Source organism: Salibaculum griseiflavum, from assembly GCF_003129565.1.
Lineage (GTDB): Bacteria > Pseudomonadota > Alphaproteobacteria > Rhodobacterales > Rhodobacteraceae > Salibaculum > Salibaculum griseiflavum.
In genome coordinates this window covers 1-57,119 of sequence record NZ_QETF01000018.1, presented here as the reverse complement: position 1 = coordinate 57,119, position 57,119 = coordinate 1, and the positions used below count along the sequence as shown (strand labels likewise).

The 57,119-nt window shown below is 62.1% G+C and carries 53 protein-coding genes and 2 tRNA genes; 26 read left to right on the top strand and 29 right to left on the bottom strand.

Features of this window, described 5'->3' with window-relative positions; all coding sequences use genetic code 11:
- Positions 1-78: 78 nt before the first annotated feature.
- From DFK10_RS13680 to DFK10_RS13615, 17 genes are all read right to left on the bottom strand, one after another.
- Entirely contained in the window at positions 79-525 is a 447-nt protein-coding gene (locus DFK10_RS13680; protein ID WP_109389589.1) for a DUF6362 family protein, read from the bottom strand.
- Positions 518-721, bottom strand: coding sequence for a hypothetical protein (locus tag DFK10_RS13675; RefSeq protein ID WP_109389588.1), 204 nt, complete (start codon positions 719-721; stop codon positions 518-520). The genes DFK10_RS13680 and DFK10_RS13675 overlap by 8 nt, the downstream gene beginning before the upstream one ends.
- The gene (locus tag DFK10_RS13670) at positions 718-1,254 is read right to left on the bottom strand and encodes a crossover junction endodeoxyribonuclease RuvC (protein ID WP_235866852.1); all 537 of its coding nucleotides are present in this window, start codon (positions 1,252-1,254) and stop codon (positions 718-720) included. Before DFK10_RS13670 ends, DFK10_RS13675 begins: the two co-directional genes overlap by 4 nt.
- 3 nt (positions 1,255-1,257) lie before the next feature.
- The gene (locus DFK10_RS16325; protein ID WP_146193275.1) at positions 1,258-1,617 is read right to left on the bottom strand and encodes a hypothetical protein; all 360 of its coding nucleotides are present in this window, start codon (positions 1,615-1,617) and stop codon (positions 1,258-1,260) included.
- Complete coding sequence (locus tag DFK10_RS13665; protein WP_109389587.1) at positions 1,614-3,992, bottom strand: AAA family ATPase; 2,379 nt, start codon at positions 3,990-3,992, stop codon at positions 1,614-1,616. The genes DFK10_RS16325 and DFK10_RS13665 overlap by 4 nt, the downstream gene beginning before the upstream one ends.
- Positions 3,989-4,750, bottom strand: a complete 762-nt coding sequence (locus tag DFK10_RS13660; protein WP_217810158.1) for a hypothetical protein — start codon at positions 4,748-4,750, stop codon at positions 3,989-3,991. Before DFK10_RS13660 ends, DFK10_RS13665 begins: the two co-directional genes overlap by 4 nt.
- A complete protein-coding gene (locus DFK10_RS16530; protein ID WP_217810157.1) occupies positions 4,747-4,953 on the bottom strand; it encodes a DUF6511 domain-containing protein in 207 nt (68 codons plus the stop codon). Before DFK10_RS16530 ends, DFK10_RS13660 begins: the two co-directional genes overlap by 4 nt.
- Complete coding sequence (locus DFK10_RS16320; RefSeq protein WP_146193274.1) at positions 4,946-5,164, bottom strand: hypothetical protein; 219 nt, start codon at positions 5,162-5,164, stop codon at positions 4,946-4,948. The genes DFK10_RS16530 and DFK10_RS16320 overlap by 8 nt, the downstream gene beginning before the upstream one ends.
- The gene (locus DFK10_RS13655) at positions 5,161-6,843 is read right to left on the bottom strand and encodes a DEAD/DEAH box helicase (RefSeq protein ID WP_109389585.1); all 1,683 of its coding nucleotides are present in this window, start codon (positions 6,841-6,843) and stop codon (positions 5,161-5,163) included. Before DFK10_RS13655 ends, DFK10_RS16320 begins: the two co-directional genes overlap by 4 nt.
- A gap of 12 nt (positions 6,844-6,855) precedes the next feature.
- A complete protein-coding gene (locus DFK10_RS13650) occupies positions 6,856-7,464 on the bottom strand; it encodes a hypothetical protein (RefSeq protein WP_109389584.1) in 609 nt (202 codons plus the stop codon).
- 19 nt (positions 7,465-7,483) lie between these two features.
- Entirely contained in the window at positions 7,484-8,359 is an 876-nt protein-coding gene (locus DFK10_RS13645) for an ATP-binding protein (protein WP_109389583.1), read from the bottom strand.
- Positions 8,356-8,844, bottom strand: coding sequence for a hypothetical protein (locus DFK10_RS13640; RefSeq protein ID WP_235866851.1), 489 nt, complete (start codon positions 8,842-8,844; stop codon positions 8,356-8,358). Before DFK10_RS13640 ends, DFK10_RS13645 begins: the two co-directional genes overlap by 4 nt.
- A 44-nt stretch (positions 8,845-8,888) precedes the next feature.
- On the bottom strand, positions 8,889-9,278 hold the full coding sequence (locus tag DFK10_RS13635; RefSeq protein WP_217810156.1) for a hypothetical protein: 390 nt from the start codon (positions 9,276-9,278) through the stop codon (positions 8,889-8,891).
- A 17-nt stretch (positions 9,279-9,295) separates the two neighbouring features.
- The gene (locus DFK10_RS13630) at positions 9,296-9,568 is read right to left on the bottom strand and encodes a hypothetical protein (RefSeq protein ID WP_109389581.1); all 273 of its coding nucleotides are present in this window, start codon (positions 9,566-9,568) and stop codon (positions 9,296-9,298) included.
- 84 nt (positions 9,569-9,652) lie between these two features.
- Positions 9,653-10,372, bottom strand: coding sequence for an RNA polymerase sigma factor (locus DFK10_RS13625; protein ID WP_109389580.1), 720 nt, complete (start codon positions 10,370-10,372; stop codon positions 9,653-9,655).
- Between the two features lie 99 nt (positions 10,373-10,471).
- The gene (locus DFK10_RS13620; RefSeq protein ID WP_235866850.1) at positions 10,472-10,717 is read right to left on the bottom strand and encodes a hypothetical protein; all 246 of its coding nucleotides are present in this window, start codon (positions 10,715-10,717) and stop codon (positions 10,472-10,474) included.
- 109 nt (positions 10,718-10,826) lie between these two features.
- Complete coding sequence (locus DFK10_RS13615) at positions 10,827-13,019, bottom strand: hypothetical protein (RefSeq protein ID WP_109389579.1); 2,193 nt, start codon at positions 13,017-13,019, stop codon at positions 10,827-10,829.
- A gap of 395 nt (positions 13,020-13,414) precedes the next feature.
- Between DFK10_RS13615 and DFK10_RS13605 the strand changes: the two genes are divergently transcribed.
- The 9 genes from DFK10_RS13605 to DFK10_RS13565 all read left to right on the top strand — a co-directional run bounded on the left by DFK10_RS13605 (position 13,415) and on the right by DFK10_RS13565 (position 25,305).
- Positions 13,415-13,867 (top strand): DUF2924 domain-containing protein, encoded by a 453-nt coding sequence (locus DFK10_RS13605; RefSeq protein WP_109389577.1) that lies wholly within the window; start codon positions 13,415-13,417, stop codon positions 13,865-13,867.
- On the top strand, positions 13,864-15,174 hold the full coding sequence (locus DFK10_RS13600) for a recombinase family protein (protein WP_109389576.1): 1,311 nt from the start codon (positions 13,864-13,866) through the stop codon (positions 15,172-15,174). The genes DFK10_RS13605 and DFK10_RS13600 overlap by 4 nt, the downstream gene beginning before the upstream one ends.
- Complete coding sequence (locus tag DFK10_RS13595) at positions 15,171-15,569, top strand: hypothetical protein (protein ID WP_109389575.1); 399 nt, start codon at positions 15,171-15,173, stop codon at positions 15,567-15,569. The genes DFK10_RS13600 and DFK10_RS13595 overlap by 4 nt, the downstream gene beginning before the upstream one ends.
- A 118-nt stretch (positions 15,570-15,687) precedes the next feature.
- Positions 15,688-16,545, top strand: a complete 858-nt coding sequence (locus DFK10_RS13590) for a WYL domain-containing protein (RefSeq protein WP_109389574.1) — start codon at positions 15,688-15,690, stop codon at positions 16,543-16,545.
- Positions 16,542-19,937 (top strand): DEAD/DEAH box helicase family protein, encoded by a 3,396-nt coding sequence (locus DFK10_RS13585; RefSeq protein ID WP_109389573.1) that lies wholly within the window; start codon positions 16,542-16,544, stop codon positions 19,935-19,937. Before DFK10_RS13590 ends, DFK10_RS13585 begins: the two co-directional genes overlap by 4 nt.
- Complete coding sequence (locus tag DFK10_RS13580) at positions 19,938-21,461, top strand: type I restriction-modification system subunit M (RefSeq protein WP_109389572.1); 1,524 nt, start codon at positions 19,938-19,940, stop codon at positions 21,459-21,461. It begins immediately after the preceding gene.
- Positions 21,458-22,630: a restriction endonuclease subunit S gene (locus DFK10_RS13575; RefSeq protein WP_109389571.1), complete on the top strand. Its 1,173-nt coding sequence runs from the start codon at positions 21,458-21,460 to the stop codon at positions 22,628-22,630. Before DFK10_RS13580 ends, DFK10_RS13575 begins: the two co-directional genes overlap by 4 nt.
- Before the next feature lie 15 nt (positions 22,631-22,645).
- Entirely contained in the window at positions 22,646-24,373 is a 1,728-nt protein-coding gene (locus tag DFK10_RS13570) for an AAA family ATPase (protein ID WP_217810155.1), read from the top strand.
- Positions 24,373-25,305, top strand: coding sequence for a hypothetical protein (locus tag DFK10_RS13565; protein ID WP_109389569.1), 933 nt, complete (start codon positions 24,373-24,375; stop codon positions 25,303-25,305). Before DFK10_RS13570 ends, DFK10_RS13565 begins: the two co-directional genes overlap by 1 nt.
- A gap of 270 nt (positions 25,306-25,575) precedes the next feature.
- On the opposite strand, the gene DFK10_RS13560 is transcribed toward DFK10_RS13565, so the two are convergent.
- Positions 25,576-25,665, bottom strand: a tRNA-Ser gene (locus DFK10_RS13560).
- Between the two features lie 234 nt (positions 25,666-25,899).
- Between DFK10_RS13560 and DFK10_RS13555 the strand changes: the two genes are divergently transcribed.
- Genes DFK10_RS13555 through DFK10_RS13525 form a run of 7 tightly spaced genes read left to right on the top strand, consistent with a single transcriptional unit; the run spans position 25,900 to position 32,336 of the window.
- A complete protein-coding gene (locus DFK10_RS13555; protein WP_109389568.1) occupies positions 25,900-26,784 on the top strand; it encodes an SPOR domain-containing protein in 885 nt (294 codons plus the stop codon).
- Positions 26,785-26,816: 32 nt separating this feature from the next.
- Positions 26,817-28,007 (top strand): D-alanyl-D-alanine carboxypeptidase family protein, encoded by a 1,191-nt coding sequence (locus tag DFK10_RS13550; protein WP_109389567.1) that lies wholly within the window; start codon positions 26,817-26,819, stop codon positions 28,005-28,007.
- A 30-nt stretch (positions 28,008-28,037) separates the two neighbouring features.
- Entirely contained in the window at positions 28,038-28,640 is a 603-nt protein-coding gene (gene tmk / locus DFK10_RS13545; protein WP_109389566.1) for a dTMP kinase, read from the top strand.
- On the top strand, positions 28,640-29,791 hold the full coding sequence (locus DFK10_RS13540; RefSeq protein ID WP_109389565.1) for a DNA polymerase III subunit delta': 1,152 nt from the start codon (positions 28,640-28,642) through the stop codon (positions 29,789-29,791). Before tmk ends, DFK10_RS13540 begins: the two co-directional genes overlap by 1 nt.
- A gap of 9 nt (positions 29,792-29,800) precedes the next feature.
- On the top strand, positions 29,801-30,604 hold the full coding sequence (locus tag DFK10_RS13535; RefSeq protein ID WP_109389564.1) for a TatD family hydrolase: 804 nt from the start codon (positions 29,801-29,803) through the stop codon (positions 30,602-30,604).
- Positions 30,604-31,401 carry an MBL fold metallo-hydrolase gene (locus tag DFK10_RS13530; RefSeq protein WP_109389601.1) on the top strand — a complete coding sequence of 266 codons (798 nt, stop codon included), beginning with the start codon at positions 30,604-30,606 and terminating at the stop codon, positions 31,399-31,401. Before DFK10_RS13535 ends, DFK10_RS13530 begins: the two co-directional genes overlap by 1 nt.
- Before the next feature lie 5 nt (positions 31,402-31,406).
- Positions 31,407-32,336 (top strand): AEC family transporter, encoded by a 930-nt coding sequence (locus DFK10_RS13525; protein WP_109389563.1) that lies wholly within the window; start codon positions 31,407-31,409, stop codon positions 32,334-32,336.
- A 52-nt stretch (positions 32,337-32,388) separates the two neighbouring features.
- Here DFK10_RS13525 and DFK10_RS16635 read toward each other — a convergent pair whose 3' ends face one another.
- The 6 genes from DFK10_RS16635 to DFK10_RS13490 all read right to left on the bottom strand — a co-directional run bounded on the left by DFK10_RS16635 (position 32,389) and on the right by DFK10_RS13490 (position 39,102).
- Positions 32,389-33,780 carry an ABC transporter permease gene (locus tag DFK10_RS16635; RefSeq protein ID WP_235866849.1) on the bottom strand — a complete coding sequence of 464 codons (1,392 nt, stop codon included), beginning with the start codon at positions 33,778-33,780 and terminating at the stop codon, positions 32,389-32,391.
- A gap of 4 nt (positions 33,781-33,784) precedes the next feature.
- A complete protein-coding gene (locus DFK10_RS13510; RefSeq protein WP_109389562.1) occupies positions 33,785-35,452 on the bottom strand; it encodes an ABC transporter permease in 1,668 nt (555 codons plus the stop codon).
- 103 nt (positions 35,453-35,555) lie between these two features.
- Entirely contained in the window at positions 35,556-36,668 is a 1,113-nt protein-coding gene (locus DFK10_RS13505; protein ID WP_109389561.1) for an extracellular solute-binding protein, read from the bottom strand.
- A 91-nt stretch (positions 36,669-36,759) separates the two neighbouring features.
- Positions 36,760-37,860 carry an ABC transporter ATP-binding protein gene (locus tag DFK10_RS13500; RefSeq protein WP_109389560.1) on the bottom strand — a complete coding sequence of 367 codons (1,101 nt, stop codon included), beginning with the start codon at positions 37,858-37,860 and terminating at the stop codon, positions 36,760-36,762.
- A gap of 280 nt (positions 37,861-38,140) precedes the next feature.
- The gene (locus DFK10_RS13495; protein ID WP_235866848.1) at positions 38,141-38,896 is read right to left on the bottom strand and encodes a DUF2182 domain-containing protein; all 756 of its coding nucleotides are present in this window, start codon (positions 38,894-38,896) and stop codon (positions 38,141-38,143) included.
- 119 nt (positions 38,897-39,015) lie between these two features.
- A tRNA-Leu gene (locus tag DFK10_RS13490) sits at positions 39,016-39,102 on the bottom strand.
- Between the two features lie 160 nt (positions 39,103-39,262).
- On the opposite strand from DFK10_RS13490, the gene lipB reads away from it, so the two are divergent.
- From lipB to DFK10_RS13470, 4 genes are all read left to right on the top strand, one after another.
- Positions 39,263-39,913 carry a lipoyl(octanoyl) transferase LipB gene (gene lipB / locus DFK10_RS13485; protein ID WP_109389559.1) on the top strand — a complete coding sequence of 217 codons (651 nt, stop codon included), beginning with the start codon at positions 39,263-39,265 and terminating at the stop codon, positions 39,911-39,913.
- A 173-nt stretch (positions 39,914-40,086) separates the two neighbouring features.
- A complete protein-coding gene (locus DFK10_RS13480; RefSeq protein WP_109389558.1) occupies positions 40,087-41,988 on the top strand; it encodes a PhoX family protein in 1,902 nt (633 codons plus the stop codon).
- 321 nt (positions 41,989-42,309) lie between these two features.
- Positions 42,310-43,983: a cytochrome c oxidase subunit I gene (gene ctaD / locus DFK10_RS13475; protein ID WP_109389557.1), complete on the top strand. Its 1,674-nt coding sequence runs from the start codon at positions 42,310-42,312 to the stop codon at positions 43,981-43,983.
- 112 nt (positions 43,984-44,095) lie between these two features.
- Positions 44,096-44,608, top strand: a complete 513-nt coding sequence (locus DFK10_RS13470; RefSeq protein ID WP_109389556.1) for a DUF2244 domain-containing protein — start codon at positions 44,096-44,098, stop codon at positions 44,606-44,608.
- Here the strand turns inward: DFK10_RS13470 and DFK10_RS13465 are convergent.
- A complete protein-coding gene (locus DFK10_RS13465) occupies positions 44,605-45,063 on the bottom strand; it encodes a GatB/YqeY domain-containing protein (RefSeq protein ID WP_109389555.1) in 459 nt (152 codons plus the stop codon). The genes DFK10_RS13470 and DFK10_RS13465 overlap by 4 nt on opposite strands.
- Positions 45,064-45,227: 164 nt before the next feature.
- Between DFK10_RS13465 and carA the strand changes: the two genes are divergently transcribed.
- Positions 45,228-46,388 (top strand): glutamine-hydrolyzing carbamoyl-phosphate synthase small subunit, encoded by a 1,161-nt coding sequence (gene carA, locus DFK10_RS13460; RefSeq protein WP_109389554.1) that lies wholly within the window; start codon positions 45,228-45,230, stop codon positions 46,386-46,388.
- 235 nt (positions 46,389-46,623) lie between these two features.
- The gene (locus DFK10_RS13455) at positions 46,624-48,435 is read left to right on the top strand and encodes a glycosyltransferase (protein WP_235866847.1); all 1,812 of its coding nucleotides are present in this window, start codon (positions 46,624-46,626) and stop codon (positions 48,433-48,435) included.
- On the opposite strand, the gene DFK10_RS13450 is transcribed toward DFK10_RS13455, so the two are convergent.
- Positions 48,374-49,027, bottom strand: a complete 654-nt coding sequence (locus DFK10_RS13450; RefSeq protein WP_109389552.1) for a GntR family transcriptional regulator — start codon at positions 49,025-49,027, stop codon at positions 48,374-48,376. The two genes, DFK10_RS13455 and DFK10_RS13450, sit on opposite strands and share 62 nt — an antisense overlap.
- 101 nt (positions 49,028-49,128) lie before the next feature.
- Here DFK10_RS13450 and DFK10_RS13445 point away from each other — a divergent pair, with 101 nt between their 5' ends.
- The 3 genes from DFK10_RS13445 (at position 49,129) to DFK10_RS13435 (ending at position 52,301) form a co-directional block, all read left to right on the top strand.
- A complete protein-coding gene (locus tag DFK10_RS13445; protein ID WP_109389551.1) occupies positions 49,129-49,773 on the top strand; it encodes a pyrimidine 5'-nucleotidase in 645 nt (214 codons plus the stop codon).
- 42 nt (positions 49,774-49,815) lie between these two features.
- Complete coding sequence (locus DFK10_RS13440; protein WP_109389550.1) at positions 49,816-51,012, top strand: UbiH/UbiF family hydroxylase; 1,197 nt, start codon at positions 49,816-49,818, stop codon at positions 51,010-51,012.
- 68 nt (positions 51,013-51,080) lie between these two features.
- A complete protein-coding gene (locus DFK10_RS13435; protein WP_109389549.1) occupies positions 51,081-52,301 on the top strand; it encodes a hypothetical protein in 1,221 nt (406 codons plus the stop codon).
- A gap of 6 nt (positions 52,302-52,307) precedes the next feature.
- On the opposite strand, the gene DFK10_RS13430 is transcribed toward DFK10_RS13435, so the two are convergent.
- Positions 52,308-53,186 (bottom strand): NAD-dependent epimerase/dehydratase family protein, encoded by an 879-nt coding sequence (locus tag DFK10_RS13430; RefSeq protein WP_109389548.1) that lies wholly within the window; start codon positions 53,184-53,186, stop codon positions 52,308-52,310.
- Positions 53,187-53,322: 136 nt separating this feature from the next.
- Here DFK10_RS13430 and parE point away from each other — a divergent pair, with 136 nt between their 5' ends.
- The gene (gene parE / locus DFK10_RS13425; RefSeq protein ID WP_109389547.1) at positions 53,323-55,281 is read left to right on the top strand and encodes a DNA topoisomerase IV subunit B; all 1,959 of its coding nucleotides are present in this window, start codon (positions 53,323-53,325) and stop codon (positions 55,279-55,281) included.
- 14 nt (positions 55,282-55,295) lie between these two features.
- On the opposite strand, the gene DFK10_RS16315 is transcribed toward parE, so the two are convergent.
- Both DFK10_RS16315 and DFK10_RS13420 read right to left on the bottom strand, forming a co-directional pair.
- A complete protein-coding gene (locus DFK10_RS16315; protein WP_146193273.1) occupies positions 55,296-55,787 on the bottom strand; it encodes a hypothetical protein in 492 nt (163 codons plus the stop codon).
- Between the two features lie 141 nt (positions 55,788-55,928).
- Positions 55,929-56,900 carry an IS481 family transposase gene (locus tag DFK10_RS13420; protein WP_109389546.1) on the bottom strand — a complete coding sequence of 324 codons (972 nt, stop codon included), beginning with the start codon at positions 56,898-56,900 and terminating at the stop codon, positions 55,929-55,931.
- Positions 56,901-57,119 lie beyond the last annotated feature (219 nt).

The following is a 57,119-nucleotide window of genomic DNA, read 5'->3' as shown; positions in this document are numbered from 1 at the left end:
GCCTCTCCCGAGTATACCCAATTTCTAGCGTCATTCTCGGAATGTGTAAGGCCCTGCGATGTACACCGGAAAATTTCCTCACAGGACGATTTTCCTTGACAGGCGATTGGCGTTTTCGATGACGAACTGCTGCGAACGCCGGGGAGGAGGCACACGTCCATGCAGCCGCCAGGTGATCACCGCGAGACCGAACTGCCATCGCTTGGTCGCTGCCGTCCGGCTGAGCCCCATCTGCCAGCAGATCGGCTTCCACGCCGTTCGCTCAGCGCGCAGCCAGACTACCCGGGCATCGTCCCGCTCCAGCCAGCGCAGCCAGAGCAACGCCTCTTCGGCTTCAGTGATCTGGCGCGGGCCCGGTCGGGGGCGGCGCATCTGTGGCTCTTGGCCGACCTTGTCCGCGAAGCTGTGAAAATACTCGGGCCAGGCGTTGAAGAAGCCCTGCGGCATGACGCCGGGCAAGGTGCGGAAGACATCGGCCGCGCTCTCCAGCCGGTCCTCCACACGTGTGGTTGTCCAATCACCCATGGCGCGCCTCCCGTTCTAGTTTGCCATACAGGCGCTCGCCAAGCTGGCGCACCAGTTCGCGCTCAGACCAGGTCAGCCGATCATCGTCGATGGCGACGGCCAGCAGCCCCTGTTCCTTCCAGCCATCCCGTTTGACCTCATCGGGATTGCGGCGATGCCCGCCATAACCTTTGGGCGTAAAGTGCATGCCGGTCATTGCGCACCTCCTTGGGTTTCCATGGCCCAGAGCAGGATCGCGATGGCGTCAGCTTCATTTTCATCGGCGGGGCTGACGCCGCGCGCCCGGGCGGCCGCGATCATGGCGTCCTTGTTGGCGTTGCCCTTGCCGGTGGCGTGGCGCTTGATGGTGCCGACCGGGACGCCCTCGTATGGCACGCCGCGCATCTCGGCCCATGCGGTCAGGGTGGCCATCAAGCCGCCGTAGACATGGGCCGCGTCGGTGCCCGCGTGGCGACGGACCTCTTCGAACCAGATGGCAGCGATAGGCCCGGACAACCGCTCCAACTCTCCCAGCCAATTTGTGAAGCGCAGGTAGCGCATCCCACCGCCATCAAACCGGCTAGGACGGAAGGACACGGTACCGCTGGTGATCAGCCCGTCGGCGCCATGCAGCGCCCAGCCCGTAGTTGTACCGAGATCGAGCGCCAGCAATGTGCGCTGGCCGGTAAACGCAGGTGGCACATTTTGGACGGGGTTCTGATTGGGGTTGGTCATGGTCTGGTCCGCCATGGGCTATCTCCTTTTTTGATTGGCTGCTCGAGGGGTGGAACGGGTCAGACTGCGACCCCAGAAATTGCTCAGGGGTAGGTGGTGACTCTCCCCGCCTGTAGCGGGGAGGACACCTACCCCTTTAGGGGGGACTTTTCTGAAATCTGAAATCTGGCGCAGGCCACTGATTTTGTTGAGTAAATCCAGATTGCGGACCAGATTTCGGAAACACCCTTCCGAAATCTGGATAGGACCTTCCAAGTCGCTGAAACCAAATGGTAAAATCCAGATTCCAGATTTCGCAAAGATTTCAGATTTTGCAAAATCTGGCCAGATTTCGGAGCCGTCAGGGCAGATTTCGGAAGGCGAAACTGCGTATTTCATCCTGCGTCCTCCAATTCGCGATAGACCCATACGGACGGGTTTTCGACGGGCAGGACCGCACCGGTCTGCGCGCATTTGTAGTGGCTGGGCAGGACTTCGATCAGCTCCAGCGTGACCTCTCCGGTGTCGGGATCGACATGCTCCCGGCCGGTCGCAAGACGCATGGTCTCGACGCAAAGGTAGCCGTATTTGCTCCGCTCGGTCGCCAGATCCAACGCCGTCGCAGCGGCCCCACGAACGAACTTCACGTAGCCTTTTGTGGTCAGCACGTTCAGCCGTTCGCGGATGATCGATTGCCCGCCGAGACCCCCGGTGTTCTCGAAGGTCTCCGCGAAATGGGTCATCGTGTACATTCGACCCTGAAGGGCCTCTTCGTACAGCAGACCGCAGATCACCTCGCCCTTGCGATTGCGCTCGGCGTCGTGCTTGGCTCCGGCCTCCTTACGAACCAGCCGCTCGTTCATCGGGTTGATCTCGACCCATTGGCCGCCGACCTTGTCGATCAGCTTGGAGGGCAGCGCGGGTCCGTTCCGGAGCTCGATCTCCAGCTTGCGTTCGGGGGCCTCGTCGTCAGGCCGGTGCAGGATCAGGCCTGAGGTATAGAAGCCGCGCAGCGCGCTGGCGCCAGAGAGTGCGAGGAAGGGATCGTCCTTCACCTGCTGCTTGCTGAGTTTCTTGGTGTGGTGGACCAAGACTACCCCGCAATCGGGGTCGATATGGTCACGCAAGACCTCGATGCGTTCCTTCAGGAAGAACATCATGGCCGTGTTGTCGTTTTCGCCGCCACCATCGGGCCCGCCATCAAACAAGTTCCGGATCGGGTCGACACAAAGGATGTCCGGCGGCGCATCGGGGAAAGACGTCTGGACAGCACGCGCCACGCGCACACTGCCCTCATTGTCGAGCAACATCTTCAGCTTGGGTGTCGCGACGAAGGTATCGCGCGCGGCAGCTAGCACCTCCGGTGGCAAGGCAATCTGTTTCAGCCGTTCGCGCAGGTAGTGATATTGGATCTCCGCTTGAAGGTAGAAAATGCGTAGCGCCCGCGGCGGGGTGAAGCCGAGGAACGGCGCGCCTGCCGCCATGTGGACGAGCCAGGAGATCAGCAGATCGCTTTTGCCGACCTTTGGCGCGCCGCCCAGTACCAAGAGCCCGCCCGGCGTGAGCACGCGCGGTGCGATGATGTCCTCCGGCATCGGGCTCTGGTCGTCCAGCAGCGCGCCGAGTGTGAAAGCGGGCATCTCGACCGGCCCCGGTGCGCCGGAGTCCAATCGGATGACCGGCGGTCCGTATTTCTCGACATGCCGATCCCAGAGCCGCTCGGACTCGCGCTTGAGACGTTCGACCGGCCACTGCGGTCGCAACATCGCGGCGTTGTAGCCACAGATGCCTTCCCAGCCCTCACCCTTGGTCATCCGGCCCTCGTGGACCATACGTATAAAATGCCCGATCGCGGCGCTGGCACCCTCGAAGCGAGACCAGTCGTCTTGCGCCCCCTCACGCGCCGGCGTCACCAGCACCTCGTCCACGGCGAGCTTGTCCGCATGGGTGAACTCGGGCTGCAGGGATACGCCCGGTGCGGGCGGCATGTCTGTCACGGCTTCGATGAACTCATCCAGATCACGCTCGTGGGCGGCGTTCAGTTCGACGATGCGCACCTGCGTCTTGAGGTGGTTCTTGTAATAGACCGAACCCGCCACCCGGATCGGCTGATGCGCCGAGCGGAAATGCATGTCGCCGCCAACTTTGGCCGCAATGTCACCGCGCAAGCCGCAGACACGGCGAATGTCATCACCCTCGGCAGGCTCGGTCAGCGTCCACCAGATGTGCGATTTCCGCTGGCCCTCCAGCGTCGCACCACCGCTTTCCACCACCATGGTCGGCGCACCGAGATGGCGCTCCAGATGAGCACGCTTTGCGGAAATGTCGCCCGTGTCGAGGTCGACGACCACGGTTTGCATCTGCAGGATTTCCGCGGCCTTGGCCTGGCCTGACGCAGCAACGGTGCCGGGTATCACGTAGACCGCTGCGCCCTCGCGTGAGGCCCATGTGGCGAAGGTTGCCATCTTCTCTGGGGCGGCCTGTTCCGCCTCGAGCCAGATATTGTGCGGGCGGCCATCAATGCCCTGGCCCTTGTCAATGAAACTACGGACCGGGATCAGCCCATCGCAATAGCCGAAGACGACCTGCATGAACTGGGCGATCTGCGCAGGGTCCGGCTCATCGCCGAAAACGTCAATCTGCGGAGCAGCATCGTTGAAGTCGCGCCAAGGGTTGAAATGGACGATGTTTTCCGCGGGCTTGTCGGGCGTTGTGTCGTCGCGCATGGGTTTGTCCTGGTCGGGGTCGTATGGATCGCTTGGCTCGTCGGTCATGCAGTGAGGCTCCAACACCGCTCGGCGTGGGCGCAGAACCGGCATTCGAAGAAGTCGCGACTGGTGGCGATGCGGGGCAGCAGTTCGCCCGCGTCGGTAGCCTGCAGGATCCGCACCGCCCGGTCGGACATGCGCTGCGCTCGATCGGCATCGAAGGGGACAAGCTCGTGGTGAAGCTCGGCCGTGTCCTTGTTGATTGCCGTGAAAAGCGCCGGTGCGGACAAAATCCCCGGCAGCGAAGGCTCCATGTAGGCCTGGTAGATCGCGATCTGGGCGCCATAGACGGGTTTGGAGACAGTCACCCCGTCCTTGACGCAGGCGCGCCAGTTCTTCGCGTTCATGGTCTTGCATTCCCAGAGCGCCGGGGTGTGCAAACCAAGTGCTGCCGGGGCGTCAGCGATGATCCCGTCGACATGTCCCCGGATACGTCCGCCCGCGACGGAGAAACCGAACTGGCCACCATCGCGTCTTTGGGTCACTAGATCGATCCCGGCCGCGCGCAGCCAGCGGATGGCGAGGTCCTCGAGCTGATGACCAATCGCGAAGATCCGCAGCGTCTGCCCGCTGAAGTCCGCCCCCTCATCTTTAGGCGCACCGGCGAATTCGAACTGCAACGCGCGTTCGCAGGCGTGGCCCAGGCGGGACGCGCCGAGATAGGTCCGGAGCGGCGCAGCCTCCCGCTCAGCGATGAGAGCGGCATCGACCAGCGTGTTGATACGTTCCGTCGTGGACGGGCGGTGATTGAAGTCCAATGTCAAAACGGGATCTCCGGCGCGTTCGATTTGGCGATGTCGGACATGGCCTCGCGGAAGCCCTCGACGGCTTCCTCGATCAGGGCGCGCACCTGCGCCTCGGTGAGATCGGCGAAGGCGGTCTGCCAGCCGATCTCGTCCATCAGCAGTGCGACGCGTTTCATGGTGGCGGTGACGGCAGTGCGTTCTTCTTCGGTCAGATCAACCATGGCAAAACGCTCCCGCGCCAAACGCGTCCAGTAGCCTTGGCAGGGCATCGAGCAGAACCAGGACGATGGCCGGGGCCGCTTCGACCGGTGCGGATCGCGCCAGCCAAAACCACGCGTGGGTTGTCGGCAGACAGCACAGAGCGTTCCTCGCGGATGCCAGAGACGCCACCGATCCTTGGCCGTTATGGGGGTTGAAGATGTCATGGGTCATGCCGCCCTCCGTTCGGGACCAGCCACCGCGTTCACGGCGGCCTGGATGGCGCGTTTGTTGAAGCCGAAGGTCATCAGGGCAGAAGCGCGATAGCGCGTCAGGCCGAAATCGTGCCGGCACTCCGGTGGCAGGTATTTCAGCTGCTTGTCCGTCGGTGGCTGACGCAGCCACGATTTGGTCTTGAAGGAGCTTTCATCGCTCTCGTGGGTGTTCAACCAGTCGTCGGCCTGCGCCAGGCAGACGGCGCGTTCGCCGACGCCCAGCAAGCGTGGCCGCGCGCTCTTGGCCCCGCCGATTGCGTACCAGACGCCGTCCATCCAGAAGATGCCGCCCCAGGCCGTAAAGCCAGTGGCCATCAGCGCATCGTCGGTGCCGAAGAGATCGACCCATGCGAAGCTTGAGCGTTTCAGCAGGTCGATCTCGGTCATGACAAAGTCCGAGAGCGGCGCTGAGTCCGCGCCGGTTTCGCCCTCATGCTGCAGCAATACCTCGCCGCAAATCGGGCATTCGGTGGCGGCAAGCGGGATCTCCGCTGCGCACGCCGGGCAAGATTTGGTCGGCGGATTAGCGGTGCCGATCTTGCCATCCAGATCGACATCCTGCTCCAGCGTGCCATGGATCAGGCTCGACGTTCCAAAATCCAGCACCACGCAGTCGGTCTTTACGATGCCGGGGTGTTCTTCCGGATCGACGGTGCGCAAGCCCCGCCCGACCATCTGGATCATCGTGGATTTGTAGGAACTGGGCCGCAGTAGCACGACGCAGGAGGTGGGTGGGTGATCCCAGCCTTCCGTGAGCACGGCGACATTGACGATCACGCGGATGTCGCCTGCCGCGTAGTCGGCCAGCATGGACTTGCGGGTGTCGGACGACAGATCGCCGTGGATCAGCGCAGCGAAAATACCAGCCGCCTTGAACGCATCGGTGACGTGTTCGGCATGCGCGACGGTGGAGCAGAAGACGACGGTTTGCCGGTCTGCCGCCTTCTCACGCCAGTGGCGGATCACCTCATCGGTGACCGGCGCGCGGTCCATGATGTCCGCCACCTCGGTCATGTCGAAATCGGCACTGGTCTTTCGGACCGATTTCAATTCCTCCTGCACGCCGACATCGATCACGAAGGTGCGCGGCGGCACGAGGTGACCCGAAGCGATCAACTCGCCCAAACGCACCTGGTCGGCGACATTGTCAAAGACCTCGCGCAGCCCTTTGCGATCGCCCCGCGTCGGCGTTGCCGTCACCCCGAACACTCGGGCGTCAGGATTGGCGTCGCGCACCCGGTCGATGATCCGGCGGTAGCTCTCCGCCACCGCATGATGCGCCTCGTCGATCACCAGCAGATCAAGGCGCGGCATGTCGGCCAGGTTCGAGGCCCGCGCCAGGGTCGGCACCATGGCGAAGGTGACGTCGCCGCCCCAGGACTTCTCGGTGGCATCGATCACCGAGGTGGACACCGCTGGCACCACGCGTTGGAACTTGGCGCGGTTCTGCGCGGTCAGCTCGTCGCGATGCGCCAACACGCCGGCTTTGGCGCCGTCGCCGATCATCTCGCCGGTGACCGCCGAGAGCATAACCGTCTTGCCCGCCCCGGTGGGAGCCACACCCAGTGTGTTGCCGCGGGACGCGAGCGCAGCAACACTGCGCTCGACAAAGGTTTTCTGGCGGGGGCGCAGGCGCATGACCGATCCCCCTTACTGCGCCCAGCTCGGCCGCCCAGGGGCACCGGGGCTGGCTGCTGGCGGGTTGGACGAAGGCGTGGCGGCGGCATTCTGCTGCGTGGCATTGCCGCTGAACTGAAGAGGCGCCGTGCCCATGATCTGCGCATAGTCACGATGATCAGGCGTGACGGCGCTGCGGATCTCGTTCTTGTCCTCGCCGCTGGCATCAGTCCCGACGTCGATCCGGGCAACGAACTCAATGCCGTCGAGATCGGCGAAACCGCCGATGCACCGTGCTGCTTGCGCCTCGGGCGACATGTCTTTGTCGAAAATCCCGCGCGCCGAGTTCAGCATGCCGCGCACCAGGCTGCGACCCATGTTGGCCCAGTCCGCGCCCTTGGGACTGTGAAGGCCGATCAAGGTGAAGATCTTGCGGCGCGCATATTGCCCCTCGGTCACAGTGAACTCGCCGTTGAGATAGACCGCGCCGGTGGAGCCACGCGTGGCATAGCCGCCGGTCCAGCCCTGCGCGGCGTCGTCGAAGCCGCCGGGGCGGATGGTCAGGCGCACCTTGGCCAGCGTTCCCTTGGGGATGAGGTTGGTGTTGCTCTGCGCGTCGTTGAAGTCGTTCCAGGAACCCATGGGGAACCTCCTTCTATTTTCAGGATTGCGGTTGGGATTGGTCGGCACCGGCCGGATTGGCAGGTGGCGGGGCGTAGGTCAGGCGATCCATCGCCGGGGCTGCGGGCGTCCGGATCTTCGCCATCAGGCGCCCGAGATGGGGTTCTTCGACTTGAGCCAGGCGGCCGGACCGATCCTTCGCAGGAAAGCCCCAGGGGTTGATCGTCTGGCACACGAAGGCCCGGTACGGATCGCCGCCCTCGGCCTTCAGCTCCGCCATGGTGATCACCTCATCGACGATCCCCGACAATTCGAGCCCGGTCTTTGAGCCGTCGATCTGCGGCTGGAACACCTTGCGATTGAAGTCGTCCAGCTTCTCGTCGAGGATCCCGACGAACCAGACGTTCTTGGCGCGCGTGTGCTGCAGATGGGTTAGCCAGCCGATCATCTCACGGCCATGCAGCCCGTAAGCGCCACGCATATCCGGCTTGCCGGTCTTCTCCGACAGCGCCTCGGGCTGGCCCTTGCACCACCCGAAGCACAGCCGCCCCGCCACGGTGATCGAGTCCACGAAGATGGTGTTGTAGCGATCGAGTGCTGCAGGATCACCAAAGCGGTCGCAGACCGCCTCGTAATGCGCCGGGCTATAGGGCTGCTCGTCGCGCAGCGCCGGGTTGGGTCCGCCAATGAACACTGCGAAATCCCGGCATTCCGTCCAGGTGCGCGGCCGAAGGCTGTCACCGGCCCAGCCCTCGATAGCGAGATCGCCCGCTTCGAGATCCATGAACAGCGTGCGCTCGGCATCGAGTGTCCAAAGGAGGGAGGTTTTGCCAATTCCGCTGCCTCCGAAGATGCAGCCCTTGATGCCGCGCGGCTCAGCCAGACGTTCGTCGGCGCTGATGATGGGGAGGCTCACTGATCAGCCCCCTGCGCGAGGATCTCGACCTTCAGCGTGCCTGGCCGCACCGTGCGTGCAGGCTCGAAGCCCTGACGGATGGCCTCGGGCCAGGCGGAGTATTTGCGCTCCGGCACCTTGTAGGCCAGGTCGACATATTCGGCCGGATCGTCCCCAGCATCGCGGATCCGCGTGACCATGGCTGCAAGCTGGTCCTGGTCCCAATCCACCCGCTTCGGCAGGTCGGCGACCACGGTGAAATCGCCGTCGTCGAACCGGACGGTGCCGGTGTCTTTACCTGCGGTTTGGCGTTCCTCAGCGGCGCGAGTGGCGTATCGGATAGCGAGGCCAGCATCGAAGCGCGTCTTGGCCGCCTTGTCGCGCTTCAAGCGCTCGTCGATTTCGCGCTGCAGGATTGCCAGTAACTCGACCGGCAAGGCCGCGATCTCAGCTACGCTGAGGCTTGGCAGATCGTCAGGCGTGGGAGTGTTCGCGGGAAAAGGCATGAAAGGGTCTCCATGATCGGTGAAAAGGGATTGAAATGCGGGCATCACGCGGCAGCCCCGCCACTCGAACCGGTGGCGTGACCGGGCTGCCCCTGTTCGGCGAGCAGCAGCTCGGACAGCGAGACGGCGGCGGCTTTGGGTTTGGGGCGAGCGACGGCGATGTAGGCGAACTGGTCAGGCCCCACGCGCTCCTGGACGAGATGCACGAGGCCCTGCTCGGCGGCCCAGAAGGCCCGCGATCCAAGCCTGCTCAATTCGGCCCGCGCCGCATCCGACAGCCCTGAAAACACAGGGAAGATGTCGAGCACCAGAAAGCCGCGATGGTATTCCAGCCGGTCGCCGGGAACGGCTTGCGCCACCCAGGCGCAGAACTCGATCTCGGACAGCGGTCGGCTGGCGCGAACGGTGATGAACGGTGTGGTTTCCATGAACATGTCTCCTCCTTTCCCCTCTACTCAGGCCGCCGCGACATCGTCCCAGCGGGTACCGAGGCCGCTTCGGCACCCTTGATTAAGGCGTTGTGCAGGTCGTCCGGCTGGCCCGCATCGGCGTCGGCCTCGGCCTCGGCGTAGACCGCCACGAGTGGCGTCCCGTCCTGATGGGAACCGGCATTCTCGATGCGGTATGCACGCTGGTTCTTCAGGATTTCCGGCAGCTCCCAGCGGCGGTAGAGGCCGGGGATGCGCTTGAGGTCTGCGGACCAGAGGTCGGCTTTGCGGATCATGCGGGTCGACTTTCGGTTTGAGTGGGGCGGGCGGTGGCGTCTGAATGTAAAAAGCCACCGCGCCGCAGGGATCGGGACACCCGATCAGCGAAATTCTTGCAGTGCATCGCGCAGCCGCCGGGTCGCTCGCTGATAGCGTTTGCGCGCCGCCGCCTCGGACAGCCCCATTTCGATCGCGACCTCAGCCTGGGAAAACCCGTCCACGGCCACACGGATCACCAGATCAGCATCCGCTCCGATGATGCGGACGAGATCGTCGCGAAGCAGTGCGGGGCTGGCTGAGGCTGACGCTTCACCGTCAGTCAGGATTTCGTCGGGATCGCCATCGCTGCGCAGGCTCTGGTGCCTGTCCTCACGCTGACGCGTTCTGATCAGGTCGCGCTCGATGTTCCGAAGGGTGGTTGCCGCGATCCAGTTGACGCGCTGCAGATCCTGACTCCGAAGGACCTCGGACGCCCGTGCAAGGATTTCGGATGCAACCTCGTCACCGGTGCCAACCCTGCGCCAGATCGATCTGCGCCGAACAGCATCAAGTCCCGGCCAGAGCGCCAGCAGCATCAGCGTCAGGGCACAATCGGAGACCGCGCCACCAGACTGGGCAGCCCCGACTAGTGCAGCCAGCAACCGGTTTTTTTCATCCGGCGCGCGGTCACCGACGTGCAGCGTATCCAGCAATGCGGCCGGATCAGCGAATTGCGCGAGCGGTTCTCTGTTGTGCCGAAGCGCTTCGAAGTTCTTTTGAAAATTGAGAGTTGAAGAAGACAACATGAGGTGATCACGGATCTCGTGCCACGCGATGGACATTGGACGCCTGCCTTGCAGCCAGGCGTCCAGCGCCTTGTCGTGGCCAGGTCAGGACGTCGTGCGTCTCTGCGATTTCAGGGAATTGGTGAGATGCGCGCCTCAGCGTGCGGGTGATTGTGCCTGGTTCAGCGTCTCGCAGCCGCGACAGGTGGCCTGAACCGGAAAGCCCACGAAATACTCGTGGCCCCGCGCAAAACGCAGATGCATGCGGCCGTCTCGGCAGACGCCGAGCAGCTTGTCACAACGCGTGCAACGCCATTCAGGGCTCAAAAGGTTGGGGTTTGACTTTGCTCCGTCGACCCGGCTGATCTGGGCTGTCTGGCGCGAGGGGAAGGGAGTCGGCATGGAAGTGCTCCTCTGACTGAGTGAGCCTTTCCAATAGACAGCGGTTTTTTAGACCGTCGCCCGCATTATTTTAGACGGTCGTTAGACCGGCCCTTCGAGGTGGGCTAAATCAGACGACAAGACGCCAATATCCACGGGTCGAACCCTTGGCGATATAGACGTCAAGAATGTTCTCCCACATCGGTTTCTTGAACGCCTGCTGTGGGCTCTTGACGCCAGTATCCTCGATGAGGTCAGCGGTTTTGACATCTGGACTGCCGGCAAGATGCGCCAACACCAGCTTTTCGAAGATTCGGATCTGATTTGCACCAAGAATGGCGAGCGGGGCTTTTCCAGGAATGCACAATGATGCGGATTGGGTGCCAGCCTTAAGCACTGCGACTGAACTGCCCCCGGTTGCAAGGTTCCGCCCTGAGCTGAAGGTTTGCGCCAAGGCCTCGCGCGACAGGACCAGATCTTCGTCATCGTCAGACAGATGCGTGAGCACTGGAACGACGACATTTGGCCCGAGGCAGGTAAGTGTCTCGTTGCTGGATGTCAGGACGATCCCAATGCCAGATGCATTCCGCGCCCGCAGAAGTTGATCAAGTTTGTTGATGATCTGAGGATCACCCAAGCGCCGCGCGAAAAAGACCGGGGTGCTACCACCATCCATCCCTATGTCACCCATCAGGACGAGATCCTGATCGAGTACCTGCGCGCCCTTATTTGTCAGCAATGGCCTGATGAGCTTCAGGACAGTTTCTTGAAGCCATTCCCGATTGATTTGATACCGTTCAAGATCGGCCGTAGGGCGCTCGCCTGCGTCTTCGCCGAATGGGCCCGTTGCCGAGACCATTCCCGGTGTCGATGAGGGCTTGATCTCGACCTCACCGTTTATGTCGTCCTCTTCAATCAGCACCACATCTTGGCGATCGCGCCGCTCGAGCAGCCCGCCTTCAATCAGCCGATCAGGATCGAGCGCGATTTCACGCAGATATCCGCCGCTGACCTCGTCTTCCTCCAGATCGTATAGGTCGACCAGCTGCGGGAGCATGGAGCGCAGATCGCCGTTATCGATCTGACGGAAGGCGCTCAGGATCCCCCATTCATGCAGCAAAGCAAACCCGAGGCTTCTTTCATCAGGGTCCTTGTTGCTCTGCAAATTGCAGCTCCTGGCACCAGACACGGTGATATTTAGCGATCGTTCCTTCGTGTCGCCCGCTCGATTGTACTTCACCGCAATCCCGATCCGGCTGAAACTGGCCGCTCGCCGGAAGATGTTGCCGCGGCCGAGGTACTTCGTTGCGACGTCCTGGATGTCATCATCGAGGGCGACTTTCAGAGCCAGTTTTCGGCTCCAGTGGCCCAGACGGATTTGCACTTCCAAAACCCGCGCCACCTGGATCTCCACGCCTTCAATCGTCGGGATCGGAAGTGTCAGAGATGTGCGGAACCGGCTGAGATTGTAGCGCTTCCAGGTCAGCGGTTTTTGAGAAATGTCATGTTCAAGCGTAACCTCGGCAAAAGCGTCGCTTACCTTTTGTCGAACGACAGGGCTATCGCCGCATATTTCGATCTGCCTTTTCGAAGGCGTGTAAATCAATGTCGCCTCGTTGGGCGGGCGGAAGTAGATCGTTCCTCGCCGCCCGTCGTAGCGATGGTCATGCACGCTCGACAACGGGCCGCCGTGACGGACTATGAGCATGATCGAGGTGGTATGCGCCTCGGTTGCGGGAAGATCGAGCGCTTTGACGGTGCAAGCCGTCTTTAGTTCAAGGACCTCCGTGATCTTCGACGCTAGCGCGGTTTCATTTATTGCGTTTGCGTCGAGATAAACCGTTTTTTCCAATTCTACTTCGAACGCATCGTACATTTTGCCGTGGTCGCGGAACTGTCGCGCAAAATGAAAGCTCTCCGCATCCTCGAACGTCTGGCGAGCATTCAGAAATGTCCAGATGCTCCGACAAAGAGGATCTGGTTGGGCTTCAATTTGCAAAACTTGTTCTTCGGTGAACTGCCGTTCGACAATCGTAGTGAGGGATGAAATTCCCTTGCCATCTGCAAGCGCGCGGATCCGCCGACAGCGTTGCTCGATTGGCCGCAGTTCGTCCAAATCGAATTGAGATAACGTATCAACAATTCCTTGCCGAAACTCATTGACCAACACTTCATCGGAAGAATTCGGAATTTCTTCTGATAAATTGAACTCTGGTTCGTTTTCGCCCTCCCGAAGGGCAAGCGCTGCACAAGCAAGGTCAATGCGTGCATCTTCGACCAACGCAAGAATATTGGGGCCGATCGGAATTGCTTTGCGCGCCATGAACTCACCTCTCGATGCATTTTGTCTCTCAACTCGACTCAACCTCCGATAATCGTGGACAAAAGACAGCTCCACAAGAGTGGATGTTCACCACATGTTCACGCCTTCACTGGTGTTGAAGGGCGTCTGTCCCATAAAGGGCTTCTGGGTGGCTTTTGATTGGTAACGACACCACCGATCACGGCTACCCGAAACATGAAGCGCCCCAATCCACTCTCGCCCACCATGATGACAGCCGCAGAGCGGCGCGCTGAACTTTGCAGCCTGTTGGCCTTGGGGTTGGTTCGGTTGCGGATGCGTGATCGAGCGGAAGTATCTGACGATACTGGAGAAAGTGGACTACACTATTCGGCCAACGAATGGCGTCATGCAACTCCAACTCAACGGAGAAATGCATGACGACCCACGATCCGATCCCCGCGCGCCTGGCCGCGCTAAAGGCCTCATCGACGCCGGACCTGAAGGCGCAATGGCGCGAGTTGTTCGACAGCGAGCCGCCGCCGTTCAATCGCCCTTATCTCGAGAGCCGCCTCGCATACCGCATTCAGGAACTCGCCTATGGCGGACTGAAACCGGAAACGGTGAAACGGCTGGAGGCCCTCGGAGAACAGTTGGACGGTGGCGACCGCAAGAAGAGCAGAATGCGGGCTGACGCCATGCCCATCGTCGGCACGCGGTTGATCCGCGAGTGGCAGGGCGTGGAGCACGTCGTCACCGTCACCGCCGACGGTTTTGAATGGCAGGGGCGGCCTTACAAATCACTCTCCGCGATTGCGCGCGCCATCACCGGCACACGCTGGAACGGCTGGGTGTTCTTCGGCTTGAAAAACCACCGGAGGCGCGCATGACCAAGCCAATCATCCGAAAACTGCGCTGCGCGATCTACACACGAAAATCCTCTGAGGAAGGGCTCGAGCAGGAATTCAACAGCCTGCATGCGCAACGCGAGGCCTGCGAAGCCTATATCGCCAGCCAACGCTCCGAAGGCTGGGTACTGGTCCGCGATCAATACGACGACGGTGGTGTTTCCGGCGGCACACTCGAACGCCCCGGGCTGCAGCAGTTGATGACCGACATTGAGGACGGACTGGTCGACGTAGTCGTGGTCTACAAGATCGACCGTCTCAGCCGCTCGCTGGCCGATTTCGCCAAGCTGGTCGAAGTGTTCGAGCGCAACAGCGTGACCTTTGTCTCAGTGACGCAGTCGTTCAATACCACCACGTCAATGGGGCGGCTGACGCTGAACATCCTGCTCAGCTTCGCCCAGTTCGAGCGCGAGGTGACGGCGGAGCGGATCAGGGACAAGGTCGCGGCGAGCCGCAAGAAGGGCATGTGGATGGGCGGCGTGCCACCCTATGGCTACCGCGTCGAGAACCGGAAGCTGGTGGTCGACGACGAGCTCGCCGCGCATGTGCGCTGGATCTTCGCCAAGTTCCTCGAGATCGGGTCGGGCACAGAGCTGGCCCGCGAAGTTGCAAATCGGGGCATCCGCACACCGCGCGGCAACCGGATCGACAAGAAATACCTGTACCGAATGCTGAACAACCGCGCCTATATCGGCGAAGCGGTGCACAAGGGCGATAGCTATCCGGGCGAGCACGATGCCATCATTGACAGGGACGTCTGGGACAAGGTTCGCACGATCCTGACCGAAAGCCCCCGCAAGCGCGCCGCCCGCACCCGCGCCGATACGCCCGCACTGCTGAAAGGGCTGCTCTACGGCCCAGACGGCGCGGCCTTCTCGCCGACGCACACCAGAAAGGGCGACCGGCTCTACCGATACTACGTCAGCCAGACGGTGCTTAAGCACGGCGCAGGATCCTGCCCCGTCGGCCGCGTGCCTGCGGGCGAGATTGAGGCCACCGTCATCGACCAGCTCCGCGCAGTGTTCCGCCAGCCCGAGATCGTTGCAGGGACATGGAAGGCGGCGCGCGCCAGTGCCGACGACATCACCGAGGCCGACGTCCGCACGGCCCTGCAGCAACTCCACCCGCTGTGGGATGAACTCTTCCCCGCAGAGCAGGCGCGCATCGTGGCGTTGCTGGTCGAGCGCGTCGACATCGGCACGGACGGGCTCAATGTCCGGCTGCGCGTCGACGGCCTCAGTGGCCTTGCGCGCGAGATGCTTACAGGCGGTATCGAGGCGGCAGCATGACCAGCAGGACACAGATCCCGGACACCGTGACGCTGCATGTGCCATTCCGCGTCGTGAAGCGCGGTGGGCGAAAGGAAATGCAGCTGCCCGAGGGCGTCCAGCAATCGCGGCGGACCGACAATACGCTGGTCAAGGCGCTCGCGCGCGCGTTCCGGTGGAAGCACATGCTCGACTCAGGTGAGTTCGCGACCATCGGCGAACTGGCCGAGCACGAGGGCATCGCGCCGTCTTACATGACCCGCGTCCTGCGTCTCAGCCTGCTGGCACCCGATATCGTCGAGGCGATCTTGGACGGTAGGCAGGGGCCGGAGGTGACGCTCGCGCGCGTGTTAGAGCCTTTTCCTGCAGCGTGGAACGAGCAGCGGCCGGGCTTTCAGGCAGACACTGACGATTGAACTCCACCCAAAAAAGCCCGCGCGAGGGGTTGATCGTGAAGATGCGTATAGTTTATATACCCATCATAAAACGATTCTGGTGGGCGCTCTCGTCCTACCTGCTCAACGAGGACCTGCCATGCGCTGGGGTGTCGAAAAACGGTTGGAGTTCATTGAATTCCGCCTCTTTTGGGAGGGCGGGATCAACCGTGCCGACATCGTAGACCAGTTCGGCGTGTCCGTGCCCCAGGCCTCGAAGGACCTGACACTCTACGAGGAGAAGGCACCGGGAAATCTGATCTACGACAAGAGCGCCAAGCGCTACAAAGCGGCGGACGATTTCAAGCCTGTTTTCATGCAGCCCAATGCATCCACGTACCTCGCCCACCTGCGCGAGACTAACGGAGGAGCGTCTGGTGTAACCGAAGCCTGGCTTGCATCGGCGCCCGAGCATGATGCCCTGCCTATTCCACACCGGCGCGTGGAGGCCGACGTCCTTCGCGATGTCCTCAAGGCCATTAGAGAAGGCCATTCCATCGAGGTCTTCTACCAGTCGATGAGTGCCAAGAAGCCCAGCCCCGAATGGAGGCGGATTTCTCCCCACGCTCTCGGCAATGACGGACTGCGCTGGCATATCCGTGCCTTCTGTCACATCGACCACAAGTTCAAGGACTTCATCCTCTCGCGATGCATGAAGACCCGAAAGCATGGATTGTCCGGCGCGTCCGCGAATGACGACAAGCTTTGGCATGATCGCTTCGTGGTGGCGCTCGCACCGAATCCAGCCCTGAGCGAGAGCCAGCGATCGATCATCGCTCAAGACTATGAAATGACGAACGGGCGCACCGAAGTCATGGTGCGAAAGGCGCTGCTCTACTACTTCCTGAAGCGTCTCCGTCTGGATTTCGCAGACAAGCTAGACAACCCCCACGAAGTCCCGGTCGTGGTCGCCAACCGCGCTGCCTTTGACGCCGCGCTCGCGGAGGCAACGGCATGAAGTCTGTCAATTTCGAAATCCTTCGTGACGGCTGGCCTGAACTTGCAGGTCTGGGCGCCTTTGCAGAAGCGTATGCTCACGCTGATCCTGCAAGCGCACTCGTCAAGCTTCGGCTCTTCGCAGAGAATCTGACGAAGGATATCTACCGCGAGCTCCGGCTGCCAAAGCCTGACCTGCCCACATTCGTTGATCTCTTGAAGAACGACGCCTTCATTGCAATCACGCCGAAGGTTGTGCTCGACAAACTCCACGCTTTGCGGATGCACGGCAACAAAGCCGCGCATGGCGAACCTGTAAGGAGCCAACACGCGCTATGGCTGCTCAAGGAGGCACACGATCTCGCTCGCTGGATGTGTGTCCGGTATGGGAATGCGAAAGCAGACCAACTTCCCGCCTTCCAGCAGCCGGCCATTCCCGGTCAGGTTGAGGAGCGGGAACGGCGCCAGGTCCTCGAAAAACTGGCAGCGCAGGAAGCGCAGATGGACGCGCTGCTTTCGGAGCTCGAAGAAGCGCGCTCGAAAGCAACCGCCGCCCAGAAGGAAGCGGCTGAGCTCAAGCAGCTAGCAAGCTCGGCACAGGCAGCGGCCGATGAACTTCAGTTCAGCGAGTCAGAAACCCGAACGCGCCTCATCGATAGCATGTTGGCGAGCGTCGGCTGGGATATCGCAGAAGGCGTCAAGAACACGACCCAAGTGGGCAAGGAAGTCGAGGTCGACGGACAACCTACCGCTACGGGCATCGGCTACGCCGATTACGTGCTGTGGGATGACAACGGGAACCCGCTGGCCGTGATCGAGGCGAAGAAGACCTCGACCGATGCCGAACTTGGTCGGCATCAAGCCAAACTCTATGCCGATAGCCTTGAAAAGCGGTATGGGCACCGCCCGGTAATCTTCTACACGAACGGCTTCGACATCTGGATTTGGGACGACGCGCAGGACTTTCCTCCGCGGAAGCTCTATGGCTTCTACTCCAAGGACAGCCTTCAGCATCTGGCCAACTACCAGCGGCACAACAAACAGCCCCTCGACACAGTCGCGATCAGCGATCAGATCGTGGATCGGCTATACCAGCTCGAAGCGATCAAAAGGGTTTCTGAGCGGTTTTCACAGAAGCACCGTCGGGCGCTGGTGGTTCAGGCCACTGGTACAGGCAAGACACGCGTTGCGATCGCGTTGACGGACCTTCTGATCAGGGCCGGTTGGGTCAAGCGGGTCCTCTTCCTCTGCGATCGCAAGGAACTCCGGAAGCAGGCCAAGAACGCCTTCAACGACTTCCTTTCGGAGCCCACGCGGATCATCACATCACGCGTGAGGACGAACGCCAGTGAGCGCGTCTTCCTTGCGACCTATCCCGCAATGCAAAAGGTCTTCCAGTCTTTCGACCCTGGCTTCTTCGACCTCATCATCGCGGATGAATCTCATCGAAGCATCTACAACGTCTACGGAGACATCTTTCACTATTTCGACTGTCATCAGGTGGGGCTTACCGCGACGCCAGTCGACTTCGTTACGAGGAGCACTTTCCGCCTCTTTGGGTGCGAAGGGCAGCTTCCCACGTCGAATTACGATCTCGAACAGGCGGTTCACGAAGGCTACCTGACCCCATTCGAGGTCTATGAGCACACGACGCAGTTTCTCCGCGACGGCATCAGCCTCGATGGCCTGTCGCCGCAGCAGATCCAGGAGCTCGAAGACCAGGGGGAGGACCCGGCGCAGTATGACTTCTCCTCGGAGCAGATCGACAAGGTCATCTACAACAAGGACACCAACCGCGCGATCCTCCGAAACCTGATGGAAAACGGGATCAAGGATGCGACCGGACAAATCCTAGGAAAGAGCATCATTTTTGCACGCAACCATCAGCATGCGATGCTGATGCGTCAGCTCTTCGATGAAATGTATCCGCAGTACGCCGGCAAGTTCTGCCAGGTGATCGACAACTACGATCCACGAGCCGAGCAGTTGATCGACGATTTCAAGGGCGAAGGTACCAACAACGATCTGACCATCGCGATCTCGGTCGACATGCTTGATACGGGGATCGACATTCCGGAAATCGTGAACCTGGTGTTCGCGAAGCCGGTAAAGTCACCCGTCAAGTTCTGGCAGATGATCGGCCGGGGCACGCGCCTCTGTCCTGACCTTTTCGGTCCCGGTCAGCACAAGAGCGTGTTCCGCATTTTCGACCATTGGGGCAATTTCGCTCGCTTCGAGATGGGCTATCGCCCTGCCGAGCCCACGCAGGGCAAGCCGCTTGCTCAGCTGGTCTTCGAGGAGCGGCTGAGCGTTGCGGAGATCGCCCTTCAGAAAAGCGAAATCGCGGTCTTCGACGCTGTCATCAAGCTCGTGGAACACGACATCAATGCCCTGCCGGAAGAATCCATCGCGGTTCGGGAGAAATGGAAGGAGAAGCGCGCGCTATCTCGTCCTGAGGTATTGAAGGCATTCGCCCCAGCGACGGTCGCCAGGCTGCGCCAAGAGATCGCCCCGTTGATGCAATGGCGAAACATTCGTGGCTTTGGTGACGCTCTTGCACTCGACCTACTTATCGCGCGCATGCAGATTGCGGTGCTTCGTGGCTCGGGTGAGATTTCCGATCTGAAGATCGAACTCCTTGACCGCCTGGCATCTCTCCAGATGCACTTGAACCCGGTGCGCGAGAAGGCCGAAGTCATCAAGCGCGTGAAGTCTGATGGCTTCTGGCAGGATGTAACGGTCGCTGATCTGGAGGATGCACGCCTCCAGCTTCGTGAGATCATGCATCATCGCGCCAAGGGTAGCTCGCAGGGCATTCCCCCGAAGGTGGTCGATATTACCGAGGATGCCGGGCAGATGCAGTATGCTCGTCGCTCGGCAAGCCTGAAATCTGTCGACATGAAAGCCTACCAACAGATCGTCGAAGCGGAGCTCAAAAAGCACTTCGAGACCAACCCGGTCCTCAAGAAGATCCGCGCCGGCGAGGCCGTGTCCGACCGCGAAATCGACTCGCTCGTTTCGCTCATTCTGACGCAGCACCCGGACGTGCAGCGCGAGCACCTTGAGGAGTTCTTCAGTGAGACCGCTGGTCCGCTCTATCTTGCGATCCGGATGATCGTAGGCATGGACCCCGAGGCGGTGCGAGAGAAGTTCACCGCCTTCGTCCAGAAGCATCCGAAGCTGAGCGCTAAGCAGACACGCTTCCTCGCACTGCTTCAAAACCACATCGCGCGGTACGGCACCATCGAGGTCGAGCGGCTCTACGACGATCCTTTCACTGTGGTCGACGCCGACGGACCGGACGGCGTGTTCGAGGACGAGGCCGATCTCACCGATCTCATCAACATCGTGCGCTCCTTCGGCCCCACGGTCGAGGAGCGCCCCGACGACAACCCGAACGAGAGGAAATCATAAATGGTCACGGGTGAGCTCAAGCGGCGCGTCGACGCGCTCTGGACGGAATTTTGGCAGGGCGGGATTACAAACCCCCTGACGGTGATCGAGCAAATCACGTTCCTGATGTATGCGCGCCTCCTCGACATCAACGAGGCGCGCGACGAGAACCGCCAGAAGCGGACGGGCAAGCCGTTCCAGCGCCGCTTCAAGGAGGACGAGCAGCATCTGCGCTGGTCGCAGTTCCGGCACCTGGGATCCGACCAGATGCTGCCTCTCGTGCGCGACAAGGTTTTCCCGCACTTCCGCACCACTGTCGCCAGCGGCACGGCCTTCGCCGAGTTCATGAAGGACGCGCAGCTGATGATCCAGAAGCCCGGACTTCTGGTGAAGGCCGTGAACATGATCCACGAACTGCCGCTGACAGAGGGCGACACGAAGGGCGACCTTTACGAGTACCTGCTCAGCAAGCTGACCACGGCCGGCATCAACGGGCAGTTCCGCACGCCGCGGCACATCATTCGATTGATGGTCGACATGCTGGAGCCCAAGCCGACCGACGTGATCGGCGATCCCGCCTGCGGCACCGGCGGCTTCCTCGTGAGCGTCATGGAGTATCTGCTCGAGACCTATACCTCGCCCGAGGCGGTGATCGAGGAGAAGGACCCCGAGACCGGCGCGGTCGAGAAGATCTTCACCGGCGACCTGCTCGAAGAGCACCGCGAGCACATCCGCAGCGGCATGTTCCATGGCTTCGACTTCGACGCCACGATGCTGCGGATCGCGGCGATGAACCTCATGCTGCACGGGGTCGACGATCCTGACATCCACTATCAAGACACGCTGAGCACTGGCTTCACGGACAAGTTCCCGAGGCAGGCGAGCGAGGGGTTCGACGTCATCCTCGCCAACCCGCCCTTCAAGGGGAGCCTCGATTTCGAGGATGTGCACTCGGGTCTCCTGCGCCAGGTCAAGACGAAGAAGACCGAGCTGCTTTTCATGGCGCTTATCCTGCGTATGCTGAACACCGGCGGCCGCTCGGCGACAATCGTGCCCGATGGTGTGCTTTTTGGCTCTTCCGGCGCGCACCGTCAGCTGCGTCAGCTACTGGTGGACAACAACCAGCTGGAAGCCGTGATCTCGCTGCCCAGCGGTGTGTTCCGGCCCTACGCGGGCGTGTCCACTGGGATTCTGGTCTTCACCAAGGGCGGACGCACCGACAACGTCTTCTTCTATGACGTCGGGGCCGATGGCCTCTCTCTCGACGACAAGCGGGAACCTGTAGCCGAGAACGATCTACCGGACTGCTTGGCCCGCTGGCGCGCCCGCGATCCTGCAGAGGACACAGACCGGACATCGAAGGCGTTCTTCGTGTCGGCTACCGAGATCAAGGAGGCCGGCTATGATCTTTCTCTAAGCCGCTACAAGGAACGTGTCTATGAGGAGAAGGATTATGACCCGCCTCATGCGATCCTTGGCCGGATGAAGGAGCTTAACGACGAAATTGCTGACGACTTGGCGGAGCTTGAGGACATGCTCGGATGACGTACGCAGTTCAATTGGGCAACATCATTCAGCTTCGAAAAGGCAAGAAGGCGACGGAAGTTCATGACCAGCGCGTCAACGGTGCCATGCCGTACATCCAGATTGACGAAGTGCGCGGAGCAAAACCTCAGAAGTACGCCCATGACGCGAAGGGCGTATCCGTAACGCCAGACGATCTTTGTATTGTCTGGGACGGCGCGAATGCTGGCACTGTAGGATACGGCGTCGACGGCTTGATCGGCAGCACCGTAGCCAGAATGCGTATCAAGACGCCAGAGGAATGGGATACGGAGTTCGTCGGCAGGCTTCTTCAAAGCCGCTTTCGCCAACTTAATGACGAGGCACAGGCCCGCGGAGCCACAATCCCACACGTCGATAAATCGAAGTTGGAAGCAATTGAGCTTCCGCGCATTGATCGATCGGCGCAGCGGCGGATCGCATCAATCCTTGCGAGGGCTGATGGCATCCGGCGAAAGCGCGAGCGCTTGATCGATGAGGCCCAGGACTTCGTGAGGTCTGCCTATTTGCACACGGCCGGACATCTCAACCCGAGCCATGGCGACTGGGAGCCGTTTACGATTGAGGCTCTTGCCGAAGATCGAAAGGGCGCGATCCGATCGGGACCATTCGGCAGTGCGCTGCGTCACAGCGAATTTGTTGATGAGGGCATCGCGGTCCTCGGCATCGACAACGCGGTAAAGAATAAGTTCGCTTGGGCAGAGCGCCGCTTCATCACGTCGTCCAAATACGAGGAACTGCGCCGATACAGGGTTTTCCCGGGTGATGTGATCATCACGATCATGGGCACGACGGGCCGTTCCGCCGTCGTGCCAGACGACATCCCGGAAGCGATCACGACCAAGCACCTTGCTACGATCACCTGCAACAAGGAACTGATCCATCCGGAAGTGCTCTCCTTCGCGATCCATTCCGATCCGCTGATCATCCGCCAGATCAAGTCCTTCAACAAGGGCGCGATCATGGACGGCCTGAACCTCGGAATCATTCGAAAGCTTGAGATCAACCTGCCTCCGATGGAGGAACAGCTTCGATTCGTCCGGATGCTGCGCAAGGCCCGAGCCATCGAGACGCGTTTTCAGACGTCAGAAGGCTCAGGTGAGGACCTTTTCCAGTCTCTTTCACAGCGCGCTTTCCGCGGCGAACTTTGAGGTGCCGCTATGCGCTTGACCCGGATCGAGATTGAGAACTTCAAAGGCATCGGCTCCCGGCAGCGGATCGACCTGCGACCCATAACGCTGCTCTTCGGTCCGAACAGCGCTGGCAAGAGCACGATCCTGCAGGCGCTGCACTACCTGCGCGAAATCCTCGAACGCGGGAACGTCGATCCCGACCGAACGATCGCTGGCGGCCTCATCGACCTCGGAGGTTTCGCGACACTCGTCCATAACCACGAACTCGACCGCACGGTGGCCCTGAAGGTCGTCCTCGACCTCTCGGATGAGCAGGGCTCGGACGGCCTCCCGCTGAACGCCGGCCTCTCGATCGGAGATCCCGAGTTCGCAGAACTGTCGGTGCGTTACCTGGTCGGGGAAAGCGAGGAGTATCGCGACTACGCCATCGTTCAGGAGGTCGGCCTTGAAGTTGACGTCCGCTGGAGTGCGCTCGAGCAAGCGCCCTACGTCTCGCGCCTCGCGATTGAATTGGACGGTGAACCGCTCGCGTCCATCGTGTCGCCGCCATCAGAAGGGCGGGCGCAGCTCACCGACTTCAACTTCAAGCATCCGCTGGTCCAGCAGGCGGTTCATCCGGACGACTACGTGACGGAAGACGAAGCCGAAGAGATGGGCCTGCAATCAGCTGAGGAGCTTGGCATTGAGGAAGACTACTCAGATGTGTTCTTCAACGCGATCTGGGAATTGTCGCGTGAAGTCGCGGCCGACCGTTCGACGCCGAACACCCCAGATGACCAGCTGCGCATCGCCGTGGGCACCGCACACGGCGCACTGCCTCGGCTCGACCATGACCTAATTGTCGATATCCGCGACCCGGACGTAGGAAAACTGGAACTTGAAGGGCGCACGCCGAGGGTGAATGGACTCCGCGCGTTGCTCTCAGAGATGATGCTTGGCCCAGCCCGGCTGGTCCGCGATCACCTGATGCAGATGACCTACATCGGGCCATTACGAGATATCCCAACGCGCAGCTATCGTCCGCAGGTGACCCCAGATGAGACCCGCTGGGCCCATGGTCTCGCGGCTTGGGATCTGCTCTACAACGACCGCCGCGGCGACCTCATGGACGAGGTCAACGCCTGGCTCTCCGGAGAAGAGCGGCTGAGAACCACATACCGGCTGGAGCGGGTGGAATTCAAAGAAATCCCGGTCCCGAGCGCCATGCACCAGATGTTTGAGCGCGGCCTCAACGAGGACGACATCGGCGAGTTGCAGGAGCTTTACCTGAGCCTCGCTACGCGGACAGAGATTGCACTGCGGGACTTTGAGAAGGGTATCCTGGTTGCACCGGGCGACGTGGGCGTCGGCATCTCGCAGATGGTCCCGGTGATCGTCGCTTCATTGCGGAAGCAGGACGGGGTTCTCGGGATCGAACAGCCGGAGCTTCATGTCCATCCAGCCATCCAGGTCGGCATGGGCGACCTGTTCATCAAGGCCGCCGCCGGCGACGAGAATAAGCTTACCTCGGGCAAGACCATGCTCATTGAGACACACAGCGAGCACATCATGCTGCGGCTGCTTCGCCGTGTGCGGGAGCAGACCGAGGACGAGGTTCCGCCCGGCGTGCTCGGACTAACGCCTGACGACCTCTCCGTAATCTACGTCGAGTCTTCCATCGAAGGTGTCCGCTTCCGGCCCCTCCGTGTGAGCCCAGATGGCGATTTCGTCGACCGGTGGCCACACGGCTTCTTCGCAGAACGGGCCGAGGAACTGTTCTGATGCTGTCGGAATACGCTGTAGAGCCTGCAGCCATCGGCGCGGACTGGCGAACCTTCAAGGATCTGATCGACCGGTTCGGTGCTGACAAGGGCCGGCTGATTTCACGACTCCCGACCAAATGGGAGAAGAAGGTCATTCAAGCAGCGAAAGAGGCTGGCGTTCCGGATGTTCGCATGTCAAGCATCGTCGAGCGTTTGCGCGAGTCGAAACATAAGGTCGTCGATTTCAATCGTGTCTATGACTACGAGGTAGACTGGATAAACAACGCCCTGCGAGAGCACGCCACGCGGCCATTCAAAGCAATCATATGCGACTCTGGTAAGGCAACCTGCGCAGAGGCGATGCATCCAGACGATTGCTCCGATGGGCATGCGCTCTTTAGCGCAGTGAGAAGTTGCGACGTGAGGAGAACCGCAGACGAAATTGCTGACGCGCTGAATACTTTCGCTGCAGTCTCTACAGTGGTCGACATCGTCGATCCGTACTTCGATCTCCGGCCAACTGAGGGCAACTATCTCGCCACACTTGTATCTCTGCTTGATCGACTTGGAGGAGGCCCTTGGCAGCCAAAAGTTATCAGAGTTCACTTCCGCGATCATGGTTCTCGCCCCCCACCGGAGCTCGTTGCCCGAGACGGGGCCGTCCAGATCAAAGGACGACTGCCACCAGGCTACTGCTTGGAGCTGTATGCGTGGTCGGAGATCAGGGGCGGCGAAGACTTCCACGACCGCTTCGTTCTGACAGATTTGGGCGGGATTATGATTGGCGCGGGCCTATCCGCAGATGGCCCCACTGAGTCTGCTGCGTTCACCCTCTTGGACTTCGAACACGCTCAGGGCCTTCGCAACAGATTTGCGGACGGATCGACCGCCTATGCGCGCGCAGGATATGCTGTCCGCATCCGTGACGACGGTAGCACCGAGCTGTTCTGAAGGTGAGAGTTCGATCTATGTTCCATCTTCCGGACGCCACTGGAATCGAAGTGTTCAGCCGCACATCGGACAAAATCATTCGGAATCAGATGCTTGCAGCCTCTTCACCAAATTGGCGCAGTCATGAGGTCCAGAGAATATCGGCCCGGAGAGACCACTCCGGGGCCTCCCTGCAGCAGAGCCGGTTAACAGCCCCACCCGCATAACCCTCGAATACAACGGAAAAATCCGGCCGTAGCCGGATCGGGAGAACGCTTTCGCGGGGGCAAGTGGCGGAGGAGGTGGGATTCGAACCCACGGTACGCTTTCACGCACGCCGGTTTTCAAGACCGGTGCATTCGACCACTCTGCCACTCCTCCGGTAGGGCGTCGCCTTAGTGTGCTCCGAGCGATTCTGGAAGTCCCAAGGCGAGCGTGAGAATCCGCCGACCCCGTCGAGAAGGCTTTCACAAGCAGGCTTTGCAAGCTATTGTGCGGTCAAAGAGGGTCCGGACGATCCGGATAATCATGGGCAAGACCGCGGCGCTATCCCCGGCAAGAGGGACGGAAGACCTGATATTTCAACCGGGTCGACAACGCGGGAATGAGGGCAAAATGACAGGCAAGTCACTGAGGTTCAAAAGCAAATTCCTGGCAGCCACCGCGGCGCTCGCCGTTTTGGCAGGCTGTGACGAAAATGGGCAATTCGCATTGGGCGGGAACGGGCGCGACGCGGCCACACCGGAGGCCGCCGCCAATCAGTCGGTGCAATTGGTCGAACGCGACGTCGAAGCGCCTGAAGTTTTCCAGGTGCAGGAACGCGGTCTGTGGGATGGCCGTCCTTCCCTTGGCGGGGTCTGGGTGGCGCATCCTGATGTCACGGATCCCGAGCGGGTCATCATCCGCAACGAGGAGAATGGCAGTTTCGTCATCGGCGCCTTGTTCCGCCGCGAACGCGAAAACCCCGGGCCGCGCCTGCAGGTCTCCTCGGATGCCGCGGCAGCTCTGGAAATGCTGGCCGGGGCTCCGGCCGATTTGCAGGTCACGGCCCTGCGCCGCGAAGAAGTGAGCGAGCCGGAACAGTCTCCAACCGCCGATTTTGGCGCCCCGGACGAGATCAGCGCCGCGCCGCTGGACGCCGAACCCGAGGACGGCGATATGGCTGATCCGATCGCCGGCGCAGCGGCAGCCATCGACGCGGCCGAAGCCGCGACACCTGCGCCTGAAGCTCCCGTCCCGGCGCCAGCGCCGGCCCCGGCTTCGGAGCTGGAAAAGCCCTATGTTCAGATCGGGATCTTCTCGATCGAAGCCAATGCCACGCGCACCGCCGATCGGTTGCGGGGCAACGGCATCGTCCCGACCGTCCTGCAACAGGAAAGCCAGGGCCGCACCTTCTGGCGTGTGATCGTAGGGCCTGCCACCTCGGCGGCAGAGCGCAATGACATTCGCGAGAAAGTGCGTGGAATGGGCTTTACCGACGCCTATTTCGTCACCAACTGATCCGATCTCGTCCGCTACCGAGGATTGCTGCCATGATCCGTCTTGTCTTCAAGCCTGTTATCTTTGCCGCAGCGCTGATTGTGGTCGTGGCGCAGGCAGCCCTTGCGCAGAGTTTCGACACGCGCGCGACGGCTGCCTATGTCTTTGACCAGACCACCGATACGGTGCTTCTGGCCAAGAACGCCGATCAGCCCCTGCCCCCGGCGTCCATGTCCAAGCTCATGACACTCTACATGGCGTTCGAGGCCATCGCGGATGGCCGGCTGACCGTGGATGAACGCCTGCCGGTCAGCCAGCACGCGATGAACTACGGCGGCTCGACCATGTTTCTGGACACCACCGACCGGGTCCGGGTCGAGGACCTGCTGCGCGGCATCGTCGTGCTGTCGGGCAATGACGCTTCGGCCGTGATCGCCGAGGCGCTGTCCATCGACGGCACGGAGTCGGGCTTTGCGCGCATGATGACCGAACGCGCCCAATCGCTAGGCATGGACAATTCGACCTTCACCAATTCCAACGGCTGGCCCGCTGCAGGGCACCGGATGTCGATGCGCGACCTGGGTATCCTGGCGGATCGCCTGATCACCGATTTTCCGACCTTCTACCCGCTTTTCGCCGAAGAACGGTATGAATTCGACGGCCGCGCGCCGCAGAATGTCAGCAACCGCAACCCGCTTCTGGGCCTGGGGATCGGGGCTGACGGGCTCAAGACCGGTCATACCCAGGAAGCGGGCTATGGCCTTGTGGGTAGCGCCAAGCAAGGGGATCGCCGCATCATCTTTGCCATTACGGGGCTGGACACGGCACAGGACCGCGCCGAGGAAGCCGAGAAAATCATCAACTGGGCCTTTCGCCAGTTCGCCGAACGCGACGTGGCCGAGGCCGGCACCCGCATCGCCGAGGCCGAAGTCTGGATGGGCGAAAGCCCCTTCGTTGGTCTGACCCTGAAAGACGACCTGTCGATGCTTGTCCCGGTCACCGGCGGTGACAACATCGAGGCCGAAGTGGTCTATACCGGCCCGGTGGAGGCGCCGATCACGACCGGCGACGAGATCGCGGAGCTTGTGATCCGGCTGGATGGTTTGCCCGAAACCCGCGCCCGACTGGTGGCCGACGGCGATGTCGCACGGGGTGGATTTACCTCGCGGCTACGGGTCGCCGCGGACGTGCTTTCGGCCAAGTTCCTTGACAAGGACGGGACCGGGGCCGAGGAAGGAAGCTGATTTTTCAGCAGCTTCAGGCAGCAGCCCAGTATGTTCATCACCTTCGAAGGCATTGACGGATCCGGCAAGTCCACGCAGGCCCGGATGCTGGCCGAGCGCCTTCCCGATGCCGTCCTGACCCGCGAACCCGGTGGCAGCCCAGGAGCCGAGGAAATCCGGCAATTGCTGCTGACGGGCGATCCCGACCGCTGGTCGGCGGAGACCGAGATCCTGCTGTTCACCGCGGCCCGGCGCGATCATCTGGAGAAGACCATCCGGCCCGCCCTCGAGGCCGGGCGCACGGTCATCTGCGACAGGTTCGCGGATTCCACCCGCATCTACCAGGGCGCCACGCGCGGCGATCTGCGGGCGACCGTGGACCGGCTGCATGATCTGATGATCGGCCGCGAACCCGACCTGACCTTCGTCATCGACATGGACCCGTCCGTGGCGCTTGAACGCGGGCTGGCCCGCGGGTCGGGCGAGGACCGGTTCGAGGATTTCGGGCTGGGCTTCCAGGAAACCTTGCGCCACGGCTTCCTGCAACTGGCCCATGACCATGCCGACCGCTGCGTCGTGATCGAGGGCAACCGCGCCCCCGAAGCAGTCGCCGCCGAGGTCGCCGCGCAGCTGGCCGCGCGCGAGGTGGCCTGATGGCCACCGCCCCCGAGGACCGCCCCCTGCCCGACCAGATCGACGGCGCACCGCATCCGCGCGAAACGCCGATGCTGATCGGCCAGGACGCGGCACAGGCGGGTTTCCTCGACAGTTTCAACACCGGGCGGCTGCATTCGGGCTGGCTGATCACCGGGCCGCGCGGCGTCGGCAAGGCGACGCTGGCCTGGAAGATCGCCGGTTTTCTGCTGGCGCAACCCATCGAAGAGGCGGGCGGCGGCCTATTTGGGGATGCGCCCCCTGCCCCGGACCGGCTGGACGTTGACCCGGATCACCCCGACATGCGGCTACTTGCGTCTGGCGCGCATCCGCGCCTGTTCGTGCTGCGCCGGGGCTGGGATGAAAAGGCTGACCGCCTGCGCGCACAGATTACCGTGGAAGAGGTTCGCAAACTACGTGGATTCTTCGCCATGTCCGCCGCCGATGGCGGCCGCCGGGTGGTGATCGTGGATGCCGCGGACGAGATGAACGTGAACGCCGCCAATGCTATCCTGAAGCTGCTGGAAGAGCCGCCCGAGGGGGCGACGATCCTCATGGTGGCGCATCAGCCCTCGCGGCTCTTGCCGACGATCCGGTCGCGGTGCCGGGAATTGCGCTGCGGGCTGCTGGGGCCCGATGACATGGCAACCGCGCTGACCCAGGCCGGGTGCCAGACCGACGCGCCCGACGCCCTGGTGGCACTGACCGGGGGATCGGTGGGCGAGGCGATCCGACTGGTCAACCTCGACGGCCTTGCGCTCTACGGCGAATTGATCTCGGTGCTCGAGGGCCTGCCGGGCTTTGACCGGCCCCGCGCGATCAAGCTGGCCGAAAGCTGCACCGGCCGCAACAGCGAAACGCGGTTCGCCTTGATGCTGGACCTGATCGACCGATTCCTGTCGCGCACGGCGCGCGCGGGGCTTGCCGGGCCACCCGCATCACAGGGCGCGGCTGGAGAGGCGCGGCTGCTCGCCCGCCTGTCGCCACATGACCGCGCCGCCCGCGCCTGGGCGGACCTTGCGCAAGAAGTCAGCGACCGGACCCGTCACGGCAAGGCCGTCAACCTTGACCCTGCCCTGCTGGTCCTAGATACCCTGTTCAGGATCGAGCAGACGGCACAGCACAGTGCCGCGACCACCACCACAGCCTGACGGGGTGACATGACCGAGGCCCGGATCGTCGACAGCCATTGCCATCTGGATTTTCCCGATTTCGACGGGGAGTTGCCGGACGTGATCGCCCGTGCCCAACACGCGGGCGTGGAGCGCATGGTGTCCATCTGCACACGGCTGCGCAACGAACCACAGGTGCGCGCCATCGCCGAGGCCTATGCACCCGTCTTCTACGCCGCCGGCACCCACCCGATGAGCGCGGCTGACGAACCGCTGGCAACGGTGGACGCGCTGGTCGCCCTGGCCAAGCATCCGAAATTCGTAGGCATCGGGGAAACCGGGCTGGACTACCATTACACCGCCGAGAGCGCCGAACTGCAGAAGCAATCTCTGCGCATCCATATCGACGCGGCGCGCGAGACCGGTTTGCCACTGATCATCCATGCCCGCGACGCGGACGCGGACATGGAAACGATCCTGCGCGAGGGGATGGCGAACGGTGCCTATACCTGCGTCATGCACTGCTACTCTTCGGGGCCGGAGCTGGCGCGCGCGGCGCTCGATATGGGATTCTACCTGTCCATGTCCGGCATCGCGACCTTCCCCAAGTCGCAAGAGGTGCGAGATATCTTTGCTGCTGCCCCGGTGGACCGGGTGCTGGTCGAAACCGACAGCCCCTACCTTGCCCCGCCACCAAATCGCGGCAAGCGCAACGAGCCGGCCTATACCGCCCATACCGCCAAGGTCGGGGCCGAGGTCTTCGGCATGGACTATGCCAACTTCGCCCGGCAGACGACCGAGAATTTCGACCGGCTGTTCCGGAAAGCCGCCCAATGGCAGGCGGTCGCCTGATGTCTGAGATCACGCTGCGCATATTGGGATGCGGCTCCTCTGGCGGTGTGCCGCGGCTGGGCGGGCACTGGGGCGATTGTGATCCCGAAAATCCCAAGAACCGCCGCACCCGCTGCTCGCTGCTGGTCAGCCGTGACGGGCCGGAGGGCACAACCCGCGTGCTGATCGACACCTCGCCCGACCTGCGCCACCAGTTGCTGGAGGCCGGCGTGGGCCAGCTGGATGCCGTGCTTTACACCCATTCCCATGCGGACCACGTGCATGGGCTCGATGACCTGCGCATGATCGTCTTCAACATGCGTCGGCAGCTGGATGTCTGGGCCGATGGCGATACCGGCGAACAGCTGCTATCGCGCTTCGGTTATGCCTTCGTTCAGCCCGAAGGCTCGCCCTACCCGCCGATCTGCAACCTGCACACCATCAAGGGCGACGTGACGATCGACGGCGCGGGCGGCCCGATCACCTTTACCCCCTTCGAGGTCGATCACGGCTCGATCGAGGCGCTCGGGTTCCGCATCGGCGATGCCGCCTACCTGCCCGATGTGGCGCAGATTCCCGATGCCGCCTGGCCGGTTCTGGAGGGGCTGGACCTATGGATTCTCGACGCGCTGCGCCGCGACCCGCACCCGACCCATTCGCACCTGGCCCAGAGCCTCGACTGGATCGCGCGGGCTGAACCGAAACAAGCGGTGCTCACCAACATGCATATCGACCTCGACTGGGACACCGTCGCCGCCGAGACCCCGGATAACGTCACCCCCGCCTATGACGGGATGACCCTGTCCATCCGGGCCTGACGGCCATGGGCACGCTGGCCACAGTCATTCTGCCGGTCTTCCTGGTGGTCGGGGTCGGCTATTTCGCCCGCTGGCGGCGGATCATCGGGGACGAGGGCATCGACGGGCTGATGTATTTCGCCCAGAACTTCGCCATCCCGATGTTGCTGTTCCGGGCGATCTCGACGCTGGACCTCGGCCAACACTTCAACTGGCCCCTCTTGCTGGCTTTCTATAGCGGCGCGGTGGCCGGTTTTGGCGTGGGGCTTGCCGCCGGGCGCGTCCTGTTCCGGCGCAGTTGGTCCGAGGCCATCGCCATCGGCTTTGTCGGCATGTTTTCCAACTCCGTCCTGCTGGGCCTGCCGATCACCGAACTGGCCTATGGTAGTGCGGCGCTGACCACCAATTACGCCATCATCGCGATCCACTCTCCGTTTTGCTATACCGTCGGCATCGTCGCGATGGAGCTGGCACGGGCGGATGGCACCCCGGCCAGGGCCCTGCCCGCGAAGATGGTCAAGGCAGTCTTCTCCAATACGCTGGTCATCGGGATCACCTTGGGCTTTGTCGTCAATCTGGGGCAAATACCCCTGCCCGGCGTGCTGACCGATGCCATCGACCTGATCGTGCGGGCGGGCATCCCGGTGGCGCTGTTCGGCCTCGGCGGGGTGTTGTTCCACTACCGGCCAGCGGGCGACATGCGGGCGATCCTGTTCATTTGCGCAGTCTCGCTGGTCATGCATCCGGCCATCACCTGGGGATTGGGTCAGGCCCTTGGCCTTTCGACCGAGGCGTTGCGCTCTGCCGTCGTGACCGGAGCCATGGCACCGGGCGTCAATGCCTATCTCTTCGCCAACATGTACGGGGTCGCCAAACGCGTTACGGCCTCGGCGGTTCTGATCGGGACTGGTCTTACGATCGTAACCGCAACGTTCTGGCTGTCGATCCTGCCCTGAACGAAAAAGGCCGCCCCGAGGGGCGGCCTTTGGAAGAGCGTTCGCCTTGCACTTAACCCGGGCTCATCCCGCGCAACCGTTCGGAGCGGCGGCGCAGCAGTTCCACCGTGGTCAGCAGGCAGACCGAAATCGTGACGAGGATCGTCGCCGCCGCCAGGATGGTGGGGCTGATCTGCTCTCGCAGGCCGGTAAACATCTGCCAGGGCAGGGTCTGCTGCTGTGCAGAACCCACGAAGAGCACGACAACCACCTCGTCGAAGGACGTGATAAAGGCGAAGAGCCCGCCCGAAATGACACCCGGCAGGATCAAAGGCATTTGCACCCGGAAAAAGGTGGTCACGGGATTGGCGCCCATATTCGCCGCAGCGCGGGTCAGGGACTTGTCGAAGCCGACCAACGTGGCGGTCACAGTGATGATGACAAAGGGCACGCCCAACACGGCATGGGCAAGGATCACCTTGAGATAGCCGACGAAGTTCTGGTTGAGGCCCAGGTTGGCCTGAAGCCAGTTACCAAGCGGCGCATAGAAGAAGAACATACCGGTGGCCGAGATGATCAGCGGGACGATCATCGGCGAGATCATGATCGCCATGATCGCCTGCCGGCCCGGAACATGTGTCTGCGACAGGCCGATCGCCGCAAGGGTGCCGAGGCTCACCGAGATCAGCGTGGCAAAGGGCGCGATGATCAGCGAGTTCTTGAGCGGCGTCATCCATTCAGCGCCCGACACGCCCCACATCTTGCCCACGACGACACCGATCAGCGTGCCGATGATCGCAAAGACCACGATCTTGCGGACGCTGCGTTCGGCATTGGGCAGCAATTGCACCAGCCCCCCGATCACAGCACCGACAACAGCGCCATAAAGCAGCCCCTGAAGCGGATGCCCCCCGCCGCTGAAGAAGTCGCGGTAATGCTTGAGGCTGTAGCCCTCGGCCTTGAAGGCCAGCATTTCCGGCGTGAAGGTAAAGAAGTTCTGCGCGTTGAAGCTGAGCCACATGACCGGGATCAGCGGCGCGATCAGGAAGAAAAAGACGAAGGCGCAGATGAACAGGAACACGTTGTGCCAGAGCGTCTGCCCGGCGGTGTAGTAAATCGGCACCCCGGCACGATACTGCCCCGAGCCGATCCAGACGGCGAACCAGCCCATCGACAGGCCCACGACGGCCCCGCCGATCAGACCACCGACGCCACCGAAAACCAGTCCGACAAGGCCGAACAACGCCGCCGTTCCCCAGGCCGCCTTCCGTCTGTTCAGCTTTGGTGCTTTCGCCAACGCCGCGGCCAGAACCGCCCCGACCAGGGCGCCGATCACGAAGCCAAGCCCCGGCTGACCGAAGATGTTGCCGGTGATGAAGCCGAAGCAGCCCCCCAGCACCGCCACGATGGGCATGGTAAAGGTAAGAAGCGACGGGCGCCCCACGTTCACGGTCAAGGCACTCATGGTCTCAGCCCCCCAGTTTCACGTTGTCGATGCCCACGATCCGGTCGTAGAGCCAGTAGAGGACCAGGACCACCACCAGCAGGATCGAGCCCAGGGCGGCCGCGAGGCCCCAGTTGAGCGAGCTGGAAATGTGGTATGCGATCCGGTTCGAGATGAAGACACCATCGGTGCCACCGACGATCTCGGGCGTGATGTAGTAGCCGATCGACAGGATGAACACGAGGATCGAGCCGGCGCCGATCCCAGGCACGGATTGCGGGAAGTAGACGCGCCAGAAAGCCACGAAATTCGTCGCCCCCAGGGATTTTGCCGCCCGCAGGTAGGACGGGTCGATCGTCTTCATCACCGAGTAGAGCGGCAGGATCATGAAGGGCAGCAGGATATGCGTCATCGCGATGATCGTGCCGGTCTGGTTGTTCATCAGGATCAATCGGTTGGCATCATCCACGAAGCCAAGCCACACGAGGATCTCGTTGATCACGCCCTGTTGTTGCAGCAGCACCTTCCAGGCCGATGTCCGCACCAAGAGCGAGGTCCAGAAAGGCAGAAGCACCAGGATCATCAGCACGTTGGCGGTGCGCAGCGGCAGGTTCGCCAGCAGCCACGCCACCGGGTATCCCAGCAGGATGCACGACCCGGTGATGACCAGCGACATGAACAGTGTTCGGTTGAACAGCTTGATATAGAGTTGCCGGTCCTCGGGTTGCGCGGTCACGCCCTCGGCGCTCAGCTTCAGGTCGACCGCTGTCAGGAAATATCCCGAGGTGAAGCGCGGCGAATAGACGGCAATCGTGTCCCAGACCTCGGGGTCCAGCCAGTCCTCGTCCATCTCGGCGAAGGCTTCACGGAAACCGATCTGAGGCAGCTGGTCCATGTTGGCCACTGCAGCCTGGAGCTGTTCGGCACCGGGGCCGTCATACGCGGCGATCGCGGCGGCGGTTTCGGGGTTGCGCAGGTCCATCCCCAGCGCTCCGTAGACCGCTTCCCAGGGTTCTTCCTCCGCGACGACATCCTCGTCCTCGATGGCGGCCCAAATGGCCCAATCGGTGTAGGCAGTGGTTGTCCAGGGCAGCATGTCGATCATCGCCGAGGACGGAACGAAACCGACATCCCCGTCCATACCGCCACCGATCTGTGCATTCCACATGTCGCGGCGTTCTTCCAGAAGGCCCTCGCCCCCTTCGCCGTTCATCATGGAATACCAGAAATCGGCTTCTTCGAAGGCCGGATCGATCTCTTCCAGCGGGTCCTGGTAGGTCTCACCGATATCGTCGAGACGACGTCCCGAGGTGCGGAACAACGAGGAAAGCCCGGTCTGTTCATAGTTCAGACGGGTGCCGAGCTTGGTGTGCTCCTTGGCCTCGGACGCGTTGAAGAGGTCGATGAAAAGATGCTGAAAGACCAGTTCGTCGGGCGCTTCGCCGGTGCCGGCTTCCCAGTCCTGGATCGCGGCGACCGTGCCCGGCATCGTGTCCGATACGATCTGGTTCTCGACCGACCGGAACAGCATCGACAGGATCGGGATGATGAAGGTCAGGACGACAAAGAGAAGGAGCGGCGCGATCAGGGCCAAGGCGCGCATCTTCTCTCGTCTGAGGGCGCGGGCCAGGCTTTGCTTCAGCGGCGAGCCATCCGCGGCCAGCACCGGGCCGGTATCTGTGCTATCACTCATCGTTTCCCCGTCGGTCTGCCGGATTTCCGGTCTGTTATTCAAAAGGTCCAAACGAATTGGAGGTGGAGGGGCCGGGAGACCGGCCCCTCCGAAAGGTCAGCTCTTACTGAGCCAGCCAAGCCTGGAACTTGGCGTCGATGTCGTCACGGTAGTCCGCCCAGAACTCGTAGTTGTAGAGGAACGTGTTCTTGGAGTTCTCCGGATCGGTCGGCATGTGCGGCGCCATTTCGATGCCGAGTTCAGCATGGGTGCTGACCAGCGGAGCCGAGGAGGCACGGGCCGGACCGTAGGAGATGTACTTGGCCTGATCCGCAAGACGCTGGGTGTCGGTGGCGAAGTAGAGGAAGTCTTCCACGCGGGCCAGACGCTCGTCGGACAGACCAGTCGGGATGATCCAGCCGTCAAGGTCGAAGACCTGCGCGTCCCACATCATGCCGATCGGTTGATTCTGCTCCACGATGGCCGAGAACAGGCGACCGTTGTAGGTCGAGCCCATGAACACCTCGCCGTCAGCCAGAAGCTGCGGCGTGTCGGCGCCTGCGGACCACCAGATCACGCTGTCCTTGATGGTGTCGAGCTTGGCAAGCGCCTGATCCTGGCCTTCGTCGGTGGCCAGCACGTCATAGACGTCTTCCTTGGCGACACCGTCGCAAAGCAGGGCCCATTCCATGTTGTTGATCGGGCGCTGTTCCAGCGACCGCATGCCCGGATAGGTCTCGGTGTCGAAGACGTCGCAGATGTCGTCCGGCGCATCGACGCCCTCAGGCACCATGTCCGTGCGATAGCCGAAGGTGGTCGAATAGACGATCTGCGGAATGAAGCAGTCGCTGACGATCAGGTCACCGAAATCATCGCTGGCATCGGTGCCATCGGGCGCGGGCGCCAGAAGCTCGTCATGGTCGACTTCCATCGCGAGGCCTTCGTCGCACAGGCGCAGCGCGTCGGCGGCAACCACGTCGACCAGGTCCCAGGTGATGTTACCGGCCTCGTTCATGGCGCGCAGCTTGGCCACGGCCTCGTTGGAGGATTCATCCCAGGTGATCGACACCTCGGGGTTCATTTCCATGTAGGGCTCGGCATAGGCATTGATCTGGGACTGCTGATAGGCGCCGCCCCAGCTGACCATGGTCACGTCATCGGCCATGTCCTGGGCGCCGGCCATTGAGCCAGCAGCACACAGAGCGGTGGTCGCGGTAAGGGTCTTGAGAAGTTTCATTTCATACTCCCGTATAGTTCCCGGTTTCTTTTTGCACATAGGAACGGCAACCGGGCCTGGGCCGCTCCTTACTCGACATGCGCCAGACGCATCAGGCGTCAAGCGCACGACAATCTTCAGCCAGCCAGCCGATCTTGATCTTCTCGCCGGGCTGGAGGCGTTGCTGGTCAGGGGCGTTGCGGGTCTTGATGATGAACTCATCATTACCGGCAACACGCAGCCGCGTGCGGAAAATGTCACCCATGTAGATGAATTCCAGCACCTCCGCATCCAGGGTATGCGCCCCTTCCTGAAGGCGGTCCTGATTGTATTCCACCCGTTCGGGGCGAATCGAAACCTGGGTTCGGTCGCCGACCTTGTCGACATTGACCGGCTTGGCGTCGATGATCTCGCCATCGTCGAGTTCAACGATGCAGGTCTCGCCCTTGAGCTCCTTGACCGTGCCCTCCAGCGTATTGTTCTCGCCGATGAACTGGGCAACGAAGCTGTTTTCGGGGCTTTCGTAAAGCTGGTCCGGCGGGGCCAACTGCTGAATGCGGCCATCGTCGAACACGGCCACGCGGTCCGACATGGTCAGGGCCTCGGTCTGGTCGTGGGTCACGTAGACCGTGGTGATCCCGAGGTTATGCGCCAGGTGCGTGATCTCGAACTGCATCTTTTCGCGCAGCTGCTTGTCCAGCGCGCCCAATGGCTCGTCCATCAGCACCAGCTCGGGCTCGAAAACCAGAGCGCGGGCCAGCGCGACCCGTTGCTGCTGGCCACCCGAAAGCTGCGCCGGGCGGCGGCCACCGAAATTCCCCATCTCGACCATATCGAGGGCGCGCTTGATCTTTTCCTCGCGCTCGGACTTGCCCATGCCCCTCACTTCCAGCGGGAAGGACAGGTTTTCCGCGATCGTCATGTGCGGGAACAGCGCATAGTTCTGGAACACCATGCCGATCCCGCGCTTGTGCGGCGGAATGTCATTGATCGACATGCCTCCCAGCCGGATATCGCCATGTGTCGCGGTCTCGAAGCCCGCCAGCATCATGAGGCAAGTGGTCTTGCCCGATCCCGACGGCCCAAGCATCGTCAGGAATTCGCCGCGTGGCATTGAGAGGTTGAGGTCCTTCACGACGAGCGTTTCGCCATCGTAACTTTTCTGCACACGTTCAAATTCAACGAACGCGTCGTTGGATGCTCCATCGGCCAAGCCGTGTCTCCCTGTTTCTTGACAGCTTGTCGCTGCCCTTACGTTGAGTGACTAAACCAAGCCGGGGCATGGATTGCAACGAATTAGATGAACAGGCCACGAAACCGCGACGATTCACGCGTTTTCGACCGATTTTGACCTGACGCGTGCACTTTTTTCCGGCGGTTTGCACCGATAACCATCCATTTTCCTGCAAGACATGACTGCGCAAGAATCGTTCGGAAGGTCATTTCCGCGACGCTTTCGCCCCTGTGCCACCTTCCGCAGTTCCCTCCCTCGTCTATTGAAAGACGACGATTCCGACGCCGGCCGCGACCAATCCGACCCCCAGTGGCAGAGTAAGAAACGCGCCGATGCGTGGTAGTTTCTCCAGGGTCATCAGAACCATTGCCAGCCCCATGAAACCCAGGTTCATCGTCCCGCCCACGAAGCCGAGCAGCATCAGCGCCCAGCAACACCCGACGCAATCCAGCCCCATTCGCAGCCCATTGCGCCATGGCCCCTCTGACCAGTGCTGCATGAAGAACGGCAGGGGCGCGCGGCAGCGGCTCAGGCACGCGGCCTTCAGAGCGGAAAACTGGTACAGTCCCGCCCCGACCAGAAGGCCGGCGCTCAACCAGACTGAAAGACTCACGCCCAAACCACTGACCATACCCGCGCGGTAAAGACCCACCTGCAACAGGGCCGCGGCGAGCGAGAAACCGGCCCAGGCGGTCAGGAACCCCCCGACCAGCCGCCAGAAGCCGCGCATGTCGCTGTCGGGCAAGTCGTCATAGGTGGCGAATGCCGGCAAGGCCGTGGGCAGCATCATGGCCGCACTCATCAAGGCCCACATCAAGATCACTGGCCAAAGTCCCGAGGCCCCCATGGCCCCACCGCAAAGCAATTCGACCAGGGAAACGCCATAGGTGCCTTCCAAGCCCCGCAAGGCCGGCGGGATCGCCATGGTGAACAGCACCGCCCAGCAAGAAAGCAGCAGGCCGAAAAAGCCGAGCCAATGCCAGGTTCCAAGGGAGCGGATGCGCGAAGCGAGCACGAGCGGAAACCTCCTGCCGGGACGGGATCAGCGGCAAGGATGCCTCAGCCCCCCGGGCAAGACAAACACAATCGGCCCGCGGCACAGCTGCGCGTAGGTTTCATCAATGGAGAGGAGAATGGTGCGGTCGAGAAGACTCGAACTTCCACGGGTGTTACCCCACAGCGACCTCAACGCTGCGCGTCTACCAATTCCGCCACGACCGCACTGTCTGAGGCTTGGTGAGCGGGTCTTTAGACAAAGCCGGTCTGCACCTCAAGCACAAAATCCGGCCTGCAATCGCGAATTGCGACCCTACGGGAAATGGGGCAAAAGACCGTGGGCCGGCAATGACGGGGCCACGGGGCACCGAAGCGGGGCACGAGAATGGTGGAATGGATCACGACACCCGGTTTGACCGGCTATGACGAGGCCGTGCGCTTCATGGAGGAGCGCGCCTCGGCCATTGCCAACGGGACAGCAGACGAATGTATCTGGCTGGTCGAACATCCGCCGCTCTACACCGCCGGAACCAGCGCCAAGCCGGCCGACCTCGTCGATCCCGACCGCTTTCCGGTCCACGAGACCAAGCGCGGGGGGCAATACACTTATCACGGTCCCGGTCAGCGCGTGGCCTATGTCATGTTGAATGTCGGGAACCGGGGCCGCGACGTGCGCTGCTTCGTGCGTGACCTTGAAAACTGGGTCATCGCGACCCTGGCCGAGTTCAACATCAAGGGCGAGATTCGGCCCGGCCGTGTCGGCGTCTGGGTCGAGCGCCCCGAAAAACCTCCCCTGGCCGATGGCAGCCCCCGTGAGGACAAGATCGCCGCTATCGGCATCCGCCTGCGCAAATGGGTCAGCTTTCATGGGATCAGCATCAATGTCGAACCCGACCTGGACCATTTCACAGGCATCGTGCCCTGCGGCATTTCAGATCACGGCGTCACGTCCCTGGTGGATCTTGGCCTGCCGGTGACGATGGATGATCTCGACGTGGCATTGCGGCGCAGTTTCGATGCGGTGATGGGCGATTGATCGCGCCCCCCGCCCCGGCACGGCGACGGAAGACCCCGTCCCGATCCGGGCGTTCGTCCATAGCCACACCGGGCGTTGTATTTTTCTTGTTACCGCTTTGTCGCCTTTCTGAAACGCGCGCTGCTTAGCGTCCGCATTGGAACGATTCCAACCGCTGCTTTCAGGAGAGACCGATGAAAGATATCGACACCGTCAACATGTCCGCTGACGACTGGGACGAACAGAATTTCCCGCGCCCCGATGCCAACGAGTTCGACGAGGTCGTCGAACGCGCCATCTCGCGCCGTGGCTTCCTGGGGGGCGTGCTGGCCTTTGGCTCGGGTGCCGCCGTCATGGGCACCGGCCTGCTGGGCACCACCTCGGCTCAGGCCCAAGCCGCCGCCAACCGCTTTCCCTTTACCCCGATCGACATCCAGACCGATTTCGACGTCCATGTCCCCGAAGGCTATAATTGGAAGGTTCTGGCCCGCTGGGGCGACGCGCTGATGCCCGAGGCCGAAGGTTACGACATCACAGAGGGCGGCCCGGTCGCCGGGTCCGACATGGTGTTCGGCGAAAACACCGACGGCATGGAAACCTTCACCTTCCGGGGCCACCAACTGATTGCGATCAACCATGAATACACGAACCGTGGCACCAACCTCCCCGCAGGCCAGGACGGAACGCCCGCAAACGCAGACGACGTGCGCAAGTTGCAAAACCTGCAAGGCGTCACGGTCATGGAAGTTCGCGAATCCGACAACGGATGGTCCATCGTCACCGACAGCCCCTTCAACCGCCGCATCCACCACAACACGCCGATGAAGATCGTCGGCCCCGCCGCCGGTCACGACCTGCTCAAGACCGAGGCCGACCCAACCGGCACCGAAAGCCTTGGCACGTTCAACAATTGCGGTTCGGGCAAAACGCCGTGGGGCACCTACCTGACCTGTGAAGAGAACTTCAACGGCTATTTCGGGTCCACCGAAGAGGCGCAGGACCAGAAACCCAACGCGCTGGTCGACGGATATGCACGCTACGGGATCGGCGCCGATGGCTGGGGTTACGATTACCACAAGTGGGATGCCCGCTTCGACACCTCCAAGAACCCCAACGAGCCGCACCGCGCCGGCTGGGTGGTCGAGATCGACCCGACCGACCCGACCAGCACCCCGGTCAAGCACACCGGCCTGGGCCGCTTCAAGCACGAGAATGCCGAGGTCGTTCTGGCCCCCGACGGGCGCGTGGTCGTCTACATGGGCGACGACGAGCGCGGTGAATTCCTCTACCGGTTCGTGTCCAACGGCACCTACCAGCCCGGTGGCTCGACCGAGGGTCTGCTGGATGACGGCACGCTCTACGTGGCCAAGTTCAACGACGACCAGACCGGCGAGTGGCTGGCCCTGACCCCGGAAACCACAGGCATGGGCGCGGCCGATATCCTGATCTTCGCCCGCATGGCCGGCTCTGCCGTCGGCGCGACCACGATGGACCGCCCCGAATGGATCTCGGCCAACCCGCATGCGGTCGAGGCCTATTGCTGCCTGACCAACAACCGCAACCGTGGCGTCAAGCCAAATGCCGGCGGCGACGACACCCCCGTCAACGGCCCCAACCCGCGCGAGACCAACCATTACGGCCAGATCGTGCGCTGGAAGCCCCATAACGATGACCACGCAGCCGATACTTTCGACTGGGATCTCTACGTGATGGCAGGCAACCCGACCGTATATGACAACATCTATGGCGGGTCCTCGAACATCACGCCGGGCAACATGTTCAACTCGCCCGACGGGATGGCCTTTGACAGCAATGGCCTTGTCTGGATCCAGACCGACGGGGACGACGACAACGAAGGCGACTTCGAGGGCATGGGCAACAACCAGATGCTGGTCGGGGACCCTGTGACCGGCGAGATCGCCCGCTTCCTGACGGGCCCGAACGGATCCGAGGTCACCGGCCTGGCCTGGTCTGCCGACCGCCGTTCGATGTTCGTCGGTATCCAGCATCCGGGCGGTTCCTGGCCTGATGGCGAAGGGCTGCCGCGCTCCTCGGTGATCGTGGTCAAGCGCGACGATAACGGCGTTGTGGGCTGAGCGGGCTGACCTGCCATAAAACAAAGCGCGCAACGGGCCACCCTGACCGGGTGGCCCGTTTGCCATTGCGCGGGCAGCCGGGGGCCGCCCACCCCACTTGCCGGGCAACGGCAATCCTGTTCCCCGTGATTTGATCTGCGTCAACGCACGGCGCGCCACGATTCGTCATAGAGCCTTCAAAATCGCGAAACTGCGCCATTTTTACCCATGCAATCTGTTGCATGGGTTGTTGCCTCGTTCCCGTGACCGCTCTAGAACCAACTTCGGAAGGGGGAGTCCGTCGTGACTCGTCCGCAAGGAGCTTACGCAGAGGAGAGCCACATGGCAGACGCCGCCATTCACGGCCACGAGCACGAGGACAACCGGGGGTTCTTCACCCGCTGGTTCATGTCCACGAACCACAAGGATATCGGCATTCTTTACCTTTGGGTGTCCGGTATCGTCGGGTTCATCTCGGTGGCCTTCACCGTTTACATGCGCCTGGAGCTGATGGAGCCCGGCGTGCAATACATGTGTCTTGAAGGTGCGCGTTTCACCGCCGCCGCGGCCGGGGAATGCACGCCCAACGGGCACCTGTGGAACGTGATGATCACCTATCACGGCGTTCTGATGATGTTCTTCGTCGTGATTCCGGCACTCTTCGGCGGCTTCGGCAACTACCTGATGCCGCTGCAGATCGGTGCGCCGGACATGGCGTTCCCCCGTATGAACAACCTGTCCTTCTGGACGTTCGTGGCCGGTGTGTCGCTTGGCGTCGCCTCGCTCCTGGCCCCTGGTGGCAACGGTCAGCTCGGCTCGGGCGTGGGCTGGGTTCTCTACCCGCCGCTGTCGACGAACGAGGCTGGCATCTCGATGGACCTTGCCATCTTCGCCGTTCACGTTTCGGGCGCCAGCTCGATCCTTGGCGCGATCAACATGATCACCACCTTCCTGAACATGCGCGCCCCGGGCATGACCCTGCACAAGGTGCCGCTGTTCTCGTGGTCGATCTTCGTGACCGCGTGGCTGATCCTGCTGGCCTTGCCGGTCCTGGCCGGCGCGATCACCATGCTGCTGATGGACCGCAATTTCGGCACGACCTTCTTCGATCCGGCCGGTGGCGGTGACCCTGTGCTCTACCAGCACATCCTGTGGTTCTTCGGTCACCCCGAAGTCTACATCATCATCATCCCCGCCTTCGGCATCATCAGCCACGTGATCGCCACGTTCAGCCGCAAGCCGATCTTCGGCTACCTGCCCATGGTCTACGCCATGGTCGCCATCGGCGTGCTGGGCTTCGTCGTCTGGGCGCACCACATGTACACCGTCGGCATGTCGCTGACCCAGCAGAGCTACTTCATGCTGGCGACGATGGTGATCGCGGTGCCCACCGGCGTGAAGATCTTCAGCTGGATCGCGACCATGTGGGGCGGCTCGATCGAGTTCAAGACGCCCATGGTCTGGGCCTTCGGCTTCCTCTTCCTGTTCACGGTCGGTGGCGTCACCGGTATCGTGCTCAGCCAGGCCGGCGTGGACCGGGCCTATCACGATACCTACTATGTCGTGGCCCACTTCCACTACGTGATGAGCCTTGGCGCCGTCTTCGGCATCTTCGCAGGGATCTATTTCTACATGCCCAAGTTCACGGGCAAGAAATTCCCCGAATGGGTCGGACAGCTGCATTTCTGGGCCATGTTCATCGGTGCGAACCTGACCTTCTTCCCGCAGCACTTCCTGGGCCGCCAGGGCATGCCGCGCCGCTACATTGACTACCCGGAGGCCTTCGCCACCTGGAACTATGTCAGCTCGATCGGTGCCTTCATCGCCTTCGCGTCCTTCCTGTTCTTCATCGTGATGCTGTTCAAACTGCTGCTGAGCCCGAAGAACGCCACGGAAAACAACCCGTGGAACGAATGGGCCGACACGCTGGAATGGACCCTGCCCTCGCCGCCGCCGGAGCACACCTTCGAGACGCTCCCCAAGCAGGAGGAATGGGACAAAGGCCACGCCCACTAGGGGGCCACACCTGAACCGCTTCAAGGGCCCCGGAATTCCGGGGCCCTTTTCCTTTGCCATCCCCGGATTAGCTACCGCTTGGTCAGCCACCAGAATTCTGGAATTTTTGGGCATGCCCTACGAATGGACCACCCCCGACGGGCCCGACGGGCCCAAGGCCGAGTTGCATCTCTGGCCTTACCGGTCACTGCTGCGGCGGGACTTCGTCATCTTCATCTCGCTGACCGCCGCGCTGGTGCTGGTGCCGCTTATGGCGGTGATCGGTTCCCCCGTGCTTTGGGGGATTCTGCCGTTCATCCTCTTGATGCTTGCAGGTATCTGGTGGGGGCTGTCCCGATCCTACAAGGATGGTGAGATCGTCGAAGAGCTGCGCCTCTGGCCCGACCGCATCGAACTGGACCGTCACGATCGCAAGAGCGGGCACCGGACCTGGGCCGCAAACCCCTATTGGGTGCAGGTCAAGATGCGCCAGGACGGGCCGGTGCCGAATTACGTGACGCTCAAGGGCGAGGGGCGCGAAGTGGAAATCGGCGCCTTCCTCTCGGAAGAGGAACGCGCCGCGCTTTATGACGAATTATTGGGGCGATTGGCCCGATTGGCCGCAACGCCGGGCGAGGCGCCCTAGCCAAGCTTATCCTTCACCATGGGACCAACTTTGCCGAAATCCATCTGGCCGGTGTATTTCGACTTGAGCGCCCCCATGACTTTGCCCATGTCCCGCAGGCTTTCAGCCCCCACATCGGCAATGGCCTTCTCGACCACCTTGGCGATGGCGTCATCATCCAGCTGTTGAGGCAGGAACTCCTCGATGATCTTGACCTCGGAAAGCTCCTTTTCGGCCAGTTCCAGCCGGCCCCCTTCCTCGTAGGCCCGCGCGCTTTCATGGCGCTGCTTGACCATCTTGCCGAGAATGCCGAGCACCTCGTCATCGCTGGCTCCCGCCTCTTCCCCATCGCCGCGCTTGGCGATGTCGCGATCCTTGATCGCGGCGTTGATCAGGCGCAGCGTCGCAAGACGCTCGCTGTCCTTGGCCTTCATCGCGTCCTTCAGGGCGCTGTTGATGCGGGCGCGCATATCCATCCTGTCATCCCAATCCGTGCCGTGAGCGTGAACACAAGCACCGACACTATCGCATTTTGCCCCCGGCTCACAAGCACCCTTGTCAGGGCGACCTGCGCGGCCTTGACCCGCCCCCGCCCCGCCCGTAAACCACGGCCAATTTGCCACTAGGGGAGTCGCGCATCATGGCACATTCGGAAACCGCCAAACCGACTGCCTGCCTCGTTCTCGCCGACGGATCGGTCTTCTACGGCAAGGGGTTCGGGGCAACCGGCCAGACTGTCGCCGAGCTGTGCTTCAATACCGCCATGACCGGCTACCAGGAGATCATGACCGACCCGTCCTATGCCGGTCAGGTCGTGACCTTCACCTTTCCCCATGTGGGCAATGTCGGGGTCAATCCCGAGGATGACGAAACCGCCGACCCGGTGGCCGCAGGGATGGTCGTCAAATGGGATCCGACCGAACCGTCGAACTGGCGCGCCACCGAGCGGTTGGAAGAATGGCTCGAAAAGCGGGGGCGTATCGGTGTCGGCGGGGTCGACACCCGACGCCTGACCCGCGCGATCCGCCAGCAGGGCGCGCCGCATGTGGCACTCGCCCATGATCCCGAGGGCAATTTCGACCTTGACGCCCTGATAGCGGCCGCACGCGGCTTTTCCGGCCTCGAGGGGCTGGACCTTGCCAAAGAGGTCACCTGCGCCCAGTCCTATCGCTGGGACGAGATGCGGTGGGCCTGGCCCGAAGGGTATGTCCGCCAGACAGCCGCGCGGCATAAGGTCGTTGCCATCGACTACGGCGCCAAGCGCAACATTCTGCGCTGCCTGGCCAGCGCCGGATGCGATGTGACCGTCCTGCCCGCGACGGCCACCGCCGCGGACGTGCTGGCACTGAACCCGGACGGTGTGTTCCTGTCCAACGGCCCCGGCGATCCCGCGGCGACGGGCGAATATGCGGTGCCGATGATCCGCGACGTTCTGGACAAGACGGATTTGCCGGTTTTCGGTATCTGCCTCGGTCACCAGATGCTGGCCCTCGCCCTTGGTGCAAAGACGGTCAAGATGAACCACGGTCATCACGGCGCCAACCACCCGGTGAAGGACCTGGACACCGGCAAGGTCGAGATCACTTCGATGAATCACGGGTTTACCGTGGATAGCCAAACCCTCCCCGAGGGCGTCAAGGAAACCCATGTGTCGCTGTTCGATGGGTCCAATTGCGGCATCGCAATGGACAGCCGCCCGGTCTATTCCGTGCAATACCACCCCGAGGCCAGCCCCGGCCCGATGGACAGTTACTACCTTTTCGAACGGTTCGCCAAAGCCATGGACGACCGGGCTGCCTGACCCGGGACCAAATGGCCCACAAGTCGATGCCGCGGCGCGCAGGTGCGCGGATGGTCGGATTGTTTCGGGCACAACCTCCGGCTTATTAACGCACCATTAACCTTGGTTATCCCAGAGTTATCCACGGGACAGGTAGGATAACGGGGCGATCATGACACTCACTCTCTTGCGTGTTGCTGCAGCACGTGACTCGGACGGGCTTGAACGGGCGAGAACCGTGGTCCAACCCCGGCCCGTGGCCGAAGTCTTGGGGCTGGCGGGGCTGGACCATGCACGCCGCGCCGCTGCCCTGTCGCGCCAACGAAGCAGCCGAAATGGGCTGGATACGCGCCTACAGGTCGTCGATGCCAGCAAGCTGACGCCCGACCCGCGTCTTGTGTGCCTTTTGGGCGAAAGCTGGTGCCTGGCCCAGCGCGCGCTGCCGGTCCGGCATGTCGGCGGCACGCTGGTGCTTCTTGTTGAGGCCGGGGCCGCGCTTCCGGCACTGCCGCAAACGGCCCTTGCCGATGGCCGGCTGCAGGTCGACACGACACGCTTCATCCCCTGCTCGGCCGATCAGTTGGACCACCACCTTGCCAGCGCCTGCCCCAACGCGCTTCAGGATCGGGCCGAACGACGAACGGCCCTGACGGAAAGCTGCCGCGATTGGCAAAGCACCCGCGCTCGCAACCTAGGCCTTGCCGCGATCCTCGTCCTGCTGGCCTGCCTGATGACCTGGCCCGCTGCGACCTTCGCCGCGATCCTGTGCTGGGGTGTCTTCACCCTCGTGATCACCACGGTGCTCAAGCTGATCTCGGCCGTGATCTTCCTACGCCGCCCGTCGGCTGCCAAACCGGCACGGCCGCTGCAAATGCGCAACCTGCCGACGGTCACGGTTCTCGTCCCGCTCTACAAGGAACGCGACATCGCCAGCGATCTGATCCGCCGACTGCGAAGGTTGGACTATCCGGCGGCCCTGCTGGATATCTGCCTGGTGGTCGAGGCACCGGACACGCTGACACGGCAGACCGTCGCCGCCACCGACCTGCCCGCGAACATGCGGGTGATCGAGGTGCCGCCGGGAAGCCTTCAGACCAAGCCGAGGGCCCTGAACTATGCCCTTAATTTCGCCCGCGGGAGCATCATCGGCGTCTACGATGCCGAGGACGCCCCCCACCCCGACCAGATCCGCATGGTCGTGAACCGTTTTGCCATGCGCGACGACAAGGTCGCCTGCCTGCAAGGACGTCTGGACTATTACAACAGCCGAACCAATTGGTTGGCGCGCTGTTTCACAATCGAATACGCCACCTGGTTCCGCATCGTCCTGCCGGGACTTCAACGGCTTGGTCTTGCCGTGCCCCTCGGCGGCACCACGCTGTTCTTTCGCCGCCACATCCTGGAGCGGCTGGGCGGCTGGGACGCCCACAACGTGACCGAGGATGCAGACCTCGGGATCCGGCTCGCGCGGCATGGCTACCGGACCGAGATGATCGAAACCGTGACCGAGGAAGAGGCTAACGCCCGCCCCTGGCCCTGGGTCAAGCAACGGTCGCGCTGGCTCAAGGGCTATGCGCTGACCTATGCGGTGCACATGCGCAACCCGCGCCAGCTGTGGCGAGACCTCGGCCCGCGCGCGTTCCTCGGGGTGCAATGGCTGTTCCTGGGCACGCTGAGCCAGTTCGTCCTGATGCCGTTCCTGTGGTCGCTATGGCTGATCGCCTTCGGCCTGCCGCATCCTTTGTCCGGGGTCATGACCGGATCACTTGCGCTGTGTCTCGCGGCGCTTTTCATCGGCGCGGAACTGATCGGCGTGGCGATTTCCGCCCTCGCGGTGCGCGATGCCGGCAAGCCGGACCTGATGAAATGGACCCCCACCCTGCACGTCTATTTTCCGCTCGCGGCAGTCGCCGCCTACAAGGGGCTGCTCGAATTGGCGACCCGCCCGTTCTACTGGGACAAGACCGCCCATGGCATTTTTGGGCCCACATCGGACCGGACCGGTCTCAGATATGGCCGTCCTCCGCCTCGGCATCCAGGCGCAGCCGGATCACGAAGGCCTGGCTGATATGTTCCCGCAGGGCGGCGTCGGCGGCATCTCCGTCGCCCTCTTCGATGGCGCGCACGATCCGTTCATGTTCTTCCAGCGTGTCCACCGTGCGGCCCTCGGCCGCGATCGAGGTCGACGCCAGAAGCGCCATGGACCGGTGCACGAGGTCAAGCTGCTGCACGAGATAGCGGTTATGGCTGGCCAGGTGAATCTGCTTGTGAAAGCGGCGGTTGGCGCGCGCCATGGCCTCGGGGTCGTTCTGCAACCTGCGATCTGATTCCAGCATGTCGCGGAGCACCCGCTTTTCCTCGGGCGTGGCATGGCGGGCGGCAAGGCGCGCGGCCAGGCCCTCCAGTTCGCCGCGCACCACGTAAAGCTCGCTCAGTTGCGAATGATCGAGCGAGGCCACGATCAGCGACCGCCCGTCCCGGGTCAACAGGCTTTGGGTTTCGAGCCTCTGCAGGGCCTCTCGGATGGGCGTGCGCGACACGCCGAAGCGCTCTGCCAGCTCGCTTTCCACCAAGCGGCTGCCGGGCTTGTAGACACCGGTATCTATCGCCTCGAGGATCAGTTGATAGGCGTCCTTTTGCGGCGACTTCAGTTCGACCATGCGGATTTCCCTTCACGTTTCAGGGACCGTATCCCGTTGCACCCGATTGTATCAAGTCGGACCGATTGCCGCCCCCGCGATTCCGAACTAGGGTCTCGCTCATGGTCAAAGCCGATTTTTCTCATGTCCGTGCCTGGGTCTTCGACCTGGACAACACGCTCTATCCGCCCTCGACGGGGCTGTTCGCCCAGATCGAACCGCGCATGACAGCCTATGTGGCCCGCGCGGTCGGCGTGGACCTGGACGAGGCCAACCGGCTGCGCGATCTTTACTGGCGGCAATACGGCACCACGCTGGCCGGGCTGATGGCCGAACATGATGTGGACCCCAGCCCCTATCTCGACGAGGTGCACGAGATCGATTTTTCCGTCCTCGACCCTGCACCCGAACTCGCCCGGGCCATCGCCGCCCTGCCCGGACGCAAGATCGTCTACACCAATGGCTGTGAACCTTACGCGCGCAATGTTCTAGCCGCGCGCGGCCTGACCGAGGTGTTCGATGCGGTCTATGGCGTAGAACATGCGGGCTTTCGCCCCAAGCCGGAGCAGGCGGCATTCGAGGCGGTCTTCGCGCTGGATGACCTGCCGGCGGATCAGGGGGCGATGTTCGAGGATGACACCCGCAACCTGGCCGCGCCCCACGCGATGGGCATGCGAACCGTTCACGTGGCGCCGGCGGCAGAGCATCATGACCACATCCACCATCACACCGACGACCTGGCGGCTTTCTTGTCGCAGCTGGTCTGAGATCGCTTTCCCCGGCCCGCGCGCGGGCCTATGTCTGGGGTCATGGAACAGGTCGACATTCTCATCTCCGGCGGCGGGGTGGCGGGACTGACCGCCGCGGCAGCCTTTGGCAGTACAGGGTTTTCCGTGGTGATCGCCGACCCGGCCCCTCCGATCACCGATGAGACCGCACAGGGCGCCGATTTGCGCACGACCGCCTTTCTGCAACCCTCGCGGGACCTGCTGGACCGGGCCGGGCTGTGGACACGCCTCTTGCCCCACGCCGCGCCCTTGCAGGTCATGCGTATTGTCGATGCGGGGGGCGACACGCCGGCCCCCCGCGTGACCCGCGATTTCGACGCCGCCGACATTTCCGACAGCCCTTGGGGCTGGAATTTTCCCAACTGGCTTTTGCGGCGGGAAATGGTGGCGCGGCTGGCGGAGCTTCCAAATGTCGACTTCCGGCCCGGCATCGGGTTCAAATCCATGCTGACACGCGAAGCCGAGGCGCTGGCGACGCTGTCTGATGGCAGCCGGGTGCGCGCGCGTCTGGTGATCGGCGCCGATGGCCGCAACTCACCCGTGCGCGAGGCGGCAGGGATCACCGCGAAAACCACCCGCTATGGACAAAAGGCGGTGGTCTTTGCGGTCACCCATCCGGAGCCCCATGGGAATGTCTCGACAGAGGTGCACCGTGCAGGCGGGCCGTTCACCCTCGTCCCCCTGCCCGATCATGAGGGCAAGCCCTGCTCGGCGGTGGTCTGGATGGATACCGGGCCGGAATGCCTGCGCCGCATGGCGCTGGACGAAGCCGCTTTCGCCGCCGAGGCGACGGAACGCTCTGCCGGGGTCAATGGCCCGCTGACCCTGGCCAGCCGGCGCATGGTCTGGCCGATCATCAGCCAGTTGGCGGACCGCATGCAATCAGAACGCACTGCGCTGGTGGCCGAAGCCGCCCACGTGGTGCCCCCCATCGGCGCACAAGGTCTCAACATGTCGCTGGCCGACCTGACCTTCCTTCTGGACCTTGCCGTGCAGCACCCCGAACGGCTGGGCGATGCGAAAATGCTCACCGACTATCACCGCCGCCGCCATCCCGAGGTGGTGTTGCGGGTCAAGGGCGTGGATGCGTTGAACCGCGCCTCGATGGCCGGCAACCCAATCCTGCGCGACCTGCGCGCAAAGGGTGTCGAAACGCTCTACGGCATCGCGCCCCTGCGCAAGACGCTTATGCAGATGGGCCTGGGCGCGAAGGGCTGACCCTTGCCAAAAGCGGACATGGCCACGCCGCCGCCTTGACGATAAACTGACCGTCAAGGAGGTGGCCCATGCAAAGGATCCGGCTCAAGACCCTGTTCACAACGCTCGCAATCGCGACCCTGCCGATGGCGGCGACCGCGCAATCGCTGTCCGACAGCCTTCCGACAGCCCTAGACACCCTGTCCGAGACCTTCGCCCCCGGCGATGCGCAGGGCTTCTCGGCCCTGCTGGAACAGCGCAATGACGATCAGACAGCGGCGACGATCGGACATCTGCTTTTCATGAAACGGCATTTCGACAAGGCAGCGTGGTTCTTCGGCACGGATGCGGTTGCCGATCCGGCAGACGCGGTGTCGCTGAACAATTTCGCGGCGATGCTGGTCGAAACCTACCTGGATGCGCCGGACAACTCTCCGGAGCAATGGCTTGACGCGGCTGGGCTGGCCGCCAGAGAAGCGATTGCCCTGGCCCCGGAGACCGCCGCCTTTCACAACACCCTGGCCAATGTGGCCCGCGCGCAGGGTGAGATCGAGACGATGGTCACGGCGGCGAGGCGGGCCGCCGAATTGGCCCCGCAAGAACCGCTCTACCTGTCCAATCTTGCCCGCGCGCTGGATGCCGCCGGCCAGCCGGACGCGGCCGCCACGGCCATGGCGGAAGCCCGCGCGCTTTCCGCCAATGCCCCATCGGTGCGCGCCGCACTGGCCCAAATCGGTGCCAGCAGCCCTGCCGTCGCCCAGCAAGTTGCCAGCCAGTGCAATGTCGATTTTCGCTGTCAGGAGATCTGCCCCAAATCCATTATCGGCGGCATCCAATCGGTCACCTGTGAGATGGAGAATGCATCCGCCCAGATGGATTGCGAGGCGGGCAAGCCCTACCCGACCGCCTTCGACTGCTCGGAAGATCTGCCCGACTACGGCATCCTGATCCCGGGCCTGAATTCCGGCTTCTCCCTCGCCGTGCCCGGGTTTTCGGCCCATGTGGTGGTCGATGGCGAAGGCAATGTGGATGTGCGGGTTGAAGCCGGCGCCTCGATCGGGCCGCTTGGCGGCTACCTGCGCGCCGACGGGCACTATTCGCCAAGCAATGGCGCCAGCTTCGACAATCTCGGCGGCGGAACCCGCCTGAACATTCTGCCAAACTTCGCCGGTCGCAACAGCGACTGGGCCAAGTGGTTCTCGGATTACGGCATGCCGCCCGCCCATATGGAGACCGAGATCATGGATGACGGGTCGGTGACCACGGCGGTCGAGATCAACAATCTGCCCGCCGCGATCCTCTCGCAATAGCCCCCGTCAGACCTCGTCGCGCCAGCCGTGTTTGGGTGCGAAGCCGACCAGTTTCTTCGCTTTGGCGTTTGAATAGAACGTGTCGTGGCCGCCCATTTCGGTCTTGACCGGCACCCCCTTGTAGAACTCGTCGATCACCTGCGCGCTAGGGATACCGACAGAGCTGTCATCGTTGGACACGTTGAACACCTCATAGCCCAGCCCATCGGTTTTCAGGCAGCAATCGACCATGTGGCCAAGGTCACGGGCGTCGATATAGGCAAAGATATTGCGGCGCCTGAGTGACGGGTCGGCCACGAAATCGGGGAACATCTCGGCATATTCGTGGGGCTCGATCACGTTGTTGATGCGCAACCCGTAGATGTCCGCGCCCGACCGGGCCTGAAAGGAGCGCGCCGTGGCCTCGTTGCAGACCTTGGACATGGCATAGCTGTCATGGGGCACCGTGGGGTGTTCTTCGTCGACGGGGACATAGTCCGGCTTCAGCTCACCTGCCGCGAAACAGACGCCGTAGGTTGTCTCGGAACTGGCGAAAATGATCTTCTTGATCCCCAGCTTCACCGCCGCCTCGATCACGTTGTAGGTGGACAGGGTGTTCTGCCGGAAACATTCGCCATCCGTGCCGATCAGAATGCGGGGGACGGCGGCGAAATGGACCACGGCGTCATAGGGTTGCGGCGCCTTGTCCAGCTCGTCGAAATCGGCCCATTGGGTCATCGCACCCATCACCTGTCCGCTGTCGCACAGGTCGATCAGCAACTCCTTGGTGTCAGGCAATCCGCTTGGCACACGGTCGATATTGACCACCTCGTGCCCCGCCTTTTGCAGAACCGGAATCGCGTGGCGCCCGGCTTTGCCGCTGCCACCAGTGAAGAAAACACGCATGTCGGACCCTCCTTGATTTGGCCTCCAGCCTACGCCGCTCGCAACCGGTTGCAAGGGGGCAAGACGGCCAACAACCGATTGCCCCTGACCGGGCTTTGCGCCACACTATCGGCCAACCAACAGCAGAGCAGCACCCATGGCAGACGACCTTCTCAACCCCACCGGGTCCGGTGATTACGACGCTTCCTCGATCGAGGTTCTCGAAGGGCTCGAACCCGTCCGGAAGCGCCCCGGCATGTATATCGGCGGCACCGACGAACGCGCCCTGCATCACATGGTGGCCGAGGTGCTGGACAACTCGATGGACGAGGCCGTGGCCGGCCATGCCAACCGGATCGAGGTGGAGCTGCACGACGACTTTTCCCTGACGGTCCGCGACAATGGCCGCGGCATTCCCATCGACCCGCACCCGAAATTCCCCGACAAGTCCGCGCTGGAGGTGATCCTTTGCACCCTGCACGCGGGCGGCAAGTTCTCGGGCAAGGCCTACCAGACCTCGGGCGGCTTGCACGGTGTGGGCGCCTCGGTGGTCAATGCGCTTTCGGATTCGATGGTCGTGCAGGTGGCCCGCAACAAGGAGCTCTACGAACAGCGCTTCAGTCGCGGCCTGCCCCTTGGCCCGGTCGAAAAGATCGGCCAGGCGCCGAACCGGCGCGGCACCACCGTGACCTTTCATGCCGACGAGGAGATCTTCGGCAAGCATCGGTTCAAACCCGCCCGCCTGTTCGCGTCGATCCGGTCCAAGGCCTACCTGTTCTCGGGGGTCGAGATTCGCTGGAAATCCGCCATCGACGATGGCGAAACCCCGACCGAGGCGACCTTCCATTTCCCCGGCGGGCTGGCCGATTACCTCAAGGAAACGCTTGGCGGCGCCAGCACCTATTCCGAAAAGCCGTTTTCCGGCACCGTCGATTTCCAGGAAAAATTCGGCACGCCGGGCAAGGTCGAATGGGCGATCCACTGGACACCCAGCCGCGACGGGTTCCTGCAATCCTATTGTAACACCGTGCCCACGCCAGAGGGTGGCACCCATGTGGCGGGCTTCTGGGCGGCGATCCTGAAGGGGGTCAAGGCCTATGGCGAGCTGGTCAACAACAAGAAGGCCCAGCAGATCACCCGCGACGACCTGATCACCGGGGGCTGTGCGCTGGTGTCCTGTTTCATCCGCGAACCGGAATTCGTGGGCCAGACCAAGGACAGGCTGGCCACGGTCGAGGCACAGCGTCTGGTCGAGAACGCCGTGCGCGACCATTTCGACAACTGGCTGGCCGCCGATACCAAGTCGGCCGGCGCGATCCTCGATTTCCTGGTCCTGCGGGCCGAGGAACGCCTGCGCCGCCGGCAGGAAAAGGAAACCGCCCGCAAATCCGCCACCAAGAAACTGCGCTTGCCCGGCAAGCTGGTCGATTGTTCGGCCACCAACCGCGAGGGAACGGAGCTGTTCATCGTCGAGGGCGACAGCGCGGGCGGCTCGGCCAAGATGGCGCGGGACCGCAAGACGCAGGCCCTTTTGCCCCTGCGCGGCAAGATCCTGAACGTGCTGGGCGCGGCGTCGTCAAAGCTGGGCAGCAATGCCGAGATCAACGACCTGACGCAGGCGCTGGGGGTGGGGTTGGGCACCAGGTTCAACATCGACGACCTGCGCTATGACAAGATCATCATCATGACCGACGCGGATGTGGACGGGGCGCATATCGCGGCGCTGCTGATGACCTTCTTCTTCAGCCAGATGCGGCCGCTGATCGACAACGGGCACCTCTACCTGGCCTGCCCGCCCCTGTTCCGCGTCACCCAAGGGGCCAGGCGCGTCTATTGCCTGGACGAGGCGGAAAAGAACCGCCTGCTGGAGACCGGGCTGGGCGGCAAGGGCAAGATGGACGTGAGCCGCTTCAAGGGCCTGGGCGAGATGGACGCGAAGGACCTGAAGGAAACCACGATGGACCCCGCCTCGCGCAAGCTGATCCGGGTGACCATCGACGAGGACGAACCGGGCGAAACCGGGGACCTGGTGGAACGACTGATGGGCAAGAAGCCGGAATTGCGGTTCCAGTATATCCAGGAGAACGCGCGGTTTGTTGAGGAGTTGGATGTTTAGGGGGCAGGCGAAAACTACTGTTTGCCATAGTATGCTAGGAGGTGGGGTCTAATGGTTAACCTTAGAATGGCAGTCTTAAAGCCCACATCCTTGTCCTTAAGGTGGCTGCCACGCAATTCATGCAGTTCTTTTTCACTCGCAGCTATTTTTCTTGCTTTTACTACGATTGGGTCGTCGTCCGATTGAGGTAGTAACCCCTGCATTGCACCAAAAACAGTTTCAGCGTGTTGTTTACCTATACCAAAAAGGTCAGAGGACTGAATTGCCTCTAAATTATCCAAATATTGGGAAAGTGTAAAATCATGACTAGGGTCTCTAAATGCCTCGAGAGCAGTTGAGAAATACTCCCCAGATTTTAACTCAGACCAACCACCACCTTTATGAATAAAATCCTTCATTAAGGATATTTGTGTCCCAAAAAATCCATTCACATACGGGTCGTAAAGGAACTCACGTGTAGGCAAAAAACCTTGATCAAGACTGATTAGGTCCGTCCCGATCGCCATTGAACCAAAGAGATTACGAACTGCATGTCCTGCCTCCCTGCCTTTTCGTTTGTGACTTCCAAACAAACTCTGTTGCCCTCTTGCCGAAATCTATTTCGCGATGAGAAGAACCTGGAATAGCCAGCTTTACCTTGCAATAGCTTAGGTGTCACATCCCGTGACGTAGTATGGCTGTTTTTTGAACAGCTCAGGCCTGAGTTTGTGCCAGTCTTTCATCGCCTGCAAGGGTGTCCTTGAGGCCAATGCTGCCTGCGGCAGTTGCTGATTGTAGAGCGTGACATAGCGCAGGATGGTCTGCTCAAGGTCCTCGCCGCTCTGGAAACGATGGCTTTGCAGGACATCTTCGATCCGTCCATTGAACCGCTCGACCATGCCGTTTGTCTGCGGTCGCATTGGTGGCGTGAGACGATGCTCGATGCCGAGGTCAGTGCAAAGCTGGTCGAACTCATGCTGTCCTGTGGCAGCGCGCTTGCGCAAGCCAAACAGCCGGTCGGTAAAAGCCTTTCCGTTGTCTGTCAGCACCCGGGTGATCTTCATCGGTGCCGCGCGCGCCAGATCACGCAGGAAGCGGCGCGCATTGGCAGCGGTTTGTGTTGGATAGATGCGGACAAAGACCCAGCGTGTCGCCCTGTCGATGGCGACAAAGAGATACCGCCGCCGGTCCTCATCGGCCATCTGCGGCAAGTATTTGATGTCGATATGCAGATAGCCCGGCTCATATGCCTTGAAGGAAGCGTGTGTCTGCTTGGCTTCTTTCGGCTTCAGTTCGCGCAGGTTGCCCACACCATGACGGCGCATGCAGCGATCAAGACCGGACCGCGAAACATGTGGGTTCAAGAACTCCCGCACCACGGCGAGCAAGTCATCCAGCGGCAAAAGCAGAGTCTTGCGCAGTGTGACAGCGACAGCCTCTTGCGCAGGGCTCAAGGTCGTCTGAAGCCTATGCGGCGTGTGGCTCAGGTCGTGGACGCTGTCGCGCTTGCGCCACTTCCAGACGGTCTGCTCCGATATCCCGTAGCGTTCCGCTACCATCCAAGCGGGGTCTGTGCTCGCCTGGATCGCAGCCCTAATCTTCGGCGTCGTTGTTGCCTGCTTATGAAGAGAAATCAGCATGTCGCATCCCCATCCCGAACCTCGCGCAAAATCGATCGTGCCATGAAAAGCGCAGATCGGCGAGGGTCTATGTGATCATCCGGGATGGAACACTTAGGGTCAGGACCCATTGATTTCCGCATTTCGGCGTGATTCACGGTTCGAAAAACGAGCGGTGACCATGTCTGATCTTTTCTGGCTGACGGAGGCGCAGATGGCGCGTCTTGAGCCCTTCTTCCC

What these genes read in the sequence shown, in the direction of transcription:
- DFK10_RS13680 (WP_109389589.1), bottom strand. Translation starts at nt 525, where the DNA reads ATGGGTGATTGGACAACCACACGTGTGGAGGACCGGCTGGAGAGCGCG.
- DFK10_RS13675 (WP_109389588.1), bottom strand. Translation starts at nt 721, where the DNA reads ATGACCGGCATGCACTTTACGCCCAAAGGTTATGGCGGGCATCGCCGC.
- DFK10_RS13670 (WP_235866852.1), bottom strand. Translation starts at nt 1,254, where the DNA reads ATGGCGGACCAGACCATGACCAACCCCAATCAGAACCCCGTCCAAAAT.
- DFK10_RS16325 (WP_146193275.1), bottom strand. Translation starts at nt 1,617, where the DNA reads ATGAAATACGCAGTTTCGCCTTCCGAAATCTGCCCTGACGGCTCCGAA.
- DFK10_RS13665 (WP_109389587.1), bottom strand. Translation starts at nt 3,992, where the DNA reads ATGACCGACGAGCCAAGCGATCCATACGACCCCGACCAGGACAAACCC.
- DFK10_RS16530 (WP_217810157.1), bottom strand. Translation starts at nt 4,953, where the DNA reads ATGGTTGATCTGACCGAAGAAGAACGCACTGCCGTCACCGCCACCATG.
- DFK10_RS16320 (WP_146193274.1), bottom strand. Translation starts at nt 5,164, where the DNA reads ATGACCCATGACATCTTCAACCCCCATAACGGCCAAGGATCGGTGGCG.
- DFK10_RS13655 (WP_109389585.1), bottom strand. Translation starts at nt 6,843, where the DNA reads ATGCGCCTGCGCCCCCGCCAGAAAACCTTTGTCGAGCGCAGTGTTGCT.
- DFK10_RS13650 (WP_109389584.1), bottom strand. Translation starts at nt 7,464, where the DNA reads ATGGGTTCCTGGAACGACTTCAACGACGCGCAGAGCAACACCAACCTC.
- DFK10_RS13640 (WP_235866851.1), bottom strand. Translation starts at nt 8,844, where the DNA reads ATGCCTTTTCCCGCGAACACTCCCACGCCTGACGATCTGCCAAGCCTC.
- DFK10_RS13635 (WP_217810156.1), bottom strand. Translation starts at nt 9,278, where the DNA reads ATGTTCATGGAAACCACACCGTTCATCACCGTTCGCGCCAGCCGACCG.
- DFK10_RS13630 (WP_109389581.1), bottom strand. Translation starts at nt 9,568, where the DNA reads ATGATCCGCAAAGCCGACCTCTGGTCCGCAGACCTCAAGCGCATCCCC.
- DFK10_RS13625 (WP_109389580.1), bottom strand. Translation starts at nt 10,372, where the DNA reads ATGTCCATCGCGTGGCACGAGATCCGTGATCACCTCATGTTGTCTTCT.
- DFK10_RS13620 (WP_235866850.1), bottom strand. Translation starts at nt 10,717, where the DNA reads ATGCCGACTCCCTTCCCCTCGCGCCAGACAGCCCAGATCAGCCGGGTC.
- DFK10_RS13615 (WP_109389579.1), bottom strand. Translation starts at nt 13,019, where the DNA reads ATGGCGCGCAAAGCAATTCCGATCGGCCCCAATATTCTTGCGTTGGTC.
- DFK10_RS13605 (WP_109389577.1), top strand. Translation starts at nt 13,415, where the DNA reads ATGACGACCCACGATCCGATCCCCGCGCGCCTGGCCGCGCTAAAGGCC.
- DFK10_RS13600 (WP_109389576.1), top strand. Translation starts at nt 13,864, where the DNA reads ATGACCAAGCCAATCATCCGAAAACTGCGCTGCGCGATCTACACACGA.
- DFK10_RS13595 (WP_109389575.1), top strand. Translation starts at nt 15,171, where the DNA reads ATGACCAGCAGGACACAGATCCCGGACACCGTGACGCTGCATGTGCCA.
- DFK10_RS13590 (WP_109389574.1), top strand. Translation starts at nt 15,688, where the DNA reads ATGCGCTGGGGTGTCGAAAAACGGTTGGAGTTCATTGAATTCCGCCTC.
- DFK10_RS13585 (WP_109389573.1), top strand. Translation starts at nt 16,542, where the DNA reads ATGAAGTCTGTCAATTTCGAAATCCTTCGTGACGGCTGGCCTGAACTT.
- DFK10_RS13580 (WP_109389572.1), top strand. Translation starts at nt 19,938, where the DNA reads ATGGTCACGGGTGAGCTCAAGCGGCGCGTCGACGCGCTCTGGACGGAA.
- DFK10_RS13575 (WP_109389571.1), top strand. Translation starts at nt 21,458, where the DNA reads ATGACGTACGCAGTTCAATTGGGCAACATCATTCAGCTTCGAAAAGGC.
- DFK10_RS13565 (WP_109389569.1), top strand. Translation starts at nt 24,373, where the DNA reads ATGCTGTCGGAATACGCTGTAGAGCCTGCAGCCATCGGCGCGGACTGG.
- DFK10_RS13555 (WP_109389568.1), top strand. Translation starts at nt 25,900, where the DNA reads ATGACAGGCAAGTCACTGAGGTTCAAAAGCAAATTCCTGGCAGCCACC.
- DFK10_RS13550 (WP_109389567.1), top strand. Translation starts at nt 26,817, where the DNA reads ATGATCCGTCTTGTCTTCAAGCCTGTTATCTTTGCCGCAGCGCTGATT.
- tmk (WP_109389566.1), top strand. Translation starts at nt 28,038, where the DNA reads ATGTTCATCACCTTCGAAGGCATTGACGGATCCGGCAAGTCCACGCAG.
- DFK10_RS13540 (WP_109389565.1), top strand. Translation starts at nt 28,640, where the DNA reads ATGGCCACCGCCCCCGAGGACCGCCCCCTGCCCGACCAGATCGACGGC.
- DFK10_RS13535 (WP_109389564.1), top strand. Translation starts at nt 29,801, where the DNA reads ATGACCGAGGCCCGGATCGTCGACAGCCATTGCCATCTGGATTTTCCC.
- DFK10_RS13530 (WP_109389601.1), top strand. Translation starts at nt 30,604, where the DNA reads ATGTCTGAGATCACGCTGCGCATATTGGGATGCGGCTCCTCTGGCGGT.
- DFK10_RS13525 (WP_109389563.1), top strand. Translation starts at nt 31,407, where the DNA reads ATGGGCACGCTGGCCACAGTCATTCTGCCGGTCTTCCTGGTGGTCGGG.
- DFK10_RS16635 (WP_235866849.1), bottom strand. Translation starts at nt 33,780, where the DNA reads ATGAGTGCCTTGACCGTGAACGTGGGGCGCCCGTCGCTTCTTACCTTT.
- DFK10_RS13510 (WP_109389562.1), bottom strand. Translation starts at nt 35,452, where the DNA reads ATGAGTGATAGCACAGATACCGGCCCGGTGCTGGCCGCGGATGGCTCG.
- DFK10_RS13505 (WP_109389561.1), bottom strand. Translation starts at nt 36,668, where the DNA reads ATGAAACTTCTCAAGACCCTTACCGCGACCACCGCTCTGTGTGCTGCT.
- lipB (WP_109389559.1), top strand. Translation starts at nt 39,263, where the DNA reads ATGGTGGAATGGATCACGACACCCGGTTTGACCGGCTATGACGAGGCC.
- DFK10_RS13480 (WP_109389558.1), top strand. Translation starts at nt 40,087, where the DNA reads ATGAAAGATATCGACACCGTCAACATGTCCGCTGACGACTGGGACGAA.
- ctaD (WP_109389557.1), top strand. Translation starts at nt 42,310, where the DNA reads ATGGCAGACGCCGCCATTCACGGCCACGAGCACGAGGACAACCGGGGG.
- DFK10_RS13470 (WP_109389556.1), top strand. Translation starts at nt 44,096, where the DNA reads ATGCCCTACGAATGGACCACCCCCGACGGGCCCGACGGGCCCAAGGCC.
- DFK10_RS13465 (WP_109389555.1), bottom strand. Translation starts at nt 45,063, where the DNA reads ATGGATATGCGCGCCCGCATCAACAGCGCCCTGAAGGACGCGATGAAG.
- carA (WP_109389554.1), top strand. Translation starts at nt 45,228, where the DNA reads ATGGCACATTCGGAAACCGCCAAACCGACTGCCTGCCTCGTTCTCGCC.
- DFK10_RS13450 (WP_109389552.1), bottom strand. Translation starts at nt 49,027, where the DNA reads ATGGTCGAACTGAAGTCGCCGCAAAAGGACGCCTATCAACTGATCCTC.
- DFK10_RS13445 (WP_109389551.1), top strand. Translation starts at nt 49,129, where the DNA reads ATGGTCAAAGCCGATTTTTCTCATGTCCGTGCCTGGGTCTTCGACCTG.
- DFK10_RS13440 (WP_109389550.1), top strand. Translation starts at nt 49,816, where the DNA reads ATGGAACAGGTCGACATTCTCATCTCCGGCGGCGGGGTGGCGGGACTG.
- DFK10_RS13435 (WP_109389549.1), top strand. Translation starts at nt 51,081, where the DNA reads ATGCAAAGGATCCGGCTCAAGACCCTGTTCACAACGCTCGCAATCGCG.
- DFK10_RS13430 (WP_109389548.1), bottom strand. Translation starts at nt 53,186, where the DNA reads ATGCGTGTTTTCTTCACTGGTGGCAGCGGCAAAGCCGGGCGCCACGCG.
- parE (WP_109389547.1), top strand. Translation starts at nt 53,323, where the DNA reads ATGGCAGACGACCTTCTCAACCCCACCGGGTCCGGTGATTACGACGCT.
- DFK10_RS16315 (WP_146193273.1), bottom strand. Translation starts at nt 55,787, where the DNA reads ATGGCGATCGGGACGGACCTAATCAGTCTTGATCAAGGTTTTTTGCCT.
- DFK10_RS13420 (WP_109389546.1), bottom strand. Translation starts at nt 56,900, where the DNA reads ATGCTGATTTCTCTTCATAAGCAGGCAACAACGACGCCGAAGATTAGG.